Consider the following 41,295-nt stretch of genomic DNA (forward strand, 5'->3'; position numbering starts at 1 on the left):
TCAACTGCGATGTCGCTGTGCAAATTGGTGAAGAAGCTGATCTGCTCGAAAGAGTCGCCGCCGGGGATGCCGAGGGCAGCCAGCTGGTCGCGCTGGGCCTGGGTGAGGTTGAAATTCCCCGATAGCGCGATCCGATCTTTGACCTTTATGTTGAAGTAATCGAGCGTCAGCGTGAGGCGGGATGTCGGCGTCAGGACCAGCCCTGCGGCAATATTGAACGATTTCTCCGGACGAAGTGGTGCCGCACCGAAAAAGCGTGCGACGGGATTGTTGGGGGAGATAATCCCCGCGGTCAGCGGCGTGCCGGTCACCGTGTCGATATTGGTCTGAACCTGCGAGGCGTTAGCCTGCCCCGGAGTTGGCGCTCGGAAGCCGGTGTTGACCGACCCGCGCAACGCTATCGCGTCGGAGAAATTCAACCGCGCATTGGCTTTCCAGTTGAAGGTCGAGCCAAAGTCGGAAAAATCCTCAAAACGGCCTGCGAGGCCGAAAGTCAGCAGGGAGGATACATCGCCTTCGATCGCCGCATAGGCGGCCCAATTGTTGCGGGAGAACACGCCTGCCTGGACTGGCGAGAAGCCGGGAAAGCCGTTGGACCCGACGGGAAGTCCGGTACGCTGGCCGGTGTCGGGATCGATCAGCGAGGCGTAAGGACCGACTTGCCAGGAAGCGACTTCCCCAGCGGTGATCTCATATGTCTCGCGACGATATTCGAGACCGCCGGCAAGGTTGAGGGGAGACGCAATGGCTACGTTGAACGACGCCGCAATGAAAGGGGGGTCTGATTATGGCGAAGGAAAAGCCCCTCAAGGGGCACAAGCTGGCAGGCTATAGCTTTGGTGTTTCGGTAAGCTGCGAGTGCGGTTGGCGCTCCGGGACGTGGTTCGGGAAGGGTGGTCGCGGTAGCGCGCTGGGTGAATGGTATTCCCATAAGGATCGCTGCGCGGCCGAAGCGAAGGCGCTGGGCGCATGACCAACCCGACCGCGCAAGCCTATGCTGAATTGCAACTGGCGTTCGACCATTACAACCGGGAGCTGTTCGCGGGCGAGCTGCCCTCCTGTCTGATTACGATGCAGAGGGAAAAGCGGAGCTACGGCTATTTCTCATCGGAACGGTTCGTGCATCATCACGACAAGAGCAAGACCGATGAAATCGCCATCAACCCGGCATATTTCGCCGTGGTCCCCCTGCTCGAAGTCCTCCAAACTGTAGTGCATGAAATGGTCCACGCATGGCAGTTCCATTTCGGCAACCCGTCGCGCTCCGGCTATCACAACCGGGAATGGGCCGACAAAATGGAAGCTATCGGCCTCATGCCGTCCAGCACGGGCCAGCCCGGAGGCGCTAGGACAGGGCAGAAAATGGCCGACTATGCCATTCCGGGCGGCCCCTTCATGCTCGCCACGGATGCCCTGTTGACGCAGAATTTCCGCATTTCGTGGCTCGATCGGTTCCCGGCGATCATGCCGACGCCGGCGATCGACGCCGGCGCCGGCGCCGGCGCTGCTGACGGCCATCTAGCGGACGTGCTTCAGCCCGCCACGGGGAACCGATCGAACCGGATCAAATATCGCTGCCCTACATGCGGCGTGCAGGCATGGGGCAAGCCCGCGCTGCGGCTCCTGTGCGGTGGCGACGATTGCGCCAGCGCGCCCCTCGCCCCTGTCGAATAAAGGGGCTAGGATCGGCCCATGACGATGCGCAGCCTATTCGACGGGGCTTTGACGATGATCCTCTATGTCCTCGCTTTCGCAGCGGGGACAGTGTTCGTGCGGGCCAACTATGATCTGATTGAGGCGCACCCGCTTCTGGTGTTCTTTGTCGGCGCGATCTTCGCCTACCAGCTATTCAACCTGATCCCGCTTGCCGTTGCGACCATCAACGATCACATTCTAGGCCAGCCGGCAATGCCTCTTGTCAATCGAGGATAGCCTCGGGTTATCGGCCGCGAAACAAGGGTTGCCGCTTCTCGAGGAACGCCGCGATTCCTTCGGCATGGTCCACGGTTCGCCCGGCAACGCGCTGGTTTGCTCGCTCCATCGCCAGCGCCTCAGGAAGGCTCTGGTTCAAGGCGGCTGAGAGCGCCTGGCGGGTCAGACCGAGAGCGATCGTGGGTCCGGCGGCGAGCCGTGCCGCCATGGCCGTCGCCGCAGTGGTGAGATCGTCGTCATCGACCACCTTGTAGATCAAGCCCCAGTCCGCCGCGACATCGGCCGTAATCCTCTCGCCGAGAAGCATCATCGCGCTCGCGCGGGCGCGCCCGGCAAGCCGCGGGAGCAGCCAAGTCACCCCCAGATCGGGAACGAGCCCGATCGCCGCGAATGGCAGGAGAAAGTACGCGGACCTGCTGGCGATTACGATGTCCGCCGCAAGGGCGATCCCGCACCCCCCGCCGGCGGCTGCACCGCTCACCGCCGAGACGATTGGGATCGGCAAACGCACCATACTCTCGAGCAAAGGGTTGAAGCCGGTTTCAAGCGCACGTCCCCGATCAATGCGTTCAGGATCCTCTTGAACGCCGCCGCTGAGATCGGCGCCCGAGCAGAAGGCGCGCCCCGCCCCACGCAGCAGCAGCGTGCGCGCGCCCATTGCCGCAACGCTGTCCAGCGCATCCATCATCTCGTCGAGGGTCTGCATGGACAGCGCGTTCAGCACTTCGGGACGATTAATCGTGATCGTCGCCACGCCTTCGATGCATTCCAGCGTGATGTGTTCGTAACGCATGTTCTTCTCCCTTGGAGCGACCCTTGGCTCATTGCCTGATCGGTCGCTCAAGTTGCTCGGTCCAGCAATGTGCGGCGGGAGGCGGAGAACGCGCCCAGCCATGATCGCGGCGAGCGCGAACAAGCCTCCCGCACTGTTTTGCGCCTCGCCGCGACGAAAGGGGCTCCGTCATCTACCCCCCGCCGACAGCCCTCAAGCCGAGCCGCCAGCGGCCGACACAGGTTATCACTTCACGGTCGGGAAGCCGAGGCGAGCGCGAAGGTCCGGATTCAGTTCGACAACGTGGAAACCGGTCGTGACGCAGGCGAACCAGATGTGCCCGGACTCGGGAACATAGCGTACATGCGACAAACACCCGTCGCTTACCTGGTCGTTAAACCCTGTCACGTTTTGCGTCCAGTTTAGCCCGTTGCCACTTAGCGGGGTATCGGGATTCGCACCCGGCTTATAGTAGCCGACTTCAACCGGCTTTGTAGGATCGCGCAAATCAACGATCCTCACTCCGCCAGCGAAGAAGGGGAACAGACCAAGCCTCGTGTTCCTTGCATCGTCGACATCGTTGTAATGCGAGGCAACCGCGCCGAGGCGCTCGGTGATGTCTGGGATTGGGATGAAGCTCGCATAGGGATCCTCCTTCCGAGGAGTAAATCGTATCGCGTCGCAGTTCTCCTTGATATTCATTTGCAGCTTGAACTCGCCGACGACCTTTGGATTCTTCTCGTCCGCGATATTGATGATCCGCGGCCATGTTCCAGGACAGGCGCCTATTTCGGCCGCACCCACCAGGTGTGGAACTCCGTTGATCGACGCGGGCACGACAGAATGCCAACCGCCTTGCTTGGCTTCGCCGACGAGCCTCATCTTCGGTTGAGAGCGCCCATCGACGATGTCGCTGTTATCGAGAATGTAGACGCTGCCGTTCTCCACAGGCACGTCCCCGGTTTCGGAGGCGATGACAGCCGCGTAGATCCGCCGCTCATCACGGCTGATCGACACTTCATGTGGCGTGAACCCAGCCGTCAATCCATTGGGTCGCGTGGCGCCGAAGCGGCCGAGATAGCGGGGGCGCTTCATGTTGCTGATGTCGAGCACATGCACGCCACCCTTCCCCGAACCGAGTCCGGGCACGACTTCTGTACCGTAGACGCGACGACCGTTGGGAGAGATTGTCACATTGTGGATGTTGGCGGGCCACTTGAACTCGCTCTGCAATTTGGGATTCAGGCAGTTCGAGGCATCGTAGATGCTGAGCCAAGCTGCGTCCTCCTCGCCCCGGCCAGCAATTCCTCCCGAGTAGGCGCCGGCGACGAGAACTTTGCGACCTGGTGCCGCAATCGCGTGCATCGTCTCTACCGCATCGATCGAGCCCCGGTCCCGCAGCAAGCGCACGGGCTTTGGAGCCCGGGGGTCCCTTACGTCGATAACCGCGACGCCCGCTGGCTCGCGGAGGAACAAGGCAGATCGGCTGTTGGCGGTTATCGGGCCTGTCTGCTTGAAGGTGGATACATAGGCACATTGATCGACCCATGAGAGCTGCAAATTGCCGCCGCGGTTCCAGATGTCCGTGCGACCGACGAGGCGAACGCCAGCATGATAAGGAAGTTTGGACCGGCCGCTCACCACGTCTTCGATCGTGGTTTGGCCCTGAAGCCCGGTTTCGGGGCGATCGCCGGGACCAATGACGACCTGGGAAGACGCCGGCCATCCGCTACACAGACAGGCTAGGCCGAGCGGGGCAACGACCGCGAGCCTCCGAATCTTGGTGGCTGTCACCGCAGTCAGGCGCGAAAGAGCCTCTGTGGTGCGGATCGTCGGTGAACGCCGCGATGCTCTATCGTGCGTCGCCGCCCCGATCTCGACCATGCCCGGCTTCATGACGCCGACCGGTTTGGCGGGCAAATCATCGGCAAGAACAACATTCCCATGCGCTTCGCTTAACATCCGCAACATCTTTCTCTCCTTTGCTTGGTGCGTCCTCAATCTTGCCACAACACATCGTGCGACACAGAGGAATTCGTAGCCCGTTGCGTTCGCCCGGGCGTCGCTGATATCGTCGAAATGAAGCCGGTCGCTGAGACGACGCTGCTTCCGGCCGCGCCTTCCGAAGATGTTGTCCCGGCTGCGGCGCTCACCGCTTGGTCCGCTTCACGAGCTCGGCCGCATAAGCTGGACGGCGCTTCTCGAAAAACGCGGCGACTCCCTCCTGAAACTCAGGCGCGCTGCCTGCAATGACCTGATTGCGGTCCTCCATCGCGATTGCCGCCTCGAGGCTCGGCGCATCAATTGACATCCGAAGGCATTCCTTCGTCAGCCTGAGACCGAGGGGTGACGTCGTCAGCATCGCGTCAAGGAGCGGCTCCGCGGCGACTTCCAAGTCCTCGTCAGCCACCACGCGGCTTACTAGACCCAGCTGCAAGGCTCGTTCGGCATGGATGAAATCCCCCGTCATCATCAGTTCGGCGGCGAGACTCGCCCCGACGAGACGGGGGAGGAAGTATGAAACGCCGATGTCGCATGCCGAAAGGCCGATCCGGACGAATGCCGCGTTCATCCGCGCACTGGCTCCGGCGATGCGGATGTCCGATGCGAGCGCCATGGCGAAGCCGCCGCCGCAGGCGGGACCATGGACCAGACTGACGATCGCTTGGGGGCAATACCGCATCTTCAGGACGATTTCCGAGACCCTCCGCTGGATTGCGAGGTGCGCGGTGGCGTCGAGATCGCCGCCGCCCGTCGCTCCGAGGTCGAGACCCGCGCAGAAGGCGCGTCCTGCCCCCCGCAGCAGCACCACACGGGTGTCGGTATCGCGGGACAGGCTGTCGAAGTACTCGTGTAGCGCCTCGACAAGCTCGGGACTGAGAGCATTCAGCCGATCGGGGCGGTTAAACGTCACCCAATCGACCGCGCCGCGCCGATCGATCTCAAGCGTCATCATCGACGGTCCGGAAGGGTAAGGGCGTCCGCCGAGGCGTCGCCGAGCAGGAGGCCACCATCGACCTCGAGCACCACCCCAGTGATGTAGCGGGCATTGTCGCTCGAAAGGAACAGCGCGGCATCCGCGATGTCGCGCTTTGTGCCGTAGTCCCGCAAGGCAAGACGGCTCTTCAACTTGGCGGTGGCCTCGTCCGACGGAGCAAGCCGGGCCATCCCCTCGGTGTCTCCGATCGGGCCAGGCGAGATGGCGTTGACGCGGATGCCGGCCGGGCCCCACTCCATCGCCAACGTCCCAGTGAGATTGTTGATGCCCGCCTTGGCCGCGCTCGCATGCGCCTGGAACATGACCGGGCGCTTGGCTTGGCCGGCCGTGATCGAGATCACAGACGCACCAGGCTTGCGAAGATGGTCGAACGAGGCTCGGAGCACGTTGAACGTGCCGAGCAGGTCAATCTCGACCACCGTACGGAAGGCGTTGGCCGACAGCCCGGTCGCGGGCGAAAGGAAATTGCCTGCGGCGCCAGAGATGACCACGTTGATCTCGCCCCACTTCTCGGTAGTTGCAGCGAACGCACGCGAAACGGCGTCGAAGTCGCGAACGTCGGCAACCACGCCGATGGCGTCGGCGCCCGTCGCCTTCACGCGCTCAGCCGCGACAGCAATCCGCTCCTCATTGCGGCTGATGACCGCGACGTTGGCGCCCATCTCGCCGAAGCGTTCGGCGATGCCGAGGTTGATGCCCGTGGATCCGCCAGCGACGAAAACGGTCTTGCCCTTGAAGGCGCCCTTACGAAACAGATCCATGATGTTTCCTTTTCGGCGTAGTTAGCCAGCTAGGGGCCGCGACCCCCGTCACATTGTAGAAAGCGAGCGTATGGCGCCGAAGGCATCCCAGTCGCGAACGGCGGCGCAGTTGCGCTGAACGAGGGTGGTCAGAAGCTCGACACCGCGTGCCGAGCGCTCGACGGTACGCGCGGCCGGCACGGTTGCAGCAAGCTGCGCCACGGCCTGAGCGCGGAACATCATTTCCGCCGATGCGAGATCGTAGGCCGGGGAAGCCTTGGCGAGTTCAGCTGCATGCTCCGCGATCCAGCGTCGATCGTGCTGGCGCCGCATGTCGACGGGCACGCTGCCCGTCAGGAAGTAGGCCAAATCGAACTGCGGGCTCCCGACCCCGGTCATCCCCCAATCGATGAGCCACGCCTTGATCCCGGACGGGCCCGCCTCGAACAAGATGTTGTCGACGCGCGGGTCGCCGTGCAGCACCGTCTTGGTGCCGACGGGCAGGTTCACCCAATCAAGATAAAGCTGCTCGAACCTGTCGATCAGCTCGTAATCGCAGGCGTCAACGGCGCTGCCGAGGAATTCCTTGAGCGCTGCGGCGCCTATCCGGTACGAATCATGAAACATTGCCGCACGGGGCTGGCGATCGAACAGCCAGTCACTCGGCTCCGTTCCGAGGAACTTGGCGTGGAGGTGTGACAGCGCCCGTACCACCGCGTCCGCTTCCTCGACCGAAGCGCCCCTGACCTGGTCGCCTGGCGTGGTTCGCGTCGAGAGATCTTCGAGGACGATGTTGGTGGCGCCCGTGTCGGGATTGGTCGCGGCGAAATATACCTTCGGCGCCGAGATGTCCGGATGGTCGCGCAGGAAGCTGTAGGTGTTGATCTCACGCTCATAGAAGCCCACCCGCTTGTTCGCAGCGTCGATCTCGGGGGTTGACCGGTTGAACTTGCAGAAAAGCGTGGTGGGATAGTTTTCGGGGTCGGCATTGTAATGCAGGACGACGCGAGCAGTCTCGCTCAGCGTGCCGTTGCCGATACGATCCACCGACTGGAGCACTCCAACGCGCGGGGTGCTCTTGTCGACAGAGGTTAAGATATCCTGGATCCAGTCGGTATCGATACTGCTCAGCGACGGCAGGATGGCGGGCTCGCGCGCCTCCCGCTCCGCACCGTCGCGACCCCACAGGCCGGGAATGTAGCCGGAATTCCAGCAGTGCGACAGGCGCCCTTCCTCCACCCGGAACACCTCAATGCCGCAGAGCTCCCGCTCACCCCCCTCCCGGATCGTCATGTTCCAGACTGAGCAGACATGATGCTCGTCGGCGACCAGCACCTCATGGGTGAAGAAGGGAAGCCTTGTCCGCTGCGCCGCGACGCGCGCGATCTGCTGATCGTGCGTGAGGCTCGTAACCTCATTAGCGTCGTGCCGGACGATAGGACTCGCACAGATTTCGCGGATCAGTTCCAGGTTCCCGTTGTTCCAGACTTCTTCCCAGTACAGGTTGATGAGTTCGATGCCCGAGCGATGCATATGAGGATCCTTGATGCTAAACTGAATATACTGGGACAGATACGGGTTGCGCGCGCCGCTTCACCGCGAAAAGGGGCGTCCGAGGTAATCTTCCAGGTCGCGCGCGTACCTGCGGGCGACGATGCAACCCTCGCCTTGAACGCCAGACGGCGATTCCGGCGGGGTCGCTTACTCATCTGGCCTCCTGTGCCGCCACCACCATGGCTGTCGTCAGGCCGGCGACCCACTCATCCCGCTGGTCAAATTTCCCGACCCACCTCTGTGGGTGTTTTACCATCAAACCCCGCGATCAAACATCTAACTGATTTGAGCTTGCAGGATCGCTCATCCGAACGACCCTGCCCGCATGGCGCTCGCTCGGATCAGAAGGAGCGGCTGAGGCGCGCGCCCCACGTCCTGGGGGCACCCCAGTGACCGACATATCCAAACCCGACATTACCCGTAAGAGTCTTGTATGCCTTGTTGCCCAAATTGTTGACGAACAGCGACAGCGTGGTTTTCCTGTCCACATCGGAGATCGTCGCGTTTAGGTCAACCACGGTGTAAGGCCGTTGTCGGTCAAGGGCGTCGAGGTTGAAGTAGGAGAAGACGACGGTCGAATTGTGCCGCGCACTTGCGGTGAGTTCTAGCTCGTTCAACAGTTCTCCGCCAAGATCGAAACGCTTGGATGCACTCGCGTTAACGGTCCACTTCGGCGCGAAATTCAACGTCTTTCCAGCGAGATCGTAGGGGACGAGCGTCAGCGGCTCCGTCGAGGTGAACTCCGTGAACTCCGTGTGCACGTATGTGGGCGCAAGGGTGAAGGTGAGGTCGGGGACTGGGCTGTATCGGATCTCAAGTTCGGCGCCATACGCCTTCGCTTGCGCATTGTCCGTGAGGGCGTTGTTCGGGGGAACCAACTTTTCGACCTGCAGGCCCGAATAGTCATAGTAGAAGGCCGCGAAGTTAGCAGTCAGTTTGCCGTTGAGCAGGCGGGACTTCACGCCAAGCTCGTAGGAATCGAGCGTCTCCGTTCCAAAAGCCGGCGCGGAGCCATCGCTTGCCGGCAGGTTGCCGCCGCCGCCCTTGTAGCCGCGGCTCCACTGGATGTAGCTCTGGATTTCTGGCGTGAAATCATATTGAAGGGCAACCTTTGGGAGCAACTTGGTTTTTTTGATGGTGCCGCCCGCGACTGCTACCGTAGGGATGAGGGGTTCAAGGCCCGAAATCGACTCATACTCATTCTTGTCGTAATTGAGGCGCATACCCACATTCAGCCTCAAGGCGTCCGTGAACGAATAGGTCGCGTCGAAGTATGCCGCAAAATTGTCCACTTTGGCTTGCTGGCCAAGATTTTGCGTCAGGACCGCCGCCGGATCCGGATTCTCGATGATGTAATCTAGAACACTCTTATATTCCTCGTGGTAATAGAAGGCCCCGAGGATGAAATTAAATTTATCGAAATTTCCGAACAGGTTGAACTCCTGGCTTATCGATTCGGATCGACGCGGCCAAATCGCCGTATATAAGTAGGGAAATGCGGTGCCATCGTCGTCGTTGGCGGTCCGCGTCTTCCCAAGGATATAGTTCGTCAGAGACTTGACGGTGATCGCATCGGACGCCTCCCACGTCACGCCTGCCTGGCCGATGAGCAGCTTGTTTACCGCACTGTGCGGGCGATTCGAGATCGTCTTCCAAGGCTCATTCGTCCAATCCACCCCTTCGACCCCGAGGCTGATCGGCCCAACCGGGCTCTGGTCGATCTTGGCCGCATTGTCCTCATCATAGCGGAGCGACAGGTCCACCGTCAGGCTAGACGTAGGTGTCAGGCGCAGCGCGACACGGCCATATTTGGCGTCCGTTCCGCCGCCAATACGCTCCACCACGTTAAGGGGCCTGAGGATGTTTTCGACCGGGCCATCCTGCTTCTCACGTCCGCCGCTGAGCCTGATCTGCACGCCATCGGAGAGTGGCCCTGAGACAAACCCGCTTATACCGACCTGATTGCGGCCTCCTACAATAGCGTCGATGCGCCCCGTCCACGTCTTGGTTGGGCTAGCGGAGATGAAGTTGACCGCACCGCCCGTAGCATTGCGGCCATAGAGAGTCCCTTGCGGCCCGCGCAGGACTTCGACGCGATCGAGGTCGACCGCGCGCAGGGTTCCCATGAAAGGCCGGGGCAAATAGGCGCCATCCGAATAGATCGCGACCGTCGGTTCGGACGAACCAGCCACAAGGGTCGAGCCGACGCCGCGGATAGTCACAATGGTGTTGCCGAAGTTGGGGACGAACACCAATCCAGGAATCACATTGGCCAGGGCTATGGTATCAGTGACGCCCCGGCTGAGAAGGGTGTCGCCACTCACGGCGGTGATCGAAGCGGGAATATCCTGAACGCTGACGCTGCGCCTCAGCGCGGTCACGACGATGTCGGAGCCGTCATTGCCGCCACTCGACGGCGGGGCCTGAGGCTCTGACGCGGCCGACCCGGGCTCGGTTGCGCCGGCACCCGCAGCCACGGGAGTCTGAGCCCCTGCACCAGACGCTGCCAGCGCACATGAGAAAAGTATAAACGCGCCGCTCGACACACCCCAAAAATTCATATCATCCTCCCAGTGTTTCCATACACGGCTTCCGCGCGCCAGGAATTGAAGCGACCATACTCGACACGAGCGTTCCCCTGAAGTGTATTGCCGGGCTGATTGGAGATGATGTTGACCGCACCGGCAGTGGTGGTCTGGCCATAGAGCGTGCCTTGCGGTCCCTTGAGTATCTCGATGCGACTGACATCGAACATTTGCCCTCCGACGAGGGCGGCCGAACCTTGATAGACCCCGTCGACGCTCACCGCTGCGGAGGGATTCCCGTTAGGGCGAAAATCGTCATATCCGATCCCGCGGATGGTGAATGTCTGGATGGTGCGACCTCCGACGAATTGCGGTGAAACGACCACGCCCGGCGTCAGGCGGGACGCGTCCACCAAGTCCTTGACGCCCGCTTCGCGCAGTGCCTCTGGAGACAGGACGCTGACTGCCGATGGAACATCGATCAGCCGCTGGTCGCGTTTCTGGGCCGTGACGATGATGTCGCCACCTGCCTCGACAGGATCGTCGGCGGCGTAAGCCGGGGGAGCCGCGATCGTCAGGGAAGCGAAGGCGGAGGATAGCAGATGAACGCGGCGGAACTTGTGCTGCGATGAGCTGGCCATGAAATCAGTCCTTGGAACATGTATGTCAGAAGAGGGCGAGCGACATCGGCCACCGCCCGGATCGGGGGTGGATCTCGCGTCGCTCAGGACAATGAGGGGCCTAGTCGGAGACGACAGGCCGTTGCGGCATACGCCGGGACCCCGCCCATCGATGGATGTGTGAATACTTCATAGGACCCCCTGCCCGAATCGAACGGCTGTACAGGTAGGTGTATCGTGTGAATCTTCTATGACAGCCGGAGAAACGCTCGTGGGTATCCTGTGCGGATGCGCCGTCGGCGAAGCGATATGCGCGATGCCGTCCTGCTCAGGGAGCAAACTTGGCAACGGTGTGGTGAGGCTCTATCTAGATTGGGAAAGCCAGCCGAATTCGGGCGGAGCTTAATTCGAACGGCTGTACAGAAGGGTGTCAGGTTTGAGTCGCTTGCGATATATGTCCGATGAAGCCTCGCCCCAGGCAGAGCGGATGAGTGAGGCCGCGTATGACCTTGCCGAAGAGAGCGGTCTGGCAGCGCTCAGCGCACGAAGTCTGGCGCGAAAGACAGGAATGAGCCCGTCGGCAATCAATTACCACATCGGCAATCGCGAGCGGCTCATCGCGCAGATCGCGTTCAAGGCTATCGCGGTATCTAGCCGCTGGCGGCAGTCGCAGGCCGCTTTACAGGAAGAGGGTGCCCCGAGGTGGGCCGAGCTTGATCACGTGTTCACGTCGCTGTTGCAGGATCGGTTGAGCACCGGCCGTATGGTGATGGCACTTTTGCAGGAACTGGAGAACGAGGCCGTCGCCAGCGGTCAGACCGCTATCGAAGAGGCGCTGCGCGAGGAAATGTTCGCTGAAACGGCGTTCTGGCGCGATCTGGCAATCCGCCATGGCGAAAGCGTGGATGCTCGATCTCCTCGACAGTTCGCTGGCGTACGTCGATCCGGAGAAGCGAGACTACTTGCGTGAGGAGATCGTCCATGACCTCATCATACCGATCCGCTCGGATGGCGAAGCGCTCGACTATGAAGACCATAACCTATGGATTCTGGATGATCGACTAGCCTTCTATTCCTATTTGAAGTCCGACAAGCCCTTCACAACGTTTCTCACCGACAGCGACAGTACCCGCGAACCGGACGTCGCCGTTGTTTTCGATCGATCGCTGGCGTTCGACCGTGAAGGTACTGACGAACCGATTATCATTGTCGAATTCAAGCGACCCGGCCGACCCAACTACAGTCATAGCGACAACCCGGTCACGCAGGTGCTTGAATATGTAAACATCATGCGGAACGGCGGAGCGTTCAAGGATCGCACCGGCAGGTTCCGCAAACCTATTCCTCCCAGCACCAGATTTATCTGCTTCGTCGTCGCTGATTTTACGCCAAAGCTGGTCGAGGTTGTATCAATGTCGATTGCTCAGAATAAAAGTGCGGATGGCGAGGGGTACTTTGGCTTTTCGCCCATCCACAATGCCGTCGTTGAGGTTCTGCCTTACAACAAGCTGCTTCATGATGCCCGGCTGAGAAACGAGGCCTTCTTTGCCAAGCTCGGGCTGAACTAGTTACTCGGAATCACGAATTTGCGCGGATGACATAGCTGCGATTCCTATGTCAGCTAGGGAGGGCATCAGGTGGCACTACCGTCTCTGGTGGCGTATAAAGCTGGTCCCTAGTCGCGCGAACCACGTCGTTTACATATTCCGGCCATGGGCCGGCACCTGGTGGCATCGCAGCTTCTTCCTGTCGGTCCCGCAGGCGATTGCGGATCGTGCGGGCGGTGGTGCGGGTCGCCTCGTTGTCATCGTGCCAGGCGCCCCAGCGAACCCGCCAGTTAACGTATCGTGGCGCGAAAACCAGGAAGATCAAGGCCCCCACGCCGACGCCGTGTTCGCCAAGCAGCAGGATGGGAAGCGTGGCAATGGCGAATGCCTGAATCAGCGCCCAACAGGAACGATGACGGCGAAAGCCGTTCTGAACCAGCGTCGTCGGCCACCACGGACCTGCGACTGCCCATGCCGCGAGCGCGACCAACAGGCCGGTCAACACCATGCTGACGACGAAACCGATCCACAGCAGCGCCTTGGGAGCAATGAAGGTCAAGAAATCACCCATGCTGGCGCTGCGTGTCGAGGTCGCGCAGCTCGCGCAACAGATCGGTGGCCGGCGTCGAGACCACGATATCGTGGATGACCTTCTGGTCGAGGCTGATCACGTCTCCGACCGGACGTTCCGCGTAGCGAACCAGCGCAGGCTCGCTGGACGGCGTCCAACGTCGCGACGTGCCGGGCTTGAGTTCGAAAAGAAAGCGAGCAGGGGAGGCCAGGCTGATGCTCTGCGTTTGGCCATCGCTGCTCTGGCGGATGTCGGCGACCACGCCGCGATAGCCGACCCCAAGTCCGTCATGCTGGAGATCGGTCAGCACATAGGCGATCGGGCGATGACCGTGCTGCGTAGGCTTGATGATATGCGTGTAGGCCCAGCCGTGCCCGCCAAAGTCCCACCCTTCCGTAGCGACATCGAGTGCATCGTCGGCCATCAGCATGACGACTGCCAGCGTCGAGAAAATCGGTGCGCAAATGCCCCACACCAGATCACTAGCGCTCAACGCGGCTGCCTTTGGCCCACCCTGCGCGACGATCAGCAACGTGCCGATCGGATTGACCGCGGGCGTCCGGTAATCTGCGGGCAAGAAGCGGCTGACGTCGATCAGAAGCGTTTGCACCAGCCCGATAGCAAGCCCGGTCAGCAGGTGCGCGATCAGGGAAACGGCGACCCCGATCGCCAGCACGCTCAATGCGTTAACCGGCAGATCCGGGCGCGCAACGGCGTACCGGCGGGCGCGGGTATTCCAGAGCAGGATTGCGAAGAAGCCAGGAAGGAGGATTGCAACGCCTGTGACAACGGCCAGCGTCAGTGAGAACAAGGCTCAGGCCTCGACCAATTTCCGCTTACCGGTCGCCTGGTCAATGACCATCTTAGGGCGCTTGCCCGCAGCCTTCATAGCCTTGAGCTCCCGCTCGAGGCGTAACATGTCATCGTAACCGCCAAGCTGCCACGCGATCGAGGCGGTCTCTTGCTGTTCGCGAGGGGTCAGAACAGTGGCCATGTGGACAACATAGGGACGCGATCGCGCCGCGTCTATGGGGCACGGTCCTATACCAGCATCTGACGGCCTGAAGGCTTAGTCAGCCAGCGTTCGAAAGTGCGTCGATGATCCGACAATCGGCGATCGTTGTCGCGTCGCAGGTCGCTCCCCATTGCACGATCTCGGTTCTCAGCGCGGCGAGATCGGCGAGCTTGCGATCGATCTCATGGATGTGAACCGCGGCGATCGCATCGACCTCCGCGCAGGAGCCGCGCGGATCGTCTGCTAACCGCAGAAGGTCACGCACCTGGTCGAGGGTGAAGCCAAGATCGCGCGAGCGCTTGATGAACGACAGGCGATCCAGGTGGGAGCCGTTGTAAACGCGGTAGTTCCCTCCGCTGCGGATCGGCGCCCCGATCAATCCTTCCGCTTCGTAGAAGCGTACCGTCTCGACCTTCAACCCGGTCAATCTTGCTATTTCACCGATCTTCATCACAGACCCTTGACCCTCTAGTGGGATGAGGGTTCATATAGGGGGTCCGACCCAACGAATCGAGCACGATGATGGCGGACGCCTGTTGTTCAGCAAAGCGCGACACGATCGCGGAACTTGGCCGTAAGGCCGAGCAGCGACGCGCGCTGATCGTCGTCATGGTCATCAACCTATCGATGTTCGCCATCGAGTTCGGTGGTGGGCTGCTGGCCCGCTCGTCGGCGCTGATGGCGGACTCTGTCGACATGTTCGGCGATGCCGTGGTCTATGGGCTGAGCCTCTATGCACTCAATCGTGGCGCACGTTGGGAGGCGGGAGCGGCGATCGCCAAGGGCGGCCTCATCCTGGTATTCGGCATCGCCGTCCTCGTCGAAATCGCCGGTAAGATCGCCAACGGCGTGCCGCCGTCTTCGACGCTGATGCTCGGCTTCGGCGGGGCGGCGCTGGCAGCGAACCTCACGTGTCTGGCGCTGTTGTGGCGTTTCCGCGCTGCGAACGTGAACATGGCGAGCACCTTCGAGTGTTCGCGCAACGATGTCGCATCAAACATCGGAGTGCTCATCGCAGCGAGCCTCGTCCACCTCACAGGTGCCGCATGGCCCGACATCGTGGTCGGAGGCGTCATTGCGATTATCTTCCTCCGCTCCGCGTGGCGGGTGTTCGCGGATGCTATCCCCGCATGGCGTTTTGCTGACAGGTCCAGTGCCTACAATCGCCCTCATCGCGGAGAGAACGCATGACATCGGGTCGTCATGGTGATAGGCGCGTTCCCATGCTGGCCCGCGCCTGGTCCTTGCTGCTCCTCCTGCTGGCGTCGTCGCTCGTGATGACGGCGACCGTCCACGCGCGCGAAGTGCCGGGGCAGGCGACGACGATCGAATGCACAGGCGTCGTCCATGTAGATGGTGATGCCGATCAGTCGCAGGGTGATGCCGACAAGGCGATCCCGCATCATCATGGAACCTGTCACGGACAGGCTCTGAGCATTCCGCAGGCTGACGCCATCCCGGTCACCTTCAATATCGAGGGCGCTCGTCCCAAACCCGGTTTCGACGCCGTGCGGGCGCTGAGTTCCGTCGATCCGGCGTTGCGGCCGCCAAACGCCTGACGGATGCTGCCGGCCGGGATGACCCGGCCTGACGACATTCGTTAGGATTCCTCGACAATGCAGAAATTGTGCGCAGCCTTGCTGGCTGCGGCGTCGTGCGCCTCGGTGGCCCACGCGCAAGCCGGGCCGCCTGCGCCTATCACGCAGGCTGGACCGATCTATTCGCTCGACCAGGCGGTCGTCGCTGCCGGCGGCTCGGCGCCTTCGACCTCGGCCGCTACCGCTGCCATCGAAGCCGCACGTGCGGGCCGGACCGTTGCGGGATTGCGCCCCAACCCGGTCTTCCAAGGACAGATTGAGAATATAACGGGCTCCGGACCCTATCGGGGCGTGCGCGCCGCAGAGACTACGGTCGGGTTCGCCATTCCGATCGAACTGGGTGGCAAGCGCAGCGCCCGGGTCGGAGTTGCCAACGCCCAACTCTCACGCGCCGAGATCCAGGCGGCCATCATAGCCGCGGACGTGCGGTTGCAGGTGACGCAGCTCTACGTCGAAGCGGTCGCAGCCGAGCGGCGGGTGACGACGGCGCGGGATCAGGCGCGGATAGCGGGCGACGCACTCCGCGCGGCAAGTGTTCGCGTGCAGGCCGGACGGGCGTCGCCGCTCGAACAACAGCGCGCCGACGTCGCGCGGATCAACGCCGAGGCCAACGTCGAGCGTCAGCTCCGACTTTCCGACGCGGCCCGGGCGAATCTGGCGCGACGCATTGGTCAGCCGATCGATGGCCGTCTCGACGAGACGTTGCTCGATCGATTGCCCGACGCGGCGGCCTATGGGCCGGCGGCACCGGTACGAACGGTCGGAACGCTGGCGCTGGCCGCAGCCGATGCCGACTTCAGCATCGCGGATGCGGGCGTAAGGCTCGCGCGCGCCAATCGGGTGCCGGACATCAACGTCGGTCCGGCGCTGCGCAGGCTGGAAGCGACGAACGACACCGCGGCCGTCTTCACGGTCTCGATACCGATCCCGGTGTTCAACAACGGCCGCGCGGCGATCGCACAGGCGACTGCACAGCGTACCCAGGCGGACGCTCTTCGCCGGGTGACGGCGCTCGACATCGAGCAAGCCATCACTGACGCGCAGGCTCAGGCGGCGAACGCGGCGACGACTGCGCGTGCGGCGTCCGGACCGGCTTTGGCGGCCGCGCAGGAAGCGGCTCGGATCGCGCGCATCGGATATCGCGAAGGCAAGTTCGGGCAACTCGAACTGCTCGACGCCGAACGCACCCTCGCCGAGACGCGCGTCGCCGCGATCGACGCGCTCGCCAACTACCAGAATGCACGCGCGCAAGTGGAGCGGCTGACCGCCCCTGCGCCCGTTGGGGGAAACCAGTGATGAAAAGCTATTATCTCGTGGGCGCAGCGACGGCCGCCCTCCTGCTGTCGGCATGCGGCGGTGGAAGCGACGCCGGAAACGAAGCCGCTGCGAACGAGGCATCGAACAGCGCGTCGGCGAACGCCGGGGCGGAAGCACCGGCGCAGAAGGATGCCGTGACGCTCACGCGGGAGCAGATCGCCGCAGCCGGAGTCCAGATCGGCCGTCCGATCGTCGGAGGTGCGGGAACGATCGAGCTTCCTGCAATCATCGAAGGCGATCCGCAGGGCACACAGGTCGTGTCAGCTGCCATCGCCGGTCGGGTGGTCGCGCTCACGCGCAATCTCGGGCAGACCGTCGGCCGAGGTCAAACGATCGCCGTGATCGAAAGCCGGGAGGCCGCACAGATCAAGGGCGAGGTGCAGGCCGCACGTGCACGGCTGCAGCTCGCGAACTCCAATCTCGCGCGCGAACAGCGCTTGTTCTCGCAGAAGGTCTCGCCCGAGCAGGACCTGATCGCGGCGCGCACCGCAGCGACGGAGGCGCGCATCGCGCTGACCCAGGCGCAGAGCACCGTTTCGGCAGCCGGCGTCGGCGGGGCGGGACTGAACCGGCTGGGAATCGCCGCACCGATCTCGGGCCAGGTGATCGCACGGCCCGTGACCCTCGGTCAGACCGTGACGGCCGATGCCGAGCTCTATCGCATCGCCAATCTCGGCCAGGTGTCGCTGGCTTTGAACCTCAAGCCGGAGGATGCCGGCCGCGTCCGTCCCGGCAACGTCGTGACGGTCAAGGCCGCGGGCCGGCAGGCGACGGCGCGGATCACCTTCGTGTCGCCAGCGCTCGATCCCCAGACCCGCCTCGTGCCGTCGATCGCGACGCTCGACAATCGTGGTGGCACTTGGCGCGTCGGCGAACCCGTGACCGCTTCGGTCGAACTGACGGGCAGCGGCGGCAGCGGTGCGATCCGTGTGCCGACCACGGCGGTGCAGACCGACGAGGGCAAATCGGTCGTCTTCGTACGAACTCCGAACGGCTTCCAGGCGACCCAGGTGCAGCTCGGCGACGCATCCGGTGACACGGTGATCGTCCGCTCCGGCCTGACCGGCCGTGAGCAGATCGCCACCACCGGCAGCTTCACGCTCAAGGCCGAACTCGGCAAGAGCGAAGCGGTAGAGGATTGAGATCATGATCGCCCGCATCGTCACATGGGCGGTCGAGAAGCGTTGGCTCGTCCTGCTGCTCGCCGTCATCGCCGCAACCATCGGCGCCTTCTCCCTCTACCGGCTGCCGATCGACGCGGTGCCGGACATCACCAACAATCAGGTGCAGATCAACGTTCGCGCGCCAGCGCTGTCGCCCGAGCTGGTCGAGAAGCAGGTGTCGTTCCCGATCGAGACGGCGCTCGCCGGCACCCCGGGCCTCGAATACACCCGCTCGCTGAGCCGCAACGGCTTCGCCCAGATCACGGCCGTCTTCTCCGACGCGACCGACATCTACTTCGCCCGCCAGCAGGTCGGCGAACGGCTGCAGGGCGTGGCCGAGAACCTGCCCGACGGCGTGAACCCCGAAATGGGACCGATCGCGACCGGTCTGGGCGAGGTGTACATGTACACCGTCCGCCTGCAGCACCGCGCCGACGACAAGCACAAGCCCGGCGAGCCGGGCCAGCAGCCCGACGGCAGCTACATCACCCCCGAGGGCGATCGGCTGACGAGCGAGGAGGACAAGGCGACCTATCTGCGTACCGCGCAGGACTGGATCGTCACCCCGCTACTGAAGAACACGCCCGGCCTGGCTGGTGTCGACTCGATCGGAGGCTATGCCAAGCAGTTCCTGGTCGTCCCCGATGTCCAGAAGCTCGCTTCACTCGGCATCACGCTGACCGAACTGGGTAACGCTCTCGAGCGGAACAATACCAGTGTCGGAGGCGGCTTCGTCAACCGCAACGGTGAGGGACTGGCGGTAAGGTCGGACGCTCTGGTCCGCAACACCGGCGAGTTGGCCCGGACCGTCGTGGCGACCCGCAACGGTGTGCCCGTGACGCTCGATCAGGTCGCGACCGTTCGCACCGGACAGGCGATCCGGATGGGTTCCGCGTCCGAGAACGGCACCGAGGTCGTGGTGGGCACCGCGATCATGCGGATCGGTGAGAACAGCCGCTCGGTCGCGACCGCGGTCGCGGACAAGCTGAAGACGATCAACGCCTCGCTTCCGCCGGACGTGGTGGTGCAGCCGGTGCTCAACCGCACCGAGCTGGTTAACTCCACCATCCGGACGGTGGCGCGCAACCTCGGCGAAGGCGCGGTCCTCGTCATCGTCGTCCTGTTTCTCCTGCTCGGAAACTTCCGCGCGGCGCTCATCGCAGCGCTCGTCATTCCGATCACGATGACGCTAACCGGATTCGGGATGCTCAAGGCAGGCGTCTCTGCCAACCTCATGAGCCTCGGCGCGCTTGACTTCGGCCTGATCGTCGATGGTGCGGTCATCATCGTCGAGAATGCGTTGCGCAGGCTCGCGGAGCGCCAACATCACGAAGGCCGACGGCTCACCGTCAAGGAGCGGCTCGCGAGCGTGGCGGCTGCCGCGCGCGAGATGATCCGGCCTTCGGTATACGGACAGGCGATCATTATACTCGTCTACGTACCGCTGCTCACGCTCACCGGCGTCGAGGGCAAGACGTTCGTGCCGATGGCGCTCACCGTCATCATCGCGCTCGCCTTCGCGTTCGTGCTGTCGCTCACCTTCGTGCCTGCGATGATTGCCATCTGGCTGTCGAAGAAGGTCGATGAGGAGGACGGCCGCATCGTCACCTGGCTCAAGAAGCGCTATGAGCCGGGGCTCAATCGGGCCATGAGGCGTCCCACGATCACGATCGGGGCGGCCGTCGGCAGCCTCGTCCTGGCGGTCTTAGCGTTCGGAACGCTGGGGCAGGTGTTCCTGCCGCAGCTCGACGAGGGTAACCTGCTCATCCAGTCGCTGCGCATCCCGGCGACGTCGGTCCAGCAGAGCCAGGCGATGCAGGTGCCGATCGAACGCATGATGTCGAAGCAGCCCGAGGTGCAGTTCGTCTATTCGAAGACGGGCACCGCCGAGCTCGCATCGGACCCGATGCCGCCCAATGCCACGGACATGTTCGTCATCCTGAAACCGCGCGACGCCTGGCCCGACCCCAAGTTGGCGAAGGAGGATCTGGTCAAGCGCATCGAGGGCAATCTCGCGAAGTTCCCGGGCAACGCCTACGAGATCACCCAGCCGATCCAGATGCGCTTCAACGAGCTGATCGCAGGCGTTCGCGGCGACATCGCCGTCAAGGTCTTCGGCGACGATTTCTCCGCCATGAACCGGACGGCGGAGCAGGTCGCGTCAATCCTGCGCAAGACGCAAGGCGCGGCCGACGTGAAGGTCGAGCAGACGACGGGTCTCCCGATGCTCGACATCCGCGTCAACCGCGATGCGATGGCACGCCTCGGCGTCACCGCTCAGGATGTGCAGGACACCGTCACCGCCACCCTCGGTGGCCGCACCTCCGGGCAGATCTTCGAGGGAGACCGCCGCTTCCCGGTTGTCATCCGCCTCTCGGAGGCGCAGCGTTCGGATCTGGGGCTGCTGCAGCAGGTCCAGGTTCCGGTCGCCGGCGGGTCCTTCGTTCCCCTTTCCAGCGTCGCCGACATCGGAGTCGTGGACGGGCCGAACCAGATCAGCCGCGAAAACGGCAAGCGCCGGGTGGTCGTGCAGGCCAACGTGCGTGGTCGCGACGTCGGAAGCGTTGTGGCCGACGCACAGGCTGCCATCGGCAGCCAGGTGCGCCTGCCACCGGGCAGCTATCTCGAATGGGGTGGACAGTTCGAGAACCTCCAGTCGGCCAGCGCAAGGCTGAAGCTGGTCATCCCGGCCTGCTTCGTCCTGATCCTGTTCCTCCTCTATGGCGCCCTGGGATCGGTGCGTGATGCCGCGATCGTGTTCACCGGCGTGCCCTTCGCGCTGGTGGGCGGCGTGCTGCTTCTCTTCGTGCGCGGCATGGACTTCTCGATCTCCGCCGCGGTGGGCTTCATCGCGCTGTCCGGCATCGCGGTCCTCAACGGCCTCGTCATGGTCAGCTCCATCCAGGACCTGATCCGTTCGGGCATGGACCGCGCCGAGGCGGCGCATGTTGGTGCGATGCAGCGCCTGCGTCCGGTCGCCATGACGGCGCTGGTGGCATCGCTCGGCTTCGTACCGATGGCGCTCGGACATGGTGCCGGTGCCGAGGTGCAGAAGCCGTTGGCGACGGTCGTCATCGGCGGGCTGATCTCGGCGACGCTGCTGACGCTCTTCGTGCTTCCCACCCTCTACGCGCGGTTCGGGCAGAAGGCGATCGAGCTGCCGGAGCACTACAACGAAGAGCACGAAGGCGATGATCACGGTCAGACCTTCGGGAAGACCATGGCCTGACGAACGAGGAGGGCGGCACCGTCGTGCCGCCCTCCCATATCGATGATGGGGATACCCATGCCGGAGATCACGATTTCCCGAGTTTTCCATGGCCCGCCGCTGCGGATCTGGTCCGCGCTGATAGAGCCCGAGCACCGTCAAGCCTGGAGGCCGATGATCCAGCTCGACGATGCCAGCCAGGTTGGCGAAACCCAGTGCACGTTCGCCTTTCCGGGCTGGTCACGCTCCGTCCGTTCACCCGCCGAGGTCGACCACCTGGACAAGCCCCGGGCTTTCGCCTGGTCGTGCGGCATTCCTCACGTGTTCATGATCGAGGAGCGCTTCGAACTCCAGGGCGACGACGGCGGCACCACGGTGTCGCACAGCTGCGCCCTCCGGGGCCTGCTCTCGCTCCCGATCGCCGCGATGGTTCTGCGTCGTCTGCGCGTACTGATGATCGAGGCCGACGACCGACTTGCGGCCTACCTTCACTGGCGCGCCGGACAGGCGGTCCGCGGAGCCGACCGGCGCCGCATAGCGCAGCACTATCGGAGGAAGGTACGATGATTGGCATCAAGATCGTCGCGATGGTCGGCTTCGTGGTCCTGACCGGCTGCTCGAAGCCCGCGCCCAGCGACCCGCCCACCCAGCAGGAGGTTCATTCCGCCGACAGCGGGGTGTCGAGCGGGCAACTCGGCCGTCACCGCTATCGCTGCGACGACGGAAGCAGGCTGCTGATCGACTACAAGGACGATGGACTGCGGCTCGACCTGCGCGACGGGAACGATGCTCCTCCCCGGATCCTCAGCGCGCCCACGCAGAGGCTGCAATATGTCGGCGACGGCATCACGGCGACATTCTCCGGAACGCAGCTGACGATCGTCGAGGGCACGAGCCGAACCCGGACCTGCGTCCAGGAGGGCAGCAAGTGACCCGATCGTATCAACGGTGCGGTTCGGCCGGAACACGTCCGCGCAGACGTCAGCGGAGGGCGTGACGATGTCCGATCCGACCATCTCGAACGTCATGGCGATCCGCGCAGACGTGATCGCGCGCAGTCGAGCGCTTCGCGAAGCGCAGCCGAACGTCGCGCCCGGCGCGGCGCCGGGCACCCCCTCGTCCAGTTTCGCACAGACGCTCGATGGCGTCGTAGCGAAGGTCAACGAGACGCAGCAGCGGGAAGACGTCGCTACCGAGGCCTACGAGCGCGGCGAGACGAACGACATCGCGACCGTCGCGCTGATCCAGAACCGTGCAAGTGTCGCGTTCGAAGCGACGCTTCAGGTCCGCAACAAGCTTCTGTCCGCATACAAAGACATCATGAACATGCCGCTCGGCTGATGCCGAAGCATGCTGGAGCAATGAACATTTATGATTGTGGGCGCCACGCCACGATTTCGGCAGATCATGTTTGAGGTATGGAAGCCGCTGACGATCCTCTTCGTATGGGACGTTGCGGTCACCGCCTTCCACTTCATGACGCCGATCAAGGAGCCGCCGCTTCCGACTGCGTTGTTCGGCACCGCGATCGCGCTGTTCATGGGCTTTCGGACCAACGCCGCATATGCGCGCTGGTGGGAGGCGCGGACTTTATGGGGCGCGCTCATCAACGCGTCGCGATCTTTGTCGCGCGTCGCGCGGAGCCTTTCGGAAGGGAAGGACGATGCGGAGGGTCTCCACCAGGATGTGGTCCGTCGGCAGATCGCCTTCGCCCATGCGATACGATGCCAACTCCGCCGCGAACCCGCCTACGACGAGATCAGGCGGATCGCGGGCGAAACGCTTGCCGAAATGGTCGTTAAGAAGACGAACCCGGCCAATGCGATCCTGAACAGCATCTCTCTGCTGTTCGCCAGTGCCCTCGCGAACCGCAGGATCGACACCATTCAGCAGGCGATGGTCGAGCGCGTGCTGGTCGACATCGCCAACGCCCAAGGCGGTATGGAGCGGATCAAGAACACCCCGCTGCCGAATGGCTTCCGTTTCTTCCCGAACCTGTTCACCCGCCTGTTCTGCCTACTCTTGCCCATCGCGCTGGTCGAATCGCTCGGGCTCTGGACGCCGATAGGCTCGACGTTGATCGGCCTCGTCTTCCTCGCCGTGCTGAGCATCGGCGAAGATCTCACCGATCCCTTCGCCAACACCGTCCACGATGTGCCGCTCACCGCCATGTGCCGCACGATCGAGATCGATCTGCTCGAGTCCGCCGGCCTCGAGGCGCCAGCACCGCTCAAACCGGTGCATGGAGTCCTGTGGTGAGCAGCGAGCGAGCTAAACGGACGGCTGTGCCTCGTGGCAGGCTCTCCCTGCTCGCGCTCGCCGCACTGGGCCTCACGGCTTGCGGGCCAGCGCCAGACGACACGGAAGGCGTTCTTCACAACGCGGAGACGATGCCGGACTTGGTTGGGCAACGTGTCGTCTACTGCGACGACGGATCGCGCGCCGACGTCGACTACCTCCGCGATGGTCTGCGTATGGCGGTCACCTGGCTGCCGCGCGGCAGGACGGAGATCCTGCGCGCGCGGGGCACCGGTGACGAGTTCCGCAACGGCAGCACGAGGGCGGTGATCGCGGGTGGATCGATCGCCTTCACCCGCTCCGACGGCAAGGTGCGCGTCTGCCACCGCACCAAGGGGGAGAACTGAGCGATGCGCCCTCTTGCACGCACTTCGTTGTCGGCGTCCGCGGTGATCCTCGGCACGATCATCATCACCAGAAGCGGGCTGAAGCTGCGGCTGGTTTCGTGTTCTCGGCACCTCGCCGCGAGCGTCGTCTTCCTCGCCGCCGCACGCGAGATGCGACGCGATGCCCGCATACGATCGAAGATCACAGTTGGGAGGCCGTCATGAACGACAAGCTCGAACTCGACATTCCGGTGCTGCTGCCCGACCTGCCCGATGCCGCCGACGCCTGCCTGGAGCGCCTCGTCTCCACCCTGGCGACGCGCGACGGCGTCGAGAAGGCCCACGTCATCGCTGTCGACGGTGACGCCCCTGCGGCACTGTGCATCCATTTCGACGCCGCCAAGCTGCCGCTGCCGCGGCTGCGCGAGATGGTACGTGCGGCAGGCGCCGAAATCACCGAACGCTACGGCCATTCCGTTTGGGAGGTTACGGGGATCACGCACGAACGTCGGGCACGCACGATCGGCGACACGCTCTGCGCGATGCCCGGCGTTGTCCAGGCGAGCGCGACCACCAGCGGAACGATCCGCGTCGAATACGATCGGCAGCGGACCGGCGAGGACGAGATCCGTGCGACGCTTCGCAAGCTCAAGGTGGGTCTCGGCGAACGGATCGCAGCCGACGATCATGCCGGACACGATCATGGGAAGGGCGCCCGGACGAAGGAGGAGCAGCATGGCCCAGGCGACGGCCACGACCATTCGCACGCCGAGTTCCTAGGGCCCAACACCGAGTTGATCTTCGCTCTCGCCTGCGGTGCGCTGCTGGGGATAGGGTACGGCGTCGAGAAGCTGATGCCTGACGCGGCGCAATGGCTGCCGACCGCCTGCTTCGTCGCGGCCTATCTCTTCGGCGGCTTCTTCACGCTGCGCGAGGCGATCGACAACCTGCGACTCCGCAGGTTCGAGATCGACACTCTGATGCTGGTCGCCGCAGCCGGTGCCGCAGCCCTTGGCGCCTGGGCGGAAGGCGCGCTGCTGCTCTTCCTCTTCAGTCTCGGTCACGCGCTCGAGCATTATGCGATGGGTCGCGCCAAGAAGGCCATCGAGGCGCTGGCCAAGCTCGCGCCGGAGATCGCGACCGTTCGGCGGGACGGCCAGAAAAGCGAGATACCCGTCGAACAGCTGGTGATCGGCGATGTCGCGATCGTTAGGCCGAACGAACGCCTGCCTGCAGACGGCTTCATCATCAAGGGCTCCAGCGCGATCGACCAGGCTCCCGTCACCGGCGAGAGCATCCCGGTCGACAAGATCCCCGTCGCCGATGCCGCGATCGCTCGTGCCAAGCCGGACGCGGTGGGTCCGGAAAGCCGGGTGTTCGCCGGTACGATCAACGGCGGGAGCGCGATCGAGATCGAGGTGACGCGTCGCTCAAACGAGAGCGCACTCGCCAAGGTCGTGAAGATGGTCAGCGAGGCGGAAACGCAGAAATCGCCGACGCAGCGGTTCACCGATCGCTTCGAGCGGGTGTTCGTGCCTGCCGTCCTCGTGCTCGCCCTTCTACTCCTGTTCGCCTGGGTCGTCGTCGACGAGCCCTTCCGCGACAGCTTCTACCGGGCGATGGCTGTGCTGGTGGCGGCAAGCCCCTGCGCGCTGGCGATCGCGACGCCGAGTGCAGTGCTTTCCGGCGTCGCGCGAGCGGCGCGAGGCGGTGTCCTGGTCAAGGGCGGCGCGCCGCTGGAAAATCTCGGATCTTTAAAGGCGATCGCCTTCGACAAGACTGGCACGCTGACCGAAGGACGGCCACGCATCACCGATGTCGTGGTGGTCGATGCTGCCGACGAGAACGAGCTGCTGGCACTCGCCGTCGCGGTCGAGGCGCTCAGCGACCACCCGCTTGCGCAGGCGATCGTCAAGGACGGCCGTGAACGACTCGGCGCACGCGGACTACCCGAAGCCGGAGACCTCAAGAGCCTCACCGGCCGCGGCGTCACCGCAACCGTCGGAGACGAGACGGTATGGATCGGGAAGGCCGAGATGTTCGGCAAGGAAGGCATTCCGGTATTGGGTCAAGGGGCAACGAGTGCCGTCGCCGCGCTGCGCGAGAGCGGCCGGACCACGATGGTCGTGCGCAAGGGCGACCGGGATCTCGGCGCCATCGGTCTCATGGACACGCCGCGCGAGGCCGCGAGGACCGCGTTGCGCCGTCTGCACGACATGGGTGTGTCACGGATGATCATGATCTCCGGCGACCATCAGAAGGTCGCCGAGGCGATCGCCCGGGACGTCGGGATCGATGAAGCCTGGGGCGATCTGATGCCCGAGGACAAGGTGGCCGCAATCAAGAAGCTGGCAGGCGAGGACAAGGTCGCGATGGTCGGCGATGGAGTCAACGATGCACCTGCCATGGCGAGTGCGACCGTCGGGATCGCGATGGGCGCGGCCGGGTCGGACGTGGCTCTGGAAACCGCGGACGTGGCGCTGATGGCCGACGATCTGGCCCATTTGCCGTTCGCGGTGGGTCTCAGCCGTCACACCCGTGGGATCATTCGCCAGAACGTCTTCGTCAGCCTCGGCGTCGTCGGCTTCCTCGTACCGGCGACCATCCTGGGGCTCGGGATCGGACCCGCGGTAGCGGTGCACGAGGGATCGACCTTGCTGGTCGTCGTCAACGCCTTGAGGCTGCTAGCCTACCGCGATCCGACCGGTAGGGCAGGATGACGGTGGAAGCCGTGAGAACGCCCACGTCTGAAAAGGCAGTTGCGTGCAGCAGCCTGGGGATGTTGCTCGAGCATCGTCTTCGGCTGCGCCCGCGACGCTCGGGGATCTGAAATCACAATGTTCGACATCATACTGGATGTACTTTCCTCCTTCAAAGGTTTCGGCGTTTTTCTGCTGATGCTTTTGGAGAACGTCTTTCCGCCGATCCCGTCGGAGGTGATCCTGCCGCTCTGCGGCTATGTCGCCACGCGAGGTGAAATCGGCGTGCCAGCCGTCATCGTCGCCGGCACGCTCGGATCGGGTGTCGGTGCGCTCCTGTGGTACTATGCCGGTCGCTGGGTCGGCGTCGATCGCCTGAAGCGCTTCGCCGCCTCGCACGGCCGCTGGCTGACACTGACCCCAAGCGAGATCGATCGGGTCGACCGCTGGTTCGATCGGCGCGGGCGCTGGGCGGTGCTGTTCGGACGCATGATCCCGGGCATCCGCACGCTGATATCCGTGCCGGCCGGCGTCAGCGGAATGCCGCTCGTACCGTTTCTCGTTGCGACGTTCGCAGGATCCGCAATCTGGACGAGCGTCCTGGTGGTGGCCGGCTTCCGATTGGGCACCCGGTATCGGCAGGTGGCCGACCTCATCGAGCCCACCAGCAACGCCGTGATCGTTGCCGCCTTCATCTGGTACGCCTGGAGGGTCGCAACGTTCGATCCATCGAGGGGGGGCACTGATGGCCCTCAGTAATCTTCGCGCGCGTCGATCCATTCGGGTCCAGGCCTGCTCGGATCGCACCCGGATCCGTTCTTCGGCGGGCGCCTTGCGTGGCCGTGCGATCGCCCTGCCTGTCCTGCGGACCATCACAGGGCAGAAGCGTTGCCTGACCACCCGATGAAGACGCTTCAGCTTTTCGCCGCTCTTCTTCCGGCCGGCCTGTGGCTCCTGGCCGCCAACCTGCTTGTACGCACGACGCGCCTTGGCAGAACCTACAGTCTGATCTCCACCCCGCATGTGCTCGTGCTGATCCGATGGATCGGAATGTTCCATCGCATCGGATTCGCGACATGGAGGCGCCGCGGAGGGAAGTGGCACTGGTCCTCACAACCAGGGCCGATCGCATGATCGTGAGGATCCGAAGGTCGGCATACCGACCGGCATCGACCGCATCGAGGGAGCGACGATACGCTGCGAAGACGCCGAAGCGCCGCGGCGGTCGGAGCACGATCCGACTTCGGACGATTGGTGATGGAAGGCTGTCCCGACCGACCGGGCGAAGCCGATCGCGCGGACATTCGCGTTTGGGAGTACTGCCATGCTGGCACTGAGCTACACCATCATCCCGACCATCGCGGTCATTCTGGGCGCAATTGCCGCGGTCGTGCGACGTCCCGGTGCCGCCTTTACCAGCGCCATGCAGCATCTCGCGGCCGGCGTCGTGTTCGCCGCGGCGGCGACAGAGATCCTTCCGCAGGTCAAGCACGAGGCGAGCCCGACCGCGACGTTGATCGGCGGGGCCGCCGGTGTGGCGGTCATGCTCGCGCTCAAGGGCTTCGAGGAACGCTTCGAAGGTCCCGCCGCGCTGCTGGGCGCGATCGGGATCGACCTGCTCATCGATGGCCTCGTGTTGGGACTGGCATTCGTCGCCGGCGCCAAGGCGGGCATCCTGCTGACGGTCGCGCTGACGCTCGAGGTGCTGTTCCTCGGCGTGACGCTCACGACGGAACTCGGTGAGACCATGCGCTCCAGGCTGCGGGTCGTCCTGACGGTCGCAGGCCTCGCCCTTCTGCTTCCGATCGGATCGCTGGCCGCGCTGCCGGTGGCCACACTGTCACCCGTGGTGATCGCCGGCTTTCTGAGCTTCGGCCTCATGGCGCTCCTCTATCTGGTTACCGAGGAGCTGCTGGTCGAGGCGCACGAGAAGCCGGACAGCCCACTCATCAGCGCCTTCTTCTTACGGCTTCCTCGCGCTGCTCGCGCTCGAGGAGATCGCCGGATGAACCGCCTCGATCCCAATCGGCGCCCTGCGCCCACCCATCCGAAAGGAGAGACGACATGCCCACGATGAAGAAAATGCTGGCGGTCGCGGCCGTCGCCGCGACCGCGTCGGTGAGCGCGCAACCGGTCGCACAGACCATGCCGCACGGACGGCACCTGCGACCGGCCGCACCGACAGGTTCTCCCGCGACGCGGGCGTATCGCGCAGCCAACGCCAAGATGCACGGCGTCATGGACATCCGGTTCACCGGGGATGCCGATGTCGACTTCATGCGTGCGATGATCCCGCACCACGAGGGCGCGATCGCGATGGCGGAGGTCGAGCTGAGATACGGCCGCGATCCCGAAGTGCGGAAGCTCGCACGGGAGGTGGTCATGGCGCAGCGGGCTGAGATCTCGCGGATGCGCATCTGGCTCGCGAAGCGGGAGGCCGGCAAGTGAGCGCCGGTCACGACCACGGCGCCGGAGCGCACGATGCTGGCGCAGGGCACGATCACAGCCATGGCGCGGGCGGTCACAACCATGCGGCCGGCGCCAACGCCAAGATGCTGAGCTGGGCGCTCGCGCTGACCTTCACCTACTTCATCGCGGAGGTGATCGGCGGCTTCGTCTTCAACAGCCTGGCGCTCCTCTCGGACGCCGCTCACATGATGACCGACGTGATGGCGCTGGTGATCGCGCTGCTGGCTATCAAGCTGGGCCAGAAGCCGGCCGACGACAAGCGGACGTTCGGGTATCGTCGTTTCGAAATCCTCGCTGCGGCCTTCAATGCCGTGCTGCTGTTCGGCGTAGCGATCTACGTCTTCGTCGAGGCGATCAAGCGCTTCAGCACCCCACAGGAGGTTCAATCCTGGGGCATGCTGATCGTCGCGACGATCGGCCTCGTCGTGAACATCGTGTCGATGCGGTTGCTGATGGCGGGTAAGGAAGGCAGCTTCAACGTCAAGGGCGCCTATCTGGAGGTCTGGGCCGACATGATTGGCTCCGTCGGCGTCATCGCCGGCGCTCTCACCATCCGCTTCACGGGTTGGACCTGGGTCGACCCAATCGTAGCGGTCGGCATCGGCCTGTGGGTCCTGCCGCGTACGTGGATCCTGCTGCGCGACACCAGCAACGTCCTACTAGAAGGCGTTCCGGGCGGCCTCAAGCTCAGCGAGGTTCGCACCGCCATCGCCGGCGTGCGCGGCGTCGCCGACCTTCATGACCTGCATGTCTGGTCGATGAGCAACGACGAGGTGAACTGTACGGTCCACCTCGTACTCGATCGCGGTGCCGACGTCGATGGGACGCGCTCGGCCGTTCAAGCGCTTCTGCGAGACCGATACGAGATCGGACACAGCACGATCCAGACTGAGGTCTCGGGACGCGATTGCGCCGAACAGGGCATCCATCCTTGAGCCTCTCGGGCGAACCTCAAGGGCAGGCCATGAACGACATCCCATCGTCATCGCAGCGCCGTGACGGCGTTATGCTGGCTCCCGGATGTCAGCTCGGACTGCTGATCGCCGACCGCCGAGGGGGCGAGCTCTACTATCGCCCCCGATGCCGAGGCGTCTGGTTTGACCCGAGCAGACTCGACAAGGTCATCGCGCGAAATCCGCCTACGCTGGCATTGATGGTCCGCGGGACAGCCCGCATCCCAGCAGCGCCCGCTTCCCTGCCCGGGGGCCTGAAACCAGACCGAAGAGCACGCCCGGCATTCGCGGCGCTGGCCGCCATGAGCGAAGTCGACGAGGGGGCGTGATCGACGGCCTCTTCAACCACTGAAAAGCAAGGCGACGAAGAGCCGTCGCTTGCAAGCAGCATTCAAGCCGACGTGATCAATGGCGCCGCCAATCCAGGCGGTGTCCTGGGCATGATCAGAGCGATGTCTGCGCAGGCGTCACGCATGGATGCTCACCATCGATAAAGCCGAGCAACGGCTGCATACCGGAGTAAATTCGTGAAACTCATCAACATCGCCATCGTCGGCATCGGCAACTGCGCGAGCTCGCTCGTCCAGGGGCTGGAGCATTATCGCGGAGGCACCAACGACGCGGCCGGCCTGATGCACTGGGAAGTCGGCGGCTATGAACCCTCCGACATCAAGGTCGTCGCCGCCTGGGACGTGGATACGCGCAAGGTCGGCAAGGACGTCGCCGAGGCGATCTTCGCCAAGCCCAATTGCACCGCGGTGTTCGCCGCCACCATCCCGTCGACCGGCACGGTGGTGAAGATGGGCGCGGTGCTGGACGGCGTCGCCGACCATATGAGCCAATATAAGGACGATCGCACCTTCGTGGTCGCCAACGACACGCAGCCGACCAAGGAAGAGGTCGTCGCCGAACTGAAGCGTTCGGGCACCGACGTGCTGATGAACTACCTGCCGGTCGGCAGCCAGGAGGCGACCGAATTCTACGCCGAATGCGCGCTGGAAGCCGGCGTCGCCTTCGTCAACAACATTCCGGTCTTCATCGCCTCCAACCCCGAATGGGCGAAGCGCTTCGAGGATGCCGGCGTCGCGATCATCGGCGACGACATCAAGGCACAGCTGGGTGCGACGATCGTCCACCGCGTGCTCACCGACCTGTTCGCCAAGCGCGGCGTCAAGCTCGACCGGACGTATCAGCTCAACACCGGCGGCAACACCGACTTCCTCAACATGTCGAACCACCGCCGCCTCGAATCCAAGAAGATCTCGAAGACCGAGGCGGTCCAGTCGGTCGCGGCCGAGCGGCTCGACGACGACAACGTCCATATCGGGCCGTCGGACTACGTGCCGTGGCAGAACGACAACAAGGTATGCTTCCTGCGCATGGAAGGCCAGCTGTTCGGCGGCGTGCCGATGAACCTGGAACTGCGCCTGTCGGTCGAGGATTCGCCCAACAGCGCCGGTGTCGCGATCGACATGATCCGTTGCGCCGCGATCGCCAAGGACCGCGGCATCGCCGGCGTGATCGACCCCGCATCCGCCTATTTCTGCAAGCATCCGCGCACCCAGATGACTGACGACCTCGCCCAGATCGCGGTCGAGAACTTCATCGCAGGCGCATGAGGCCATCGATGCTTCGTACATCACGCCTACACTTGATCGGCATGGTGCTCCTCGCGGGCGCCGTGCCGGGTCGGGCACAGTCGCAGGCCGCCCCGAAAGCCGGCGCGTCCGCGTCGTCCACAAAGCCCCCGACCGACATCTATGGCCGCGACACGCCGCGAGGCACCGTCTCGGGTCTTCTTTCCGCAATGGCCGAGCGCGATTACAGCCGGGCCGGCCGCTACTTCGAAGCCAAGGCGGACGTTCGCCGTCTGACGGAGGAGCTTCAGTCCGTATTGGATCAGAGCGGTGCGATCGATCCGTTCGTTTCGCTGTCCAACGACCCGCAGGGAAATCTGGAGGACGGTCTCGGGTCCAACATCGAACGGGTAGGAAGCCTCTCGAGAACGGGTGACGTACCCATACTCCTTACCCGTGGCGGAACGGCAACGGCCGGCAACGTCTGGCGTGTGGCGCTGAAGACCAGCATCGCCGCACGGCGGCTGCACGAGCATAGGAACACCGGCAAAGGCGGGCAACCGATCGAAATCGGGGGCGCGGCGGTCGGGGACTGGTCGACCCTGCTCGGCCTCGCGTCGCTCGTCTTCCTTGGCTTCTACGTGGTCAGCGCCGGGATCCTCTTCGTGATGAGGCGCACGATCCACGATCACGAAAGGAGCAGGACCTATCGTGTGGCTCAGGCGGCGATGCCGCCGGTAAGCCTGTTCGGGGCGACCCTGCTGTTCCAGCTATGGGCGGGATCGCTGCCGGTCTCCATCATCGCACGTCAAATCCTGCTGCGGTACCTGGGTGTTTTCGCCTGGATCGCGCTGGCGTGGTTCTTCGCCCGCATGATCGATGCGGTGGCACAGCTCAGCATCAATCGGCTCAAGGGACTGGAACGACGGCAAGCGGTGTCCGTGATCAGTCTCGTCCGTCGCGCTGCGAAGCTCGTCCTGCTGTTCATCGCGGTCGTGGCCGTCCTCGACACGTTCGGGATCGACGTCACGACGGGGGTCGCCGCATTGGGCATCGGCGGCATCGCCTTGGCTCTCGGGGCGCAGAAGACGGTCGAGAACCTGGTCGGAAGCGTGACGTTGATCGCAGACAAACCCGTGCAGGTCGGCGACTTCTGCAAGGTCGGTGACGTGGTAGGCACGGTGGAGGACGTCGGCATACGTTCCACTCGCATCCGCACCTTGGAGCGGACCGTGGTGACCATTCCAAACGGAGATTTCTCGGCGCGACAGATTGAAAACTTCGCTCGACGGGACTCCTTCCTATTCAATCCGATCATCAGGTTGGAGCACGGGATCAGGTCCGACAAGCTGCCCGCGACCCTCCACATGATGACGGAAATCCTGGAGGCGAACGAACATATCATCAAGCCGGGCGCGCGGGCGCGCCTGAAGGACATCAATCTGAGCTCCGTAGACATAGAAATCTTCTCCTACATCAGGGCGCAGGACTTCGACGAGAGCTTGATCATCCGACAGGATTTGCTCTTGAAGATCCATGCCAGCTTGGAGAAGGCTAAGGTTCCGATAGCCTACGCCACGCAGACCGTTCACCTGAAGCATGTGGATACCGACTCGGACGACGTGCCTGCGGAAGTCTCGCCGATTATAACCTGAACCTGGGACTTGCGCAGGGTGCGGGAGCGTGTTCGTCGAAGAAAGGTGCATCTAATGCGATGATGCAGGTCTTACCTGCGCTGCATCATCAGAAGCCACAGGTCCTCTCATACATGCGATGGCGTTCGATCCGGCTCATGCCAGTGGAACTATTCTTTAGCGGATTTGCATATTTCCCCTGCCGATCCGCAATTGAGGTTTGGACATGGCGGATCCTCATCAATAGCTCGTCAATCGACGGAGGCGCTGCGCGCTTCGGTTTCCCACGCGCAGCGCCTTGGCTCACGGCAACCTGACGGTCGCCAGTCCCGAGTTGCCCGTTCGGCCGTTCACGGCGTTGACGTAGATCTTCGCCTTCCCGGCTCGCGGTAGGGCGATGCGCCCACTGAACGTCCCAGGCGCCGCGGTGAACGCAAGCGGCGCGCTCGCCAGTTCGTGGCGCCCGCTCCAGATGCTCGCAGTGACGGCGTAATCGGCGGATGGCCAAGGTCCATCGGGAGTTATCGGGCAGCCGCACATCAGCTCGACCTTGGCCGTGATCAAAACCGATCGGCCCTGCGTCGATATGGTGGGCGTGATCGCGAGCCCCGGAAGCTCGACAAGCCAGCCATTGCCTGCCGTCACCGGCACGCCTGGGACGATCCAGCGCTGCGATCTCACGCTGATCCTGGATCGAGGACGACCTATGGGGCCCTCCACCTCAAGGTCAACGAGCGTCGGCTCGCCGAGATCGAGAGTGACCTTGTAGGATGCGGCATCGGCAAGCGCGATCGAAGGGCTGCGTCGAGACGCCTCCATGATCCGCTCCGTGTCGCCCGTCCCGCCCCTTGTGACGCCGCGTGCGAGCACCCTGCCCGATTTCACCTCGCGCAGCGTGATGGATGCTCCTCCCGTGTGATCGCCGACGAACTTCCCGTCCTGGCTGATTACCCGCACGACGATCTGCGTCGGCTCGGCCGCCGCGGGCGCGACCATCAAGAGCCATGCGATGCATGCCACCGTCGACTTCAGCATGATCAGGCCCTCTCCGTCCGAAGCGTCTGCCTCGCCGAGACCTCGAAGATGATCCCGAGCTGAAAGGACATGATCACGATGGCGCACGACGAGAGGATCGTCGAGTCGAACCAGATCGGATCATGAAGCTTGAACGTCCCTTTGAACATCGCGAGCCAGCCGCCATTGAAGTTCTGCATCATGCCGACGCCCAACCCGAGCGTGGCAACAGCGACTGCGGCATACCGGAGGAAGAACCGATTGCCGTACGGGAGAAGCAGAATCAGTATCCCCAGGATACCGATCGCCGAACGTTGGACTCGACAGAACGGACAGGCGTAGGTCGCCTGTGTGAGATCCAACGTCCAAGTGGCGACGCTGATCAGGATCGATACAAGCCCTGCCAGGAGCAGGAAGCGTTTGGTGCTGATGGCTGCGAGCGTTGTCTCGCTGTGACGTTGGCTGAGCATGAAGGTATGTTCCTCGCTTAGGTCGAGTCTGGTCGCGCGCCATCCGCGGACCGGAGGCGTCATGCGACCTTTCGAATCTTCCATCGGTCATGGAATTATGGTTGGAGGCGGCGGACGCAGAGGATGCCGCCTGACCGATGCCTAGCGGGTCGAGGGTGGTCCCCGTAGTGGAGGACGAAGACGTGGAGGAGCCGGCACAGTGCTTCGTACGGCGTGGAAGATCGACGTCTTGATGATGAAAGCGAGGGCGGCAGTCAGTAGGACCGGATCGACCGCCGAGCAGATCGAGGTGTCCGTGGCGGAGACCGAGCACGGTGACGCAGGGCGGATGGATTCGGAGCCGTCGCGCGTGTCCGTCGACGCACCCGGAACCTGAACGAGGGTCACCAGCGGACCAGAGCTCGTGCAAACCGCCATGACCACGTGGTTGCCCGCCCTCTGCGGCATGAAGCCGCTCGGGACGACGAGTCTTGCTGCGATCGCGAGCACCGCGAACCATATCGCCAGATGGCGCGAACATGGTTGTTGGAGCATACCCATGATGACGGGGTACATGACGTTCAACGCCGTGTCATGCAGGTTGTGGGCTTTCGACCGGAGAGTTGGTGCTTGATGCCGCGAGCGTGTTCACACCGACGACCAGCGGCGCGACACGTACGTCTCGCCCCATCCATCCGGGGAGCGGCCAAACTTTCAAATGTCCGGGATCCACAGGTAGTCCGATGGTGTGCCCTTCGCGAGGAACACGGGCCCGCCGGCACCGTGGCCGTTCGGTGCGGTAGCCCCAGCGCCCGCCTTGAAACGCATCGACGCCGCTACCGCGTGGATCGCGGCGCGAGGTTCGGCTTCCGCGACCAACGGTGTGCCACGTGACACACCGCGGGCTACTGGCGAGAAAGAAATCGATCCCGTCTTACGGGTCGACGATGATCGGGCGCTTCGGATCTATGGATCGGTGCGTATGGTCTTTTATAGCTAGCTCATCGCATGCAAAACGCACCAAAATTGAGAGTGGTACCTTTGAACCTGTAGCACACGGAAAGTGTACTGAGACCCGGTAGTGCTATACGGGTATACCCAAAACGCACCTCCTAAAAAGCGCATCTGGCAGGATCGTAGCGGTGTGACACGTAAGGACAAGCATGACATTGGAGTGGAAGATAGGCGCAAGAGCGACATTGTTGTCGTAGGCGGACGTTTTAGCTATATTGCATCGAAGTGGTGCATCGGGGCTGACGTGCTAACATGACCTTGCAAATTAATATTACCCCTAACGGGCGCATGAGTCTGCCAGCGGACGTCCGGAAGCGCCTCGGTCTGAGTGGCGGTGGTGCGGTCTACCTCGACGAAACCGAAGATGGTGTGGTCTTGCGAACAGCAAGTCAGGCAGTGGCACGTGCCCAAGCCCTGGCCAAGCAGTACACCGGCGGTAACCCTGACGCTTCTGTTGACGCTTTTCTCGCCCGACGTCGGGAAGAGAGCGGCGAATGAGCGTGGTGCTTGACGCGTCTGCGATCATCGCGATGCTCAAGGGCGAGCGCGGCGCGGCAAAAGTTGCGGCGGAAATCGGTGGCGCGCGAGTGAGCAGCGTCAACTATGCCGAGGTCGTCAGCCACTTCGTCCATGCCGGCATGCCCGAGCGCGAAGTCGATGCGATGCTTGATCCATTGCCGCTGACGGTCGTGCCGGCCGACAAGGCGCTCGCGCAGATCGCTGGGCGGTTGCGGGCGGCCACAGCCGAGGCGGGGCTCAGTCTCGGTGACCGTTTCTGCCTGGCACTCGCACGGCGCGACGGTCTGCCCGCATGGACCAGCGACCAGAATTGGAAGAAGGTCGCCGACGCCGTCGAGGTCAAGGTTGTCGCGATCCGCTGACTTCGTACGGTCAAGGGTTAGGGGAGCGGGTAGGGGGCTCGGCTCGACTGCCATGGCCCACACCGCCAGAAGGTTTCGATGCTACGCCTGATCCACACAGCAGACTGGCAACTCGGCAAGCCATACGGCCGCTTCGACAGCGATGTGCGCGCTGCCCTCAGCGAAGCCCGATTCGATGCGATTGACGCGATCGGCAAGGCGGCAGCGGAGCATGAGGTCAGGCACGTACTGGTCGCCGGCGATGTGTTCGATACCGAAGGACCAGAAGACCGTGTGATCGTGCAGGCGGTATCGCGAATGCAGCGCTATGCCTGTACCTGGTGGCTGCTGCCCGGCAACCACGACTTCGCCCGCAATAGCGGCTTGTGGGACCGTGTCCGCGCCAAGGGCGCCGCCAATGTCCGCGTCCTCGCCGAGCCGGTGCCATGCGAGTTGGAGCCCGGGCAGTGGCTGCTGCCGGCACCGCTAACCCACCGGCACAATCTCGACGATCCAACCGCGCTGTTCGACACGATGGAGACGCCAGGCGCGCGCTCGCGCATCGGTCTCGCTCACGGCTCGATCCGCGACTTCTCGTCGCGCGGCGAGGCGCAGAACCAGATCGCACCTGATCGCGCGCAGCGCTCCAACCTCGACTATCTTGCGCTCGGCGACTGGCACGGGAGCCTCAGGGTCGATGCGCGCACCTGGTACTCAGGAACGCCAGAAACCGACCGCTTCCAGCGGGATGAGCCGGGCTACGCTCTGCTCGTGACGCTTGAGGCAGGGGCGGAGCCGTCGGTATCGCCAATCCGTACTGGCAGGTTCCAGTGGCTGATGCGCTCGTGGACGGTGGCCGACGCGGAGGGCTTTGCCGCCGAGTGCGACCGGCTGCTTGCGCAGGTCGAACCATCGGCAACCCTCCTGCAGCTCTCGCTCTCGGGTATCGTCAGTTTGTCCGATCGTATCGCGATCCTTGCGCGTCTCGACAATGACCTGCGCCATCGCCTGCGCCATCTGGTGGTTACCGCCGACGATCTCGTCGGTCGGCCGAGCGAACAGGATTTGGCAGACCTGCGGGTCGAGGGAATGATAGGTACGGCCGCGGGCAAGCTGATGAGCATGATAGAGGCCGGTGGCAGCGACGGCGCCATTGCCAGGCGCGCGCTTGAGCGCCTGTTTGTGGAACATCAGCGTGGGCAGGACGCGGCATGAGCCTTCGAATCCGGCGCGTTGCGCTTTCAAACTTCCGCAAATACCGCGACCCCTTCGTGCTCGACGGGCTGACCAACGGGCTCAACGTCATCATCGAGCCCAACGAAACTGGTAAGTCGACGCTGCTGGAAGCGATGCGCGCCGCCTTCTTCATCCGGCACAACACCGCCAACCGGCTTGCGCGTAGCTATGCGCCTTACGGTGAGGCCGTCGCTCCGCAGATCGAGATCGGCTTCGAGGCGAAAGGTGAGGCGTGGGAAGTCAGCAAGCGCTTCCTGAAAAGTGCTTCGGTTGAGGTTCGGGGACCGAACGGGCGTGCGCAGGGCGAGGATGCCGAGGCGCAGCTGCAAGCACTGCTCGGTGCGCGTCGCGACACCAGCCAGGGCGGCGACGCGGCCGCCCACGGCGCACTCGGCCTGCTGTGGGTCGGGCAGGCACAGGCGCTTGAAGTGACGGCGCCGGGTGAGATCGTGCGCGACAGCGTTCGCGCTACGCTGGAAGCTGAGGTCGGCACGATCATGGGCGGTGCCGCCTACCAGCGTGTTCGTCCCCGCATCGACAGCCAGTTCGCGGAATACTGGACCAACAGCGGTCGGCCGACCGGTCGCCAGACCGCGGCACGCGACGAGCATGAGGCAGCACAACGCGCCGCGAGCGAGGCGGCCACTCGGCTTGCCGCCTTGGAACAAGGCTTCTCCGATCTCGAGGCTGCGCGAGCGCGGCTAAAGGTGCTAGACCGCGATCTTGCCGATACCACCGATGCTGAGCAGCGTCGGACGCTGGTAGGCCAGCTCGATGTGGCGCGCTCTGCCGCTCAGCTGCTCGACACACGCCGCGCAGAGCACGGCCGCCTTGTCGAACGCGTCAGGGCCCTTGAGGATCTCGCATCGCGCCTCGCAACCGCCCGCAAAGCTGTCAGCGACACGGCTACGGCGCTCAGCAAGGCACGGGATAGTCGATCCGGCTTGGTCGGGGAGCTGGCGGCCGCACAGGAAAGAGCGAGGATAGCCCGTGAGCTGCTAACCCGTGCTCGTGACACTCGGCGGACCGCTCACGCGGCACTTGATGCTGCTCGGATTCGGGCTGCGGAGCGCGAGCGCCGGGGGGCAATCGGCGAGGCACGACGGCGTTATACCGAGTTGGTTGGGCTGGAGGCCGAATACGAAGCGACGCGACAGCTCGCGACTGCGACGATCCCTGCCACCGTCATCAAGGCCCTCGAAGAACGTGAACGTGCCGTGGACAAGGCGCGGGCGGCTATGGATGCCGGTGCGACGCGGATAGAGTTCGCCGGTGATGTCAGCGGTCTGACGATCGACGGAGCTGCGGCGGAGCGTGGAGACCGCATGCTGTCTCGCGAGACGCGCATCAGACTGGGCGATGCCGAACTGATCATCCGTCCGCCGGTCGGGCTGCAAGGCGCCGAGACGGCACTCGCCAATGCGACCGATGATCTGAACTCAGCCTTGGCTGAGCACGGGGTGGAGAGTGTCGCTGCGGCTCGTGATCGTAACGAGGCGGCACGAGACGCGGTCGCCAACCTTCGCACGCTTGAAGCGCGGATCGCCGGGATCACGCCTGCCGTGACGCTGCTCGACGTCGAGGCGGGTGCTTCGGCCCTGAAACTTTTCATCGCCGGATTGCGGGAAGGCGCGGAAGGGGAGGGGAGTGGCGAAGAACCAGACGTCGAGGCGCTGACGATCGCGTCACGTGAGGCGGATATAGCGCTGGCAAAGGCTGAAGGTGTCGATGCGGTGGCATCCGAGCAGTTGCGCGAGGTGGAGGCGCGCAATGCTCCATTGATGGTTCAGGAAGCTGGCGCCGAGCGGGATGCGCTGAATGTCGCGGCCCAGCTTGCCACCCTGGAAGCCAAGTCCGAGGTGGCCTCGCTTGACGACGCTTTGCGCGATGCGCGCCAGCAGGAGGCGGCAGCGCTCGTCAACCTGCAGGATGCCGAACGCGCGGCGACTGCGCATGACGTTGTGACGATCGAACGGCAGATCGGACTGCTGGACAAGCGGGTCGAGGTGGCCCGGGCCCAGCGTACCGACCTGGAAAAGGTGATTGCCGGGCTCGAGGCGCGGATCGAGGCGGAAGGCGGCAAGGGGCTGGCCGACCGCGCCGCAGTTGCGCGTGAGGAGGCTGATGCCGCAGCTGCCAATCTGGCACGTGTGACGCAGGAAGCCGAAACGCTGAAGTTGCTTCGCGACACTTTGGAGAGCGCACGCGCCGAGACGTCACGGACGTTCGTCGGGCCTGTGGCGCGGCGTGCGCGCCGGCACATCGAACGGCTGCTGCCGGGCGCGGACCCCGGCTTTGGCGACGACCTTGGCCTGGCGTCGATTGCGCGGGGCGGATTAGCCGAGGGTTGCGGCGATCTCTCCAGGGGCACGCAGGAACAGCTGGCAGTCCTCACGCGGCTTGCCTTTGCCGACATGCTCCTCGAGCAGGGCATGCCGGTCTCGCTGATCCTGGACGACCCGCTGGTCTATTCGGACGATACCCGCCTCGATCTTATGACCGAGATTCTGACGGAGGCAGCAACGCGAATGCAGGTCATCCTGCTTACCTGTCGTGATCGCGCCTTTCGCCATCTTGGTAACCGGATTAGCCTGGCGGGAGGTCGGTAACGGAACCTAGAAATTCTGGTGGTTAGCGGACCGGCCGCTTTTGGGTAAAGCAAGGCGCATAGCTGACGTTGGCTACCGCGGCCCCCGTTCCGATTGGGATCCCATGCGAGACGGGATCCCGAAACCTTGGGGTGTCATCTCGCCCTCAACCGGACCGGCCACCAGCGGCGCATTTTTCAACAGCCCCGGTCGATTTTCTGGCGGTCTGGCTTTCCGTTTCGCCACGCTCGACAAGCAGTTCGGGAAACGGCACCCGCCTTGCCGTATGTCGTGCAACTCGCGCATTGGTAGTGCTGGCCGCCCTTCCCAATCGGGATAGGACAAACTGAAAGTCAGGCGATCGTATTCACCACACCGCCGTCAACGCGTAGCGCCGCACCGGTGGTCGCGGACGCCTGTGGAGAGGCGATGTAGACGCACAGGTTGGCGACTTCCTCGACCGTGGCAGCACGCTGGATGATTGAGGATGGACGATGGGCCTTGACGAAATCGACGCCGGCCTCTTCCAACGATTTGCCCGAGGCGACCGCATCCGCCAGCATCTCGGCTACACCCTCCGACAATGTCGGACCGGGGTAAGCGTCCGGTGTTCCCCGC

At 63.7% G+C, this 41,295-nt stretch carries 40 protein-coding genes and 1 pseudogene; 26 read left to right on the forward strand and 15 right to left on the reverse strand.

Annotated features, from left to right (window positions below):
- Positions 1-770: TonB-dependent receptor domain-containing protein (locus A7X12_RS16375; RefSeq protein ID WP_157105629.1), on the reverse strand; the 770-nt coding region annotated here is incomplete at its 3' end.
- A gap of 199 nt (positions 771-969) precedes the next feature.
- On the opposite strand from A7X12_RS16375, the gene A7X12_RS16380 reads away from it, so the two are divergent.
- A complete protein-coding gene (locus A7X12_RS16380) occupies positions 970-1,674 on the forward strand; it encodes a SprT-like domain-containing protein (RefSeq protein ID WP_019053929.1) in 705 nt (234 codons plus the stop codon).
- Between the two features lie 18 nt (positions 1,675-1,692).
- On the forward strand, positions 1,693-1,932 hold the full coding sequence (locus tag A7X12_RS16385) for a hypothetical protein (RefSeq protein ID WP_064312597.1): 240 nt from the start codon (positions 1,693-1,695) through the stop codon (positions 1,930-1,932).
- Positions 1,933-1,939: 7 nt separating this feature from the next.
- On the opposite strand, the gene A7X12_RS16390 is transcribed toward A7X12_RS16385, so the two are convergent.
- From A7X12_RS16390 to A7X12_RS16420, 7 genes are all read right to left on the reverse strand, one after another.
- Positions 1,940-2,848 carry an enoyl-CoA hydratase-related protein gene (locus A7X12_RS16390; protein WP_332308556.1) on the reverse strand — a complete coding sequence of 303 codons (909 nt, stop codon included), beginning with the start codon at positions 2,846-2,848 and terminating at the stop codon, positions 1,940-1,942.
- A gap of 102 nt (positions 2,849-2,950) precedes the next feature.
- Positions 2,951-4,675 carry an LVIVD repeat-containing protein gene (locus A7X12_RS16395; RefSeq protein WP_064312599.1) on the reverse strand — a complete coding sequence of 575 codons (1,725 nt, stop codon included), beginning with the start codon at positions 4,673-4,675 and terminating at the stop codon, positions 2,951-2,953.
- 178 nt (positions 4,676-4,853) lie between these two features.
- Positions 4,854-5,660, reverse strand: a complete 807-nt coding sequence (locus tag A7X12_RS16400) for an enoyl-CoA hydratase/isomerase family protein (protein ID WP_006949678.1) — start codon at positions 5,658-5,660, stop codon at positions 4,854-4,856.
- On the reverse strand, positions 5,657-6,463 hold the full coding sequence (locus tag A7X12_RS16405; RefSeq protein WP_006949676.1) for an SDR family oxidoreductase: 807 nt from the start codon (positions 6,461-6,463) through the stop codon (positions 5,657-5,659). The genes A7X12_RS16400 and A7X12_RS16405 overlap by 4 nt, the downstream gene beginning before the upstream one ends.
- 48 nt (positions 6,464-6,511) lie before the next feature.
- Positions 6,512-7,975, reverse strand: a complete 1,464-nt coding sequence (locus A7X12_RS16410) for a phosphotransferase (RefSeq protein ID WP_010408992.1) — start codon at positions 7,973-7,975, stop codon at positions 6,512-6,514.
- A gap of 362 nt (positions 7,976-8,337) precedes the next feature.
- Positions 8,338-10,557: a TonB-dependent receptor gene (locus A7X12_RS16415; protein WP_232318553.1), complete on the reverse strand. Its 2,220-nt coding sequence runs from the start codon at positions 10,555-10,557 to the stop codon at positions 8,338-8,340.
- The gene (locus A7X12_RS16420) at positions 10,554-11,162 is read right to left on the reverse strand and encodes a TonB-dependent receptor plug domain-containing protein (RefSeq protein WP_006949670.1); all 609 of its coding nucleotides are present in this window, start codon (positions 11,160-11,162) and stop codon (positions 10,554-10,556) included. The genes A7X12_RS16415 and A7X12_RS16420 overlap by 4 nt, the downstream gene beginning before the upstream one ends.
- 433 nt (positions 11,163-11,595) lie before the next feature.
- On the opposite strand from A7X12_RS16420, the gene A7X12_RS16425 reads away from it, so the two are divergent.
- Both A7X12_RS16425 and A7X12_RS16430 read left to right on the forward strand, forming a co-directional pair.
- A complete protein-coding gene (locus A7X12_RS16425; RefSeq protein ID WP_064312601.1) occupies positions 11,596-12,111 on the forward strand; it encodes a TetR family transcriptional regulator in 516 nt (171 codons plus the stop codon).
- Positions 12,047-12,709: a hypothetical protein gene (locus tag A7X12_RS16430; protein ID WP_157105627.1), complete on the forward strand. Its 663-nt coding sequence runs from the start codon at positions 12,047-12,049 to the stop codon at positions 12,707-12,709. Before A7X12_RS16425 ends, A7X12_RS16430 begins: the two co-directional genes overlap by 65 nt.
- A gap of 49 nt (positions 12,710-12,758) precedes the next feature.
- Here the strand turns inward: A7X12_RS16430 and A7X12_RS16435 are convergent, their stop codons facing one another.
- From A7X12_RS16435 to A7X12_RS16450, 4 genes are all read right to left on the reverse strand, one after another.
- Positions 12,759-13,259: a hypothetical protein gene (locus A7X12_RS16435; protein WP_061780449.1), complete on the reverse strand. Its 501-nt coding sequence runs from the start codon at positions 13,257-13,259 to the stop codon at positions 12,759-12,761.
- Entirely contained in the window at positions 13,252-14,070 is an 819-nt protein-coding gene (locus tag A7X12_RS16440) for a hypothetical protein (RefSeq protein WP_064312603.1), read from the reverse strand. The genes A7X12_RS16435 and A7X12_RS16440 overlap by 8 nt, the downstream gene beginning before the upstream one ends.
- A 3-nt stretch (positions 14,071-14,073) precedes the next feature.
- Positions 14,074-14,253 carry a hypothetical protein gene (locus A7X12_RS16445; RefSeq protein WP_043061464.1) on the reverse strand — a complete coding sequence of 60 codons (180 nt, stop codon included), beginning with the start codon at positions 14,251-14,253 and terminating at the stop codon, positions 14,074-14,076.
- A 79-nt stretch (positions 14,254-14,332) separates the two neighbouring features.
- Complete coding sequence (locus A7X12_RS16450; RefSeq protein ID WP_043061463.1) at positions 14,333-14,725, reverse strand: MerR family transcriptional regulator; 393 nt, start codon at positions 14,723-14,725, stop codon at positions 14,333-14,335.
- Between the two features lie 71 nt (positions 14,726-14,796).
- Here A7X12_RS16450 and A7X12_RS16455 point away from each other — a divergent pair, with 71 nt between their 5' ends.
- From A7X12_RS16455 to A7X12_RS16540, 18 genes and pseudogenes are all read left to right on the forward strand, one after another.
- Positions 14,797-15,465: a cation transporter gene (locus A7X12_RS16455; RefSeq protein ID WP_043061493.1), complete on the forward strand. Its 669-nt coding sequence runs from the start codon at positions 14,797-14,799 to the stop codon at positions 15,463-15,465.
- A gap of 32 nt (positions 15,466-15,497) precedes the next feature.
- Entirely contained in the window at positions 15,498-15,833 is a 336-nt protein-coding gene (locus A7X12_RS16460) for a hypothetical protein (RefSeq protein ID WP_061780451.1), read from the forward strand.
- Positions 15,834-15,890: 57 nt separating this feature from the next.
- Positions 15,891-17,168, forward strand: a complete 1,278-nt coding sequence (locus tag A7X12_RS16465; protein WP_043061461.1) for a TolC family protein — start codon at positions 15,891-15,893, stop codon at positions 17,166-17,168.
- Entirely contained in the window at positions 17,168-18,331 is a 1,164-nt protein-coding gene (locus A7X12_RS16470) for an efflux RND transporter periplasmic adaptor subunit (RefSeq protein WP_043061460.1), read from the forward strand. Before A7X12_RS16465 ends, A7X12_RS16470 begins: the two co-directional genes overlap by 1 nt.
- A 4-nt stretch (positions 18,332-18,335) precedes the next feature.
- Positions 18,336-21,581, forward strand: a complete 3,246-nt coding sequence (locus A7X12_RS16475; protein WP_064312604.1) for an efflux RND transporter permease subunit — start codon at positions 18,336-18,338, stop codon at positions 21,579-21,581.
- A 57-nt stretch (positions 21,582-21,638) separates the two neighbouring features.
- Entirely contained in the window at positions 21,639-22,127 is a 489-nt protein-coding gene (locus A7X12_RS16480) for an SRPBCC family protein (protein ID WP_043061492.1), read from the forward strand.
- Positions 22,124-22,492, forward strand: a complete 369-nt coding sequence (locus A7X12_RS16485; protein WP_043061458.1) for a hypothetical protein — start codon at positions 22,124-22,126, stop codon at positions 22,490-22,492. Before A7X12_RS16480 ends, A7X12_RS16485 begins: the two co-directional genes overlap by 4 nt.
- A 67-nt stretch (positions 22,493-22,559) precedes the next feature.
- Positions 22,560-22,901, forward strand: coding sequence for a flagellar hook-basal body complex protein FliE (fliE, locus tag A7X12_RS16490; protein ID WP_043061491.1), 342 nt, complete (start codon positions 22,560-22,562; stop codon positions 22,899-22,901).
- A gap of 30 nt (positions 22,902-22,931) precedes the next feature.
- On the forward strand, positions 22,932-23,819 hold the full coding sequence (locus A7X12_RS16495) for a bestrophin family protein (protein ID WP_043061457.1): 888 nt from the start codon (positions 22,932-22,934) through the stop codon (positions 23,817-23,819).
- A gap of 131 nt (positions 23,820-23,950) precedes the next feature.
- Positions 23,951-24,205 carry a hypothetical protein gene (locus A7X12_RS16500; RefSeq protein ID WP_232318554.1) on the forward strand — a complete coding sequence of 85 codons (255 nt, stop codon included), beginning with the start codon at positions 23,951-23,953 and terminating at the stop codon, positions 24,203-24,205.
- 200 nt (positions 24,206-24,405) lie between these two features.
- The gene (locus A7X12_RS16505; RefSeq protein WP_061780452.1) at positions 24,406-26,904 is read left to right on the forward strand and encodes a heavy metal translocating P-type ATPase; all 2,499 of its coding nucleotides are present in this window, start codon (positions 24,406-24,408) and stop codon (positions 26,902-26,904) included.
- 117 nt (positions 26,905-27,021) lie between these two features.
- Positions 27,022-27,642 (forward strand): DedA family protein, encoded by a 621-nt coding sequence (locus A7X12_RS16510; RefSeq protein ID WP_043061455.1) that lies wholly within the window; start codon positions 27,022-27,024, stop codon positions 27,640-27,642.
- Positions 27,643-28,207: 565 nt separating this feature from the next.
- Positions 28,208-28,892 (forward strand): annotated as a pseudogene (locus A7X12_RS16520) (ZIP family metal transporter).
- 55 nt (positions 28,893-28,947) lie between these two features.
- Positions 28,948-29,331 (forward strand): CopM family metallochaperone, encoded by a 384-nt coding sequence (gene copM, locus A7X12_RS16525; RefSeq protein ID WP_052814285.1) that lies wholly within the window; start codon positions 28,948-28,950, stop codon positions 29,329-29,331.
- Positions 29,328-30,287, forward strand: a complete 960-nt coding sequence (locus A7X12_RS16530; RefSeq protein WP_043061452.1) for a cation diffusion facilitator family transporter — start codon at positions 29,328-29,330, stop codon at positions 30,285-30,287. The genes copM and A7X12_RS16530 overlap by 4 nt, the downstream gene beginning before the upstream one ends.
- Positions 30,288-30,358: 71 nt before the next feature.
- The gene (locus A7X12_RS26810) at positions 30,359-30,634 is read left to right on the forward strand and encodes a TFIIB-type zinc ribbon-containing protein (RefSeq protein ID WP_367890210.1); all 276 of its coding nucleotides are present in this window, start codon (positions 30,359-30,361) and stop codon (positions 30,632-30,634) included.
- A gap of 198 nt (positions 30,635-30,832) precedes the next feature.
- Positions 30,833-31,924, forward strand: a complete 1,092-nt coding sequence (locus A7X12_RS16535; RefSeq protein WP_043061451.1) for an inositol-3-phosphate synthase — start codon at positions 30,833-30,835, stop codon at positions 31,922-31,924.
- A 41-nt stretch (positions 31,925-31,965) separates the two neighbouring features.
- A complete protein-coding gene (locus tag A7X12_RS16540) occupies positions 31,966-33,537 on the forward strand; it encodes a mechanosensitive ion channel family protein (protein WP_052814284.1) in 1,572 nt (523 codons plus the stop codon).
- A 282-nt stretch (positions 33,538-33,819) separates the two neighbouring features.
- Here the strand turns inward: A7X12_RS16540 and A7X12_RS16545 are convergent, their stop codons facing one another.
- Together A7X12_RS16545 and A7X12_RS16550 are read right to left on the reverse strand one after the other, a co-directional pair.
- Complete coding sequence (locus tag A7X12_RS16545; RefSeq protein WP_043061449.1) at positions 33,820-34,551, reverse strand: hypothetical protein; 732 nt, start codon at positions 34,549-34,551, stop codon at positions 33,820-33,822.
- Between the two features lie 2 nt (positions 34,552-34,553).
- On the reverse strand, positions 34,554-35,000 hold the full coding sequence (locus A7X12_RS16550) for a disulfide bond formation protein B (protein WP_156477765.1): 447 nt from the start codon (positions 34,998-35,000) through the stop codon (positions 34,554-34,556).
- A gap of 1,245 nt (positions 35,001-36,245) precedes the next feature.
- Here A7X12_RS16550 and A7X12_RS25190 point away from each other — a divergent pair.
- The 4 genes from A7X12_RS25190 (at position 36,246) to A7X12_RS16565 (ending at position 40,698) form a co-directional block, all read left to right on the forward strand.
- Positions 36,246-36,491 (forward strand): AbrB/MazE/SpoVT family DNA-binding domain-containing protein, encoded by a 246-nt coding sequence (locus A7X12_RS25190; protein ID WP_022676113.1) that lies wholly within the window; start codon positions 36,246-36,248, stop codon positions 36,489-36,491.
- A complete protein-coding gene (locus A7X12_RS16555) occupies positions 36,488-36,874 on the forward strand; it encodes a type II toxin-antitoxin system VapC family toxin (protein ID WP_043061448.1) in 387 nt (128 codons plus the stop codon). The genes A7X12_RS25190 and A7X12_RS16555 overlap by 4 nt, the downstream gene beginning before the upstream one ends.
- Positions 36,875-36,952: 78 nt before the next feature.
- Positions 36,953-38,068, forward strand: coding sequence for a metallophosphoesterase family protein (locus tag A7X12_RS16560; protein ID WP_043061447.1), 1,116 nt, complete (start codon positions 36,953-36,955; stop codon positions 38,066-38,068).
- Positions 38,065-40,698: an AAA family ATPase gene (locus A7X12_RS16565; protein WP_061780453.1), complete on the forward strand. Its 2,634-nt coding sequence runs from the start codon at positions 38,065-38,067 to the stop codon at positions 40,696-40,698. The genes A7X12_RS16560 and A7X12_RS16565 overlap by 4 nt, the downstream gene beginning before the upstream one ends.
- Before the next feature lie 332 nt (positions 40,699-41,030).
- Here the strand turns inward: A7X12_RS16565 and A7X12_RS16570 are convergent.
- On the reverse strand, positions 41,031-41,295 hold a 265-nt coding region (locus tag A7X12_RS16570; protein WP_157105628.1), incomplete at its 5' end, for an SDR family oxidoreductase.

The sequence above is a fragment of the Sphingomonas sp. TDK1 genome (assembly GCF_001650735.1).
Classification (GTDB): Bacteria; Pseudomonadota; Alphaproteobacteria; order Sphingomonadales; family Sphingomonadaceae; genus Sphingomonas.

Bases quoted from the DNA above. Each gene is read 5' to 3' on its own strand.
- A7X12_RS16380 (WP_019053929.1), top strand. From the start codon at position 970: ATGACCAACCCGACCGCGCAAGCCTATGCTGAATTGCAACTGGCGTTC.
- A7X12_RS16385 (WP_064312597.1), top strand. From the start codon at position 1,693: ATGACGATGCGCAGCCTATTCGACGGGGCTTTGACGATGATCCTCTAT.
- A7X12_RS16395 (WP_064312599.1), bottom strand. From the start codon at position 4,675: ATGTTGCGGATGTTAAGCGAAGCGCATGGGAATGTTGTTCTTGCCGAT.
- A7X12_RS16400 (WP_006949678.1), bottom strand. From the start codon at position 5,660: ATGATGACGCTTGAGATCGATCGGCGCGGCGCGGTCGATTGGGTGACG.
- A7X12_RS16405 (WP_006949676.1), bottom strand. From the start codon at position 6,463: ATGGATCTGTTTCGTAAGGGCGCCTTCAAGGGCAAGACCGTTTTCGTC.
- A7X12_RS16410 (WP_010408992.1), bottom strand. From the start codon at position 7,975: ATGCATCGCTCGGGCATCGAACTCATCAACCTGTACTGGGAAGAAGTC.
- A7X12_RS16415 (WP_232318553.1), bottom strand. From the start codon at position 10,557: ATGAATTTTTGGGGTGTGTCGAGCGGCGCGTTTATACTTTTCTCATGT.
- A7X12_RS16420 (WP_006949670.1), bottom strand. From the start codon at position 11,162: ATGGCCAGCTCATCGCAGCACAAGTTCCGCCGCGTTCATCTGCTATCC.
- A7X12_RS16425 (WP_064312601.1), top strand. From the start codon at position 11,596: ATGTCCGATGAAGCCTCGCCCCAGGCAGAGCGGATGAGTGAGGCCGCG.
- A7X12_RS16430 (WP_157105627.1), top strand. From the start codon at position 12,047: ATGCTCGATCTCCTCGACAGTTCGCTGGCGTACGTCGATCCGGAGAAG.
- A7X12_RS16435 (WP_061780449.1), bottom strand. From the start codon at position 13,259: ATGGGTGATTTCTTGACCTTCATTGCTCCCAAGGCGCTGCTGTGGATC.
- A7X12_RS16445 (WP_043061464.1), bottom strand. From the start codon at position 14,253: ATGGCCACTGTTCTGACCCCTCGCGAACAGCAAGAGACCGCCTCGATC.
- A7X12_RS16450 (WP_043061463.1), bottom strand. From the start codon at position 14,725: ATGAAGATCGGTGAAATAGCAAGATTGACCGGGTTGAAGGTCGAGACG.
- A7X12_RS16455 (WP_043061493.1), top strand. From the start codon at position 14,797: ATGGCGGACGCCTGTTGTTCAGCAAAGCGCGACACGATCGCGGAACTT.
- A7X12_RS16460 (WP_061780451.1), top strand. From the start codon at position 15,498: ATGCTGGCCCGCGCCTGGTCCTTGCTGCTCCTCCTGCTGGCGTCGTCG.
- A7X12_RS16465 (WP_043061461.1), top strand. From the start codon at position 15,891: ATGCAGAAATTGTGCGCAGCCTTGCTGGCTGCGGCGTCGTGCGCCTCG.
- A7X12_RS16470 (WP_043061460.1), top strand. From the start codon at position 17,168: ATGAAAAGCTATTATCTCGTGGGCGCAGCGACGGCCGCCCTCCTGCTG.
- A7X12_RS16475 (WP_064312604.1), top strand. From the start codon at position 18,336: ATGATCGCCCGCATCGTCACATGGGCGGTCGAGAAGCGTTGGCTCGTC.
- A7X12_RS16480 (WP_043061492.1), top strand. From the start codon at position 21,639: ATGCCGGAGATCACGATTTCCCGAGTTTTCCATGGCCCGCCGCTGCGG.
- A7X12_RS16485 (WP_043061458.1), top strand. From the start codon at position 22,124: ATGATTGGCATCAAGATCGTCGCGATGGTCGGCTTCGTGGTCCTGACC.
- fliE (WP_043061491.1), top strand. From the start codon at position 22,560: ATGTCCGATCCGACCATCTCGAACGTCATGGCGATCCGCGCAGACGTG.
- A7X12_RS16495 (WP_043061457.1), top strand. From the start codon at position 22,932: ATGATTGTGGGCGCCACGCCACGATTTCGGCAGATCATGTTTGAGGTA.
- A7X12_RS16500 (WP_232318554.1), top strand. From the start codon at position 23,951: ATGCCGGACTTGGTTGGGCAACGTGTCGTCTACTGCGACGACGGATCG.
- A7X12_RS16505 (WP_061780452.1), top strand. From the start codon at position 24,406: ATGAACGACAAGCTCGAACTCGACATTCCGGTGCTGCTGCCCGACCTG.
- A7X12_RS16510 (WP_043061455.1), top strand. From the start codon at position 27,022: ATGTTCGACATCATACTGGATGTACTTTCCTCCTTCAAAGGTTTCGGC.
- copM (WP_052814285.1), top strand. From the start codon at position 28,948: ATGCCCACGATGAAGAAAATGCTGGCGGTCGCGGCCGTCGCCGCGACC.
- A7X12_RS26810 (WP_367890210.1), top strand. From the start codon at position 30,359: ATGCTGGCTCCCGGATGTCAGCTCGGACTGCTGATCGCCGACCGCCGA.
- A7X12_RS16540 (WP_052814284.1), top strand. From the start codon at position 31,966: ATGGTGCTCCTCGCGGGCGCCGTGCCGGGTCGGGCACAGTCGCAGGCC.
- A7X12_RS16545 (WP_043061449.1), bottom strand. From the start codon at position 34,551: ATGCTGAAGTCGACGGTGGCATGCATCGCATGGCTCTTGATGGTCGCG.
- A7X12_RS16550 (WP_156477765.1), bottom strand. From the start codon at position 35,000: ATGCTCAGCCAACGTCACAGCGAGACAACGCTCGCAGCCATCAGCACC.
- A7X12_RS25190 (WP_022676113.1), top strand. From the start codon at position 36,246: ATGACCTTGCAAATTAATATTACCCCTAACGGGCGCATGAGTCTGCCA.
- A7X12_RS16555 (WP_043061448.1), top strand. From the start codon at position 36,488: ATGAGCGTGGTGCTTGACGCGTCTGCGATCATCGCGATGCTCAAGGGC.
- A7X12_RS16560 (WP_043061447.1), top strand. From the start codon at position 36,953: ATGCTACGCCTGATCCACACAGCAGACTGGCAACTCGGCAAGCCATAC.
- A7X12_RS16565 (WP_061780453.1), top strand. From the start codon at position 38,065: ATGAGCCTTCGAATCCGGCGCGTTGCGCTTTCAAACTTCCGCAAATAC.